General features: G+C 55.9%; 35 protein-coding genes. 15 read left to right on the plus strand and 20 right to left on the minus strand.

Annotation, left to right across the window (positions count from 1 at the left end):
* Window positions 1–18: 18 nt before the first annotated feature.
* The 3 genes from yidC to IOB61_RS03740 all read left to right on the plus strand — a co-directional run bounded on the left by yidC (window position 19) and on the right by IOB61_RS03740 (window position 4,561).
* Complete coding sequence (yidC, locus tag IOB61_RS03730) at window positions 19–1,845, plus strand: membrane protein insertase YidC (RefSeq protein ID WP_290812367.1); 1,827 nt, start codon at window positions 19–21, stop codon at window positions 1,843–1,845.
* Between the two features lie 2 nt (window positions 1,846–1,847).
* Window positions 1,848–2,504 (plus strand): ribosome biogenesis GTP-binding protein YihA/YsxC, encoded by a 657-nt coding sequence (gene yihA, locus IOB61_RS03735; protein ID WP_290812370.1) that lies wholly within the window; start codon window positions 1,848–1,850, stop codon window positions 2,502–2,504.
* A gap of 389 nt (window positions 2,505–2,893) precedes the next feature.
* Window positions 2,894–4,561 (plus strand): hybrid sensor histidine kinase/response regulator, encoded by a 1,668-nt coding sequence (locus IOB61_RS03740; protein WP_290812373.1) that lies wholly within the window; start codon window positions 2,894–2,896, stop codon window positions 4,559–4,561.
* A gap of 8 nt (window positions 4,562–4,569) precedes the next feature.
* On the opposite strand, the gene IOB61_RS03745 is transcribed toward IOB61_RS03740, so the two are convergent.
* From IOB61_RS03745 to IOB61_RS03760, 4 genes are all read right to left on the minus strand, one after another.
* Window positions 4,570–6,858 (minus strand): PAS domain-containing sensor histidine kinase, encoded by a 2,289-nt coding sequence (locus IOB61_RS03745; RefSeq protein ID WP_290812375.1) that lies wholly within the window; start codon window positions 6,856–6,858, stop codon window positions 4,570–4,572.
* A 120-nt stretch (window positions 6,859–6,978) separates the two neighbouring features.
* Entirely contained in the window at window positions 6,979–8,424 is a 1,446-nt protein-coding gene (locus IOB61_RS03750; protein ID WP_290812377.1) for an NAD-dependent succinate-semialdehyde dehydrogenase, read from the minus strand.
* 29 nt (window positions 8,425–8,453) lie between these two features.
* Complete coding sequence (locus tag IOB61_RS03755) at window positions 8,454–9,761, minus strand: FAD-binding oxidoreductase (RefSeq protein WP_290812379.1); 1,308 nt, start codon at window positions 9,759–9,761, stop codon at window positions 8,454–8,456.
* Window positions 9,762–9,828: 67 nt separating this feature from the next.
* Window positions 9,829–10,818 (minus strand): DUF808 domain-containing protein, encoded by a 990-nt coding sequence (locus IOB61_RS03760; protein WP_290812383.1) that lies wholly within the window; start codon window positions 10,816–10,818, stop codon window positions 9,829–9,831.
* Between the two features lie 275 nt (window positions 10,819–11,093).
* Here IOB61_RS03760 and IOB61_RS03765 point away from each other — a divergent pair, with 275 nt between their 5' ends.
* The 3 genes from IOB61_RS03765 (at window position 11,094) to cysQ (ending at window position 13,453) form a co-directional block, all read left to right on the plus strand.
* On the plus strand, window positions 11,094–12,140 hold the full coding sequence (locus IOB61_RS03765; protein WP_290812386.1) for a MaoC family dehydratase: 1,047 nt from the start codon (window positions 11,094–11,096) through the stop codon (window positions 12,138–12,140).
* Window positions 12,141–12,554: an HIT domain-containing protein gene (locus IOB61_RS03770; RefSeq protein ID WP_290812389.1), complete on the plus strand. Its 414-nt coding sequence runs from the start codon at window positions 12,141–12,143 to the stop codon at window positions 12,552–12,554. It abuts the gene before it with no gap.
* 74 nt (window positions 12,555–12,628) lie between these two features.
* Window positions 12,629–13,453, plus strand: coding sequence for a 3'(2'),5'-bisphosphate nucleotidase CysQ (gene cysQ / locus IOB61_RS03775; RefSeq protein ID WP_290812392.1), 825 nt, complete (start codon window positions 12,629–12,631; stop codon window positions 13,451–13,453).
* Here the strand turns inward: cysQ and IOB61_RS03780 are convergent.
* From IOB61_RS03780 to ctrA, 6 genes are all read right to left on the minus strand, one after another.
* Window positions 13,450–14,199, minus strand: coding sequence for a gamma-glutamyl-gamma-aminobutyrate hydrolase family protein (locus IOB61_RS03780; RefSeq protein WP_290812395.1), 750 nt, complete (start codon window positions 14,197–14,199; stop codon window positions 13,450–13,452). The two genes, cysQ and IOB61_RS03780, sit on opposite strands and share 4 nt — an antisense overlap.
* 318 nt (window positions 14,200–14,517) lie before the next feature.
* Window positions 14,518–15,414, minus strand: a complete 897-nt coding sequence (rarD, locus tag IOB61_RS03785; protein WP_290812398.1) for an EamA family transporter RarD — start codon at window positions 15,412–15,414, stop codon at window positions 14,518–14,520.
* A gap of 66 nt (window positions 15,415–15,480) precedes the next feature.
* Window positions 15,481–16,521: an aspartate-semialdehyde dehydrogenase gene (locus IOB61_RS03790; RefSeq protein ID WP_290812401.1), complete on the minus strand. Its 1,041-nt coding sequence runs from the start codon at window positions 16,519–16,521 to the stop codon at window positions 15,481–15,483.
* A gap of 106 nt (window positions 16,522–16,627) precedes the next feature.
* A complete protein-coding gene (locus tag IOB61_RS03795) occupies window positions 16,628–18,022 on the minus strand; it encodes an aminotransferase (RefSeq protein WP_290812404.1) in 1,395 nt (464 codons plus the stop codon).
* A 130-nt stretch (window positions 18,023–18,152) separates the two neighbouring features.
* Window positions 18,153–18,299 carry a hypothetical protein gene (locus IOB61_RS03800; protein ID WP_290812407.1) on the minus strand — a complete coding sequence of 49 codons (147 nt, stop codon included), beginning with the start codon at window positions 18,297–18,299 and terminating at the stop codon, window positions 18,153–18,155.
* A 149-nt stretch (window positions 18,300–18,448) separates the two neighbouring features.
* Window positions 18,449–19,150, minus strand: coding sequence for a response regulator transcription factor CtrA (gene ctrA, locus IOB61_RS03805; RefSeq protein ID WP_085341292.1), 702 nt, complete (start codon window positions 19,148–19,150; stop codon window positions 18,449–18,451).
* Between the two features lie 259 nt (window positions 19,151–19,409).
* On the opposite strand from ctrA, the gene fliI reads away from it, so the two are divergent.
* Together fliI and IOB61_RS03815 are read left to right on the plus strand one after the other, a co-directional pair.
* On the plus strand, window positions 19,410–20,780 hold the full coding sequence (gene fliI, locus IOB61_RS03810) for a flagellar protein export ATPase FliI (RefSeq protein WP_290812410.1): 1,371 nt from the start codon (window positions 19,410–19,412) through the stop codon (window positions 20,778–20,780).
* A 117-nt stretch (window positions 20,781–20,897) separates the two neighbouring features.
* Window positions 20,898–21,317, plus strand: coding sequence for a flagellar export protein FliJ (locus IOB61_RS03815; protein ID WP_290812413.1), 420 nt, complete (start codon window positions 20,898–20,900; stop codon window positions 21,315–21,317).
* Between the two features lie 36 nt (window positions 21,318–21,353).
* Here the strand turns inward: IOB61_RS03815 and IOB61_RS03820 are convergent, their stop codons facing one another.
* Window positions 21,354–22,298, minus strand: coding sequence for a site-specific tyrosine recombinase XerD (locus IOB61_RS03820; RefSeq protein WP_290812416.1), 945 nt, complete (start codon window positions 22,296–22,298; stop codon window positions 21,354–21,356).
* Window positions 22,280–24,175, minus strand: a complete 1,896-nt coding sequence (locus tag IOB61_RS03825; protein WP_290812418.1) for a hypothetical protein — start codon at window positions 24,173–24,175, stop codon at window positions 22,280–22,282. The genes IOB61_RS03820 and IOB61_RS03825 overlap by 19 nt, the downstream gene beginning before the upstream one ends.
* Window positions 24,176–24,307: 132 nt before the next feature.
* On the opposite strand from IOB61_RS03825, the gene IOB61_RS03830 reads away from it, so the two are divergent.
* On the plus strand, window positions 24,308–26,686 hold the full coding sequence (locus IOB61_RS03830) for an ATP-dependent helicase (protein WP_290812420.1): 2,379 nt from the start codon (window positions 24,308–24,310) through the stop codon (window positions 26,684–26,686).
* Between the two features lie 20 nt (window positions 26,687–26,706).
* Here the strand turns inward: IOB61_RS03830 and IOB61_RS03835 are convergent, their stop codons facing one another.
* Both IOB61_RS03835 and IOB61_RS03840 read right to left on the minus strand, forming a co-directional pair.
* Complete coding sequence (locus IOB61_RS03835; protein ID WP_290812422.1) at window positions 26,707–27,567, minus strand: flagellin; 861 nt, start codon at window positions 27,565–27,567, stop codon at window positions 26,707–26,709.
* Window positions 27,568–27,735: 168 nt separating this feature from the next.
* Window positions 27,736–28,593, minus strand: a complete 858-nt coding sequence (locus IOB61_RS03840) for a flagellin (protein ID WP_290812425.1) — start codon at window positions 28,591–28,593, stop codon at window positions 27,736–27,738.
* Between the two features lie 322 nt (window positions 28,594–28,915).
* Between IOB61_RS03840 and mdh the strand changes: the two genes are divergently transcribed.
* Window positions 28,916–29,878, plus strand: a complete 963-nt coding sequence (gene mdh, locus IOB61_RS03845; RefSeq protein ID WP_290812428.1) for a malate dehydrogenase — start codon at window positions 28,916–28,918, stop codon at window positions 29,876–29,878.
* A 2-nt stretch (window positions 29,879–29,880) separates the two neighbouring features.
* On the plus strand, window positions 29,881–30,423 hold the full coding sequence (locus IOB61_RS03850) for a GNAT family N-acetyltransferase (RefSeq protein ID WP_367272800.1): 543 nt from the start codon (window positions 29,881–29,883) through the stop codon (window positions 30,421–30,423).
* Here IOB61_RS03850 and hemW read toward each other — a convergent pair.
* Together hemW and rdgB are read right to left on the minus strand one after the other, a co-directional pair.
* On the minus strand, window positions 30,420–31,565 hold the full coding sequence (gene hemW / locus IOB61_RS03855) for a radical SAM family heme chaperone HemW (RefSeq protein WP_290812431.1): 1,146 nt from the start codon (window positions 31,563–31,565) through the stop codon (window positions 30,420–30,422). The two genes, IOB61_RS03850 and hemW, sit on opposite strands and share 4 nt — an antisense overlap.
* Complete coding sequence (rdgB, locus tag IOB61_RS03860) at window positions 31,562–32,167, minus strand: RdgB/HAM1 family non-canonical purine NTP pyrophosphatase (RefSeq protein ID WP_290812434.1); 606 nt, start codon at window positions 32,165–32,167, stop codon at window positions 31,562–31,564. The genes hemW and rdgB overlap by 4 nt, the downstream gene beginning before the upstream one ends.
* Window positions 32,168–32,292: 125 nt before the next feature.
* On the opposite strand from rdgB, the gene IOB61_RS03865 reads away from it, so the two are divergent.
* Window positions 32,293–34,281, plus strand: coding sequence for an alpha/beta fold hydrolase (locus IOB61_RS03865; RefSeq protein WP_232780943.1), 1,989 nt, complete (start codon window positions 32,293–32,295; stop codon window positions 34,279–34,281).
* Between the two features lie 19 nt (window positions 34,282–34,300).
* Here the strand turns inward: IOB61_RS03865 and IOB61_RS03870 are convergent, their stop codons facing one another.
* The 3 genes from IOB61_RS03870 to IOB61_RS03880 all read right to left on the minus strand — a co-directional run bounded on the left by IOB61_RS03870 (window position 34,301) and on the right by IOB61_RS03880 (window position 37,597).
* The gene (locus IOB61_RS03870) at window positions 34,301–35,458 is read right to left on the minus strand and encodes a DUF1501 domain-containing protein (RefSeq protein ID WP_290812439.1); all 1,158 of its coding nucleotides are present in this window, start codon (window positions 35,456–35,458) and stop codon (window positions 34,301–34,303) included.
* The gene (locus tag IOB61_RS03875) at window positions 35,455–36,858 is read right to left on the minus strand and encodes a DUF1800 domain-containing protein (RefSeq protein WP_290812442.1); all 1,404 of its coding nucleotides are present in this window, start codon (window positions 36,856–36,858) and stop codon (window positions 35,455–35,457) included. The genes IOB61_RS03870 and IOB61_RS03875 overlap by 4 nt, the downstream gene beginning before the upstream one ends.
* Window positions 36,859–36,928: 70 nt before the next feature.
* A complete protein-coding gene (locus IOB61_RS03880) occupies window positions 36,929–37,597 on the minus strand; it encodes a YggS family pyridoxal phosphate-dependent enzyme (protein ID WP_290812445.1) in 669 nt (222 codons plus the stop codon).
* On the opposite strand from IOB61_RS03880, the gene IOB61_RS16790 reads away from it, so the two are divergent.
* Window positions 37,596–38,180, plus strand: a complete 585-nt coding sequence (locus IOB61_RS16790; protein ID WP_367272801.1) for a thiamine phosphate synthase — start codon at window positions 37,596–37,598, stop codon at window positions 38,178–38,180. The genes IOB61_RS03880 and IOB61_RS16790 overlap by 2 nt on opposite strands.
* Before the next feature lie 43 nt (window positions 38,181–38,223).
* Here the strand turns inward: IOB61_RS16790 and IOB61_RS03885 are convergent, their stop codons facing one another.
* Complete coding sequence (locus IOB61_RS03885; RefSeq protein WP_290812448.1) at window positions 38,224–38,688, minus strand: NtrZ family periplasmic regulatory protein; 465 nt, start codon at window positions 38,686–38,688, stop codon at window positions 38,224–38,226.
* Window positions 38,689–38,984: 296 nt separating this feature from the next.
* Between IOB61_RS03885 and IOB61_RS03890 the strand changes: the two genes are divergently transcribed.
* Both IOB61_RS03890 and leuS read left to right on the plus strand, forming a co-directional pair.
* Window positions 38,985–39,497 (plus strand): DUF3576 domain-containing protein, encoded by a 513-nt coding sequence (locus tag IOB61_RS03890; protein ID WP_290812451.1) that lies wholly within the window; start codon window positions 38,985–38,987, stop codon window positions 39,495–39,497.
* Between the two features lie 180 nt (window positions 39,498–39,677).
* The coding region (gene leuS / locus IOB61_RS03895; protein ID WP_290812454.1) for a leucine--tRNA ligase at window positions 39,678–41,340 on the plus strand (1,663 nt) is incomplete at its 3' end.

Genomic DNA, 41,340 nt, shown 5'->3' on the forward strand with positions numbered 1-41,340 from the left:
CTGATAGCAAGGACCCCAATGTCCCCGTCTCCTATGTCTCCGCCACCCTCAGCGCCTGATACCAAGAACCTCGCAATCGCGATCGGCTTGTCGTTAGCGATCTTGCTTGGCTTCCAATATTTTTATGAGATGCCGCGCGAGAAGGCGCGTATGGCAGAGATGGCGCAAAAGCAGGAAGCCCAAGCCGCGGCGCAAAAATCTGCTGCGGCGCAACCAGCTGTCACACCCGTGCAAGCCGCGGCCGCTGCGGGACAACCTGTCAGCCGTCCCGATGCCTTGGGCTTGAGCCAACGTATCGGCATTGATGCGGACGCTGTCAGCGGGACAGTCTCGACTTTGGGTGGTCGGTTCGATGATTTGGTGCTGAAGCGCTATGATGAAACCATCAAGAAAGATTCCAAAGCGGTGACGTTGTTGCACCCGCAAGGCACGGCCGATGGCTATTATGCTTTCTTTGGCTTTACAGCTCCCGATGGCAGCGCTGGCGCTTTGCCGGGGCCTAACACGGTCTGGCAAGCCACTCCTGGCGAAAAGCTAACGCCAACGACACCCATCACCCTGACCTATAACAATGGGCAAGGCCTGACGTTTAAGCGTGTCGTGAAGGTGGATAAGAATTATCTATTCACCGTTACAGATACCGTTGTGAATGCCGGTGCGGCACCCGTGACGCTGCAGCCTTATGGCGCGATACGTCGTCATGCAAAGCCAAAAGAGCCACCGAATGGGATCAACCACGAAGGCATGGTTGGCGTATTTGATGGCAAACTGAAATTGATGAGCTACCAAAAGCTGGAGAAGGGTGAGGCTCTGCAACAAGCCAGTACCGGTGGTTGGCTCGGCATCACCGACAAATATTGGCTTTCGGCCCTGATTCCCGATCAAAAGGCCAAGGTGGACGGAGCTTACAAAGTTACCCAATTGCCGAATGAAGAAGTGTTTGAAGCCAGCTTCATTGCCGCACCTGTTGCCTTGGGTGCGGGCCAAACCTTGACCACAACCCAGCACCTCTATGCAGGCTCAAAGCGCGTGTCGGAATTGCGCACTCTTGGCCAAGAACTCGGGCTGCAGCGCTTTCAGGATGCCGTCGACTGGGGGATGTTTTGGTTCCTGACCAAGCCATTCTACGCCATGCTGATGTTCTTCAATGGCTTGATCGGCAATAATATCGGTATTGCCATTCTTATGGTCACCGTTGTGATCAAGGTCGTGACCTTCCCCTTGGTTTATTCCAGCTATAAGAGCTTTGCGAAACTGCGCGATCTCGCCCCCAAAATGGCGGAGATCAAAGAGCGCTTTGCCGCCGATGTGCAGCGTCAGCAGCAAGAGACCATGAAGCTTTATCAGACAGAGAAGATCAATCCGGTCGCGGGCTGTATTCCAGCTTTGCTACAAATGCCGATCTTCTTTGCCTTGTTTAAGGTTCTCTCGATTTCGCTAGAATTGCGTCATGCGCCCTTCTACGGCTGGATTTCTGACCTGTCGGCCAAAGATCCAACCACGATCTTCAATCTCTTCGGTCTGCTACCCTATGACCCGACGGCGATCCCCATTATCGGCACCTTCTTGGCGATTGGTGCTTGGCCAATCCTCTATGGTGTGTCGTTCTGGTTGTTGCAGAAGATGCAGCCGACCGCGACCGATCCGTTGCAGGCACAAATTTTTGCGCTCATGCCGTGGATCTTCGTCTTCGTATTCGCAGGCTTTGGTTCGGGCCTCGTGATCTATTACACTTGGTCAAACCTGCTGACGATCGTGCAGCAATATGTGATCTCGAAGCGGTCAGGTACTTCTAACCCAATTGACGAGTTCTTTGCTAAACTCGGCAAGAAAAAGACCGCCTGATTATGTCTGAACCAATGGCTCCTATGCGTGACCTCCCACCGGGGGAACGCTTGTTTCGCTTGGAGCCGCGCTTCCTGTGGGCCGCTAAGACCATGTCGGACTTGCCGCCCATGGGGGCACCCGAAGTGTGCTTTGCCGGTCGGTCCAATGTCGGCAAGTCCAGTTTGGTAAATGCCTTGGTCGGGCGCAAAGGTCTGGCCCGGGCATCGTCAGAACCTGGGCGCACCCGCGAGCTGATCTTCTTTGCCATTGCCGGCAAGGATGAGGTCGAGCGTATTCGGATTGTTGACCTACCCGGCTATGGCCATGCGGTGGCATCAAAGGCAGAGATCGCGCGCTGGAACGAGGCAACGCGTGACTTCTTGCGTGGCCGCGCCACGTTGAAGCGGGCCTTTGTTCTGGTCGACAGCCGCCATGGGTTAAAACCCAATGATCTGGACGTCATGCGCATGCTGGATAGTTCTGCCTTGTCGTATCAAATCATCCTGACAAAGGTTGATAAATTGAAGAAGGGGGAGCTGGATGCGGTTCTTGCTGTCACAAAAGAGGCCCTCAAGAAGCGTCCCGCTGCACATCCTGAGGTTCTCCCAATCTCTTCCCATGAAAACCTCGGCATTGGGCAATTACGAGAAGAAATCGCTTCCTTATCGGTAACGTAAAATTTTTCATTCAAATACAGTGTGATATTCCCCTGTTGCGCGAAAACAATCCAGCATTTGGCTCGGGCAATTGGCTCTTTCGCCTTTTTGGGACTTGAAGTCCTCACTACTCTAGATTTTCTGACTGATACCAAAGACTTGAATAAAAAAACCTCCGTTCGCTTGACCCAAAGTTAAGGAGTTTCTGCGAGATTTTACCGAAAAACGTGGGCAATTTTGTTCGGTATGGGATTCATAAACGCAATGGTGCAGTGCTTGACGCCTCTCCAAATGCTACAAACTGAGCGACGCATGCAGCCAAGCAGCTTGCGCGTGCCCGCCCGGCTGCGTTGCCCTGTTGGACTGGCTGGTACGACCTTTGAGACTGGCCTTCTGGACTGGGTGCCCATATGAGTTCGCCCGCCGCAAGCATCGATCATTTCGTCCGAACAGACTTTGCACGGGTCTTGGTTGTGGACGACGATCCCATCCTGCGTGAATTTGCCGTCTCGCACCTGACGAGCCCCAGTATCGAGGTAAGTGTTGCAGAGGATGGGCTGATTGCGCTGGAAGCTTTGCGTAAAGGTGACTTTGACGTTGCGCTCGTCGATCTCGACATGCCGAATATGAATGGCTTTGAGCTGATGGAAGCCATGGGCCGCGACCCGCGCTTGATGGGTCTGCCGGTGGTCGTAATTACCGGGCGCGACGACATGGAGGCGATTGATTTGGCCTTTGCCGCTGGCGCGACCTCCTTTGTCGTCAAGCCGATCAATTGGCGTCTGATAACCCATCAATTAGCTTATGTGCTTCGAAATAGTCGGTCTGAGGCTGCAATTCGCCAAGCCCGGGCTGCAGCCGAATCTGCCAGCAAAGCCAAAAGCATATTCCTCGCCAACATGAGCCATGAGATTCGTACGCCTCTCAATGGGGTCATTGGTTTGGCTGGGGCTTTGAGCCGGACCCCGCTCAGCGATGAGCAGTTCGAAATGGTTAGCCTCATCCGTCAATCGGGCCAGACGCTTGAGCGCTTTTTGACCGACATCCTTGACGTGTCCAAGATCGAAGCGGGCAAGTTAACCCTTCAAGTCGACACGTTCGATCTTGTCGAAGCAATCGAGGCGGCTGTGCATTTGATGCAGACAGCCGCGACAGAGAAATTCCTCAAATTCAGCTTGAGCTTTGGGGATACCGCACGCGGGCTTTTCAAAGGCGATGTTGTCCGCATTCGCCAGATCGTTTCGAACCTCGCCTCGAACGCGGTTAAGTTCACCAAAGAGGGCCAGGTTACGGTTCAGGTCGATGTGATCGAGCCCGAAGTCGATGAGGAAGTCGCGACCTTAGTCGTCAAGGTTTCCGACACGGGTATCGGGTTTGACAAAGAAGCCCGCGCCCGCTTGTTCAATCGCTTTGAACAAGCCGACGGATCGATCACCCGCCAATTTGGTGGCACAGGCCTTGGCCTGTCCATTTGTAAGGCCCTGTCAGAGATGATGGACGGCTCTATCAGCGTCGTGTCGATCCCCAACCAAGGTTCAACCTTTACCGTAAAGCTGCCGCTGAAACGGTCTATGCCACTGGATGCATTTGACATCCTACGCACGATGCAGCCTGCCGTGCCAAAGCAAAATGTGGCAGCCTCGGGCGAGGCAGAGCGCCTCTTGCGCATTCTATTGGCCGAGGATCACCCAACCAATCAACGCGTTGTGGCCATGATCTTGCAGCCCTATGGCGTGGACCTCACCGTGGTGGAAAATGGCGTGAAGGCCTTGGAGGCTTTCCAAGCGGATAAGTTTGATGTCGTTTTGATGGACATGCAGATGCCTGAAATGGATGGCTTGAAGGCGACACAGGCAATCCGTGCTTATGAATTGACCGCCAACCTCCCCCGCACACCCATTGCCATGCTCAGCGCGAATGCCATGAAAGAACATGTCGAGCAGGCCTTACAGGCCGGGTGCGACGTCCATATTGCAAAGCCTGTCACGCCTGAATCCTTGGCGAAAGGCATTGAAGCGGCTCTCGCGGGGGCCATTGCCAGCCATCAAGGTGAAAGCCCCGCTTTGGAGCGTGCCTAAGGCCCAGTTTAACTCACAAGATCGAGTTCGGGTGCTGCATGCAAATGCGTAGCTTTTGCGGGCAGATAGCAAGACACGGTAACCCCCTTGGCATTGGGAGAGGCCAAAGACACCCAGCCGCCATGTAGTTCAACAAAGCGCTTGACCAAAGCGAGACTGACGCCCGCCCGCCGGTCGCCATCGGCAAAGCCTTCAAAGGCAGATGCTTGCCGCGCCATATCAATGCCGGGCCCCGTATCGCTGACCCACAGCCGAACCGTATCGTCAAAGCGGCGCGCACCAATCGTGATGGTGTCGCCTTTGCCCGTAAAGCGCAGCGCATTGGATACCAGATTGAACAAAATCTGCCGGATGCGCGCCTTATCTGCCCGAATGATCCCAGCGCTTTCGTCGCACTCAACCACAATCCGCACTTGGTCGTTGACGGAATTGGTCCGCGCGATCTCTGCCGTGACTTCAAGGGTTTCGGCCAGATTGACGTCGCCCAAGTCTAGCGACATTTGCCCGGCATCAATCATGGCGAGGTCGAGAATATTCTCGATCAGCTTTTCAAGCTGGCTGGACGCAATGCTGATTGAGTTCAGATAATCTGACTGGGCTTCAGTCAATGTGCCGCCAACACCCGCCGCCAAGAGTTCGGCATAGCCGCCAATTGTCGTAAGCGGTGTACGCAATTGATAACTCACATTCCGCACGAACTCTGTTTTTAGGCGGTCGGCGTCTTGGAAAGCTGCCGCCTTATCGCGCAGGGCAGTTTCCACTTCGCGCGCAGCAGTCACATCGGCAAAGGCCGCCAGCGTCGCGCCATCGGGCAGGGGGCGGGTCAGCCAAGTCAGGCTCGTGCCATCGGCGCAAACAAATTCACCCTGCTTCTCTTGTCGTGAACGGGGCGAGGGATCGGAGATCCGGGCCTTTAGTTCACTCCAAAACACAGGGTCGCGATGGACCAGAATTGCACGCTCTGCAACCAAGTCAAATTCGGGTAGTGCTTCTAAGAAGCTTTGGTCGAGGCCCCACATGCGCGCAAACGCGCTATTGGCTAAGGAGAGCCGTCCATCCGCGGTAAACACCGCCACGCCTTCGCCAAGCTTGTCCAAGGTGGCGCGCTGCACCTCGATCAATGTTTTGAACCGAGCTTGCAGACCCATCTTATCGGAGATGTCCTCAAACAGGATCAACAGACCACCTGAAGGCTGGCGCTGGCGAGCCACGCGCAGAATACGACCATCAGGCATGGTCCAAGTCTCATCAGGGATCAGGCCGGGTTCCTGATAATGCGAAAGCTCTTTTGCCTTCCAAGCAGCAAAGTCGCGCGTCGCTGCAATCTTGGCTGACTGGCGTAGCCTGTCCAGCCATTCGCCGTGGGTCGGGCCATCGTTCAACCACGCATCCTCAAGGCCCCAAAGGTTAGAGAAAGCACTATTGTGCGTGGTCAAGCGGCGACTGGAGTCAAATACCGCAACCGCGTCGGTCAAATGGTTTAAGGTTTCCTCATGCGCTTTGGCTTCGCGGGCCAAGGTATCGCGCACCTCAATCTCTTCAGTCACATCAAAAGCAATGCCGGAGGCGCCGTCGTCGGCCGGAAAAAGACTGATCCGCAACATGCGACGTTTGCCATCAATCGTAACCGCTCTGGTATGGGTTGAGGCTTGGCCCTTGGCAGCTTGGGCCGCATCATCCCGCGCTTTTTGATCAAGCGCGCAATCCCGGGCGCGTGCATCTTCAAGATCTACCGCTTCAACGGCCTTCAAATACGACGTATTGGCCCATAAAAGGGCACCTTGGCTATCGGTTCGCCAAGCCGGGAAACTCGCCTGTCCAGCCCCGGCAAGATCGCCTGCAGCCGCACCGGGGGTCAGCCAGACGATGGCTTTGGCCCCGTGGGGCTTGCCCATAACTTCAAGTCCCAAAACCGATAGGGTGAAGGCTTCTCCCCGCTGACGTAAGTGCGTAAGGCGGGTGCCAAGCTCAGCCGACGCTGCAACCAAGGCTTCTAAGATATCAAAGGTACTGGGTTCTTCGGTTGGGCTTTGTGCTTTCAGATCCAAACGTTTGAGGAGCGTCGCCCGCGTTGAGGCGTCGGCCTCCTCCTCGGGTTCACCCCAGCCTTCGCCATCATCATGATCTGGCCAAACCAAGGCGACCGAGCCCGAAGCTGCAATGGCGGCACTGGCACGGGGGCTCGAAATGGGAACGCGCCTTTGCTTGCCATAGCGATAGGCCAAATAGCCGGCCACGGCCGCGGCCCCGCCCGCGGTCACGACATCACGCCCCCATTGGGCCAAAAAGGCTGACAAGTCTAATGGCACTTTCTGTACGCATCCACTCGTTTTGATTCACTTCGTTAAATCTAAGCTAAGATTGGTTAACAAAGATTAACGCCGGGCGATTGGATGCACCTTATGCACAGTTTCGGCTTAGGAGATTCCGCCGAGATAGACGTATTTGAGTTCCAAATATTCTTCGACACCGTGGTGCGATCCTTCGCGGCCTAAGCCACTTTGTTTGATGCCGCCAAACGGTACACCTTCAGACGAGGTTAGCCCCGAATTCACACCCACAATCCCCGATTCAAGCGCTTCAGCGACCCGGAAAGCACGGGCCAAATCCTTCGTATAAAAATAGGATTGAAGACCAAATGGCGTATCATTGGCAGCAGCGATTACTTCTGCCTCGGTCTTGAAGCGGAAAATCGGCGCGACCGGACCGAAGGTTTCTTCCTGTGCAAACTTCATTGAAGCGGTCACCCCCGTGATCACGGTGGGCTCAAAGAACGTGCCCCCTAGGGAGCTGACTTTGCCGCCTGTTTGGAGGCTTGCGCCTTGGGCTAAGGCATCGGCGACATGGCTTTGAACCTTGGCAAGGGCTGCCCGATTGATGAGCGGGCCCTGCGTGACGCCTTCCTCGGTCCCTGGTCCCACTTTCATGGCGGCGACTTTGGCCGTCAGTTTGGCAACGAAGGCATCATGAATGCTTTCTTGGACATAAATCCGGTTTGCACAGACGCAGGTTTGGCCCATGTTGCGGAACTTAGACGCCATTGCCCCGTCTACGGCCGCATCAATATCTGCATCATCAAAAACGATGAAAGGCGCATTTCCGCCAAGCTCAAGTCCCAGCTTTTTGACGGTATCAGCGCATTGGCGCATCAAAAGTTTGCCAATCGGGGTGGAGCCCGTAAACGACAACCCCCGTACGATCTCGCTTGAACACCAGGCTTGACCGATTGCTACGGCGTCGCCCGTCACAACGTTCAACACCCCTGCTGGCACGCCCGCCTCACAAGCTAAATCCGCGAGGGCGAGCGCGGTGAACGGGGTTTCTGGGGCGGGCTTTAGAACCATGGTGCAGCCTACTGCCAACGCGGGACCTACTTTGCGTGCAATCATGGCCGCCGGGAAATTCCAAGGCGTGATGGCTGCCACGACGCCTAAAGGCTGGCGCAAGACCATGATGCGGCCATCGGCCTTTGGTGATGGAAGCGTCTCCCCGTGGATGCGCTTGGCCTCTTCGGCAAAAAACTCAATGAAAGATGCGGCGTAAGCGATTTCGCCGCGTGCTTCGGCTAGTGGTTTGCCCTGTTCTGCTGTCAAGATCTGCGCCAAATCTTCTTGGTTGGCCATGATCAGGTCAAACCATTTGCGTAGAATGGCGCTTCTTTCTTTCGCTGTTTGGCTGCGCCAAGCAGGTAAAGCGGCATTGGCCGCGGCGACAGCTTCTTCGGCCGCCTCGTGACCCAGTCTGGGGACTTTGCCCAAAACAGCCCCGGTTGCGGGGTTGAAAATTTCTTCATCGCCGTCGCCGATCCATTGGCCATCAATGAGACATTGGGTACGGAGCAGGCGTGGATTAGAGAGCTTCACGTTTTGGCCTCCTCAGCCGTGGCATCGCATCACGGTAGTTTATCTCGAAGCGCATACCAAGACATGGCTGCGGTCAAAAGCGGCCAGCGGAGCGCTCGGCCACCTGGGAAATGGGGTACGGGCATACGTTCCAGCACGTCATAGTCACGCTGTTGACCCAAAACACATGCCGCAAGAATGCGCCCAAAATAGGGTGCCAAAACAACGCCTTGACCCGAGTAACCAGACGCGGACAGAATGCCGGGCCGCACTTGACGCAAAAAAGGCAGTCGGGTTGGGGTGATGCCGAGTGCGCCACCCCAAGCATGGGTAACCTGAATGGCGCTGAGGCTGGGATAGATTTTGACCAGATTGCGCCGCACGAAGCTTTCAACGTCTTTCGGCCAGCTTGGCGTGTATTTTTCACCCCCGCCAAATATCAAGCGATGATCGGCTGTCTTGCGCCAATAATTGACGACAAAGCGCGTATCCATCGCCGAATCATGGTGCGGCAAAATTGGGCTGGCGATCGGTAAGGGCTCGGTTGCGACGACAAAGCTGCCGATTGGCAGAACCCGCGCTTCAACATCGGGTTCTATGCCATCCAAATAGCCATCGCCGCACAAGAGGATATGCTCCGCGACGACCCGACCATTTGCGGTTCTGGCAAATCGCTTGCGGCCCTTGACCCCAATTTCAAGGACGCGGCTGTTCTCATGCAGATCTGCTTTGGCGACGAGGGCCGCTTGCGTCAGGCCATAGAGGAGCTTGAGTGGGTGCAGGTGCCCAGCCGATGGGTCGCGCCAGCCGCCATGGTATGCAGAGGTTCCAAGCGCCTCCTCAACTTGCTCGCGATCCAGCCGCTGGGGCCGTTCATAGCCATACGCGCGCGCCATAAAGTCCGCGTCTTCATCCAAGTCTCGCATCAGGCCCGGAGTGTGCGCGGCAAAGATTTGCCCCGGAGCCCAATCTGCCTCAATTTGCAAATCCCCCATACGTGCCAGAAGGTCTGCTTTGGCATCCTCGGCGAGTAACCATAGCTTACGCGCATCCTCGCGGCCCATGCGTGCTTCAAGCCATTTCTGGTCATGCCGCCAGCCAGAACAGGTAAGGCCACCATTTCGGCCAGAAGCACCCGCACCAACTTCGTTGGCTTCAAGAACAACAACTTTTAGTCCGGCTTTGGCCAGATCAAGCGCTGCTGATATGCCGGTAAAGCCCGCCCCTACGATAACTACATCTGCCCACACTTCCCCAATAAGGGGTATGGTGCGGGCAAAGGGACGCTTTGCTGATGCGTGATACCACGTGGTGGGCGCACTGGCTGCAGAGCAAACATGACGCGAAGGAGAATGCACGGCTGTCATTTGTTATAACAAATGAACCATCCAGGCATTTAGGTCAAGCAGCTCTAAGCCCGTAACCTCAAGCTTTGGGGCCGAATAAGCCCTTCACGCGGCCAAAGGCGGGGACCAAGGCTTTATGGGCGATTGGTTCGACAATCGCGCCAATAACCAAGCCAATTACTGCAGCAATTGCCGCGCTCACGAGCCAGGTCACAAAGCCTGACAGCGCTGGGACACTTGCCGCCACCGACGTCGCGAACCCATGGATCACCTTCTCGGGTGTGGGGTAGCCAAGCTCATAGAGGCCATGCACCATAATGCCGCCGCCAACCCACAGCATGGCAACCATGCCAATGTAGCTGAGGACCTTCAAAAACACGGGCATGCCTAAAACGAGGCCGCGCCCAAAGGCTGCAATCGCGCCATTGGCAGAGCGCGCCATGGCCGCACCTGCATCGTCCGCCTTCACGATCAGTGCGACGGCCCCATAGACCAAGGCCGTCATGCCGATGCCGACAACGGCCAATACGCCACCCTGCAACCAAAGTGGCGCGGTTGCGACGGTGGATAGCGTAATGGCCATGATTTCTGCGGATAGAATGAAATCGGTCCTGATTGCACTGGCCACTTTCTCATTCTCAAGCTCAAGAGAGGTCTTGTCACCCGCATCTGTGGCGTCATCCTCGCCGTGGTCGTCATGGGGGCGGACAAGGTCCATTACCTTCTCATAGCCTTCCATGCACAGATAGGCTCCGCCCAACATCAAGAGCGGTGTGATAATCCAAGGGGCAAAGAAGCTTAGGAACAGGGCACCCGGCAGCAGGATGATCATCTTGTTTTTAAGCGAGCCCCAAGCAATCTTGCCAATGATGGGGAGCTCGCGTTCCGAGGCAAAGCCAACGACATAGCGCGGCGTAACAGCAGCATCGTCAATCACAATGCCAGCCGCTTTTCCTGCGGCCTTGCTACCGGCCTTTGCCGCTTGAGCCGCTGCATCATCCAAGCTTGCTGCCGCAATTTTCGCGATCGCTGTGACATCGTCCAACAGCGCCAATAATCCTGAGCTCAAATCATTACCCCCAAAAAGGACCCCTAGAGCCCAAGATATAGGCCGTTTTGGGCCTAAGCGCTATGTCCCGCGGCATGCATTATCGCGTTAAATCCCCTTTCAACCACTTTTGGCCGTCCCAAAGGGGTGAAGCATTACTAGCAACCTAAACTGGGGCCCAAAGAAGTGACCTGATTGAATGTCGGACTTGTGACCTTCGGTCGCCAGCCCCAAGCGCTTCAAAGCCTTGCAGGCAGGCCTTTGGCTCGCTAACCAAAGCCGAGAAAGGCTGCTTGATGACCAAATCAAATCCGGGACTATTTTTTGAAGATTTCCATGTCGGCATGGTTTTGCGGCACGCGACCCCAAAGACTGTCACAGAGGGCGATGTCGCGCTTTATACCGCGCTAACAGGCTCGCGCTATGCGCTTTATAGCTCAGATGCCTTTGCGCGTGACGGTGACTTAGATGCCGCACCCATTGACCCTCTCTTGGTGTTTCATACGGTGTTTGGCAAAACAGTTCCCGACATCAGCCTAAATGCGGTCGCGAATTTGGGCTATGCGGATGGTCGTTTCCTTGGCCCCGTCTTCCCCGGCGATACCTTGTCGGCCATTTCTGAAGTCATTGGCGTTAAAGAAAACTCCAATGGCAAGACAGGCGTTGTTTACGTCCGGACGACCGGCTTCAATCAGCAGGGCGAAGCCATCCTCACGTATGTTCGTTGGGTGATGGTCCATAAGGGCGACCCCAGCGCGCCAGCGCCAACGCCGGTTATCCCGCAATTGCCCGCCTTCGTTGCGCCCCATGATTTACCAGCTCCCGTTCCGGCTTGGTCTGGGACTTATGATTCTGAATTGGCAGGCTCGCCCTACGCGTTTGAAGATTATCAGATCGGGGAATGCATCGACCATGTTGATGGGATGACGGTCGAAGAGGCCGAGCACCAGATTGCGACGCGCCTGTATCAAAACACGGCAAAGGTGCATTTTGACTCTGTCGCCCAAGCCCAATCCAAACAAGGTAAGCGGTTGATTTATGGCGGTGTTGTGATCTCAATCGCGCGTGCCTTGGCATTTAATGGACTGGCCAATGCTGCCGAAATTCTGGCCATTAATGCCGGAAGGCACATCAATCCTTTGTTCGCCGGCGATACGATTTATGCGTGGAGCGAGGTTCTCGACAAAGCGCTGTTAAGCAATGGCCATGGTGCCCTGCGGCTGCGCTTGATTGCGACAAAAAATGTCTCAGCCTATGATTTCCAAGGACCTGAAAGCCCCGACGCTATCCTAGAGTTTGACTATTGGGCTGCGATCCCGCTGCGATCGAGTTTCATCAGCTAAATGGCATTCTCACTCGACCCGAGACTAGAGGCCGATACGCTTTTTGTGGCGCAATCTTGCTTGTGCGACGTGCGGCTGATGAATGACTCGCGCTATCGGTGGCTGGTGCTGGTGCCGCGTGTCGTTGGTGCTGTGGAATTGTTTGATTTGACGCCAGAAGATGGGCAGCAGGCGTGGAAGGAAATCCTAGCACTCGGCAGTTTGGTCGGCGGCCTGCCGGGGGTTGATAAGGTCAATATTGGCGCTCTGGGCAATATGGTGCGCCAACTTCATATCCATATCGTTGGTCGGCATGTGGGCGATCCAGCTTGGCCCGGACCAGTTTGGGGGCATAGCCCGGCTAAGCCCTATAGCTCTGACGAGGCCGCGGCCTGGATCAATCGTGTCGCAACATTCGTGTCGAGCCTCGATTAAGCCCTATATTCATCGCGTCAAAATCCTGTCATGACGTCCGTCACACCAGTTTGCCGCCTTCTTTTGTGATTGATATGAACCAGCCTGACAGAATGATTTCACGGGTTCCAGATGCGCTTGTTGTTGCGCTTGAGGCATTGGCGCGGCGCGCGGGTGGCGCGATACTGACGGTCAAGCACAAGGGCATCCAATCACACGCAAAGTCGGACGGTTCGCCTGTTACTGCCGCCGATTTGGCCTCTAACGACATTATTCTCAAGGGTTTGACAGAGCTTTTACCCCATGTCCCAGTGATCAGCGAAGAAGGGGAGGACGGTCCCAAAGTTCTTGCCAATCCAGACGGGGATTTTCTGCTGATTGATCCCCTCGACGGTACGCGCGAGTTTGTGTCAGGCGACCCCGATTACACCGTCAACATCGCTCTTTTGACTGGTCGCAGGCCGGCCGTGGCGGTGGTTTATATGCCGGAAACTGGCGTCTCCTGGGTCGGAGATTGTCGGATGGCTTCTCGCGGTGCGTGGCGCCTCGACCCTCAAGGCACTTGGCACCCAATTAAAACACGTGAGGCTGAAGATAGCCTCTCAGTTTTGGCCTCACGCTCGCATCCAGATTCGGCGACTGAGGCCTTTTTGAAAAAAATCCACGTCAGGGAACTTGTGCGCCGAGGTTCTTCCTTAAAGTTCTGCTTGATCGCTGAAGGTCAAGGCGACCTTTATCCCCGCTTTGGACCGACCATGGAATGGGACACGGCAGCCGGGGATGGCGTTTTGACCGCGGCAGGCGGGGCCATGTTGGACCTAAATGGCCAAGCATTCCACTATGGGAAGATCCAAGAAGAATGCAGAAATTGCGGCTTTATGGCGATGGGTGACCCCAGTTTGGCCGCGACGCTCTTTTAAGCTGCTGCGCGTTCCTGTTTGGCTCGCCGTTCGTTCAAGGCATGGGTATAGAAGCCCGCTACCCAAGCGGCAACCACATCCCCATCAAGCGGCGCGTTGAGGCTTGCCAAAGCAGCATCGGCCATATCCTCAGAAAAGCGCGTGCCCCGTCGCGAGCGAATAAGCGCATCGGCAAATCGCGGGCAGAACTCCGGATGGCCTTGAAACGATAAAGCAGGCACATCGTCATAAACCAAAGCCGCATAAGGCGTGAAATCCGATTGCGCGATGACGCGAGCCGTCTTGGGCGGTTCCAGCACTTGGTCTTGGTGACTGACCGCTAAGTGTAGGCGCTGTCGAGTTCCGCCCATCCAAGGCTCTTCGGCGGCGACGTGATAGGTATGGCGGCCTAGGCCCCAGCCTTGGGGGGCCTTATGCGCCCGCCCACCAAAAGCTTCTGCCATGAGCTGGTGGCCAAAACAAATGCCAACTTGCGGGACTTTATGTTCACCGGCGCGCTGGATCCAAGTTTTCAGTTCGGCAATCCAAGCAAAATCATCATACACACCCGCGGGCGATCCTGTGATCAGCGCGGCTTCGACCTCGCCCGGATTTGGTAAGGCTTGCCCGTCCAGAACCTGCACGACCTCGCAAGTGAGGGCTGGGATATGCGGGGCCAAGAGGGCTTCCAACATGGCAGGATAGGTAGGGAACGCGCCGCGAATCGGTTCAGGCGGTCGGCCGGTTTCAAAGATCGTTACATGCATGGCCATAACCTAACCTCGATTGAAGATAGTTTGCATGTAAAACATGGTTAGAAAAAGCTAACAAAGACCAAATGACGAAGGATTGGGCAGGGTTTGGCCACTTACACCAGGATAATGACCAAATTTGTTCAGACTTAAGACACATGTTGCGTTTTGGGACATCAACTAACTGTCAACCACGTATTTTTCCTCTTTCGCAACCAAACAATTCATGGCACATTGCTTGCTAACAGGATTATGACCTTCTTTTAGGTCCCCTGCATGCGAAAAACTTTTTGGGCTCCGGCTTTCTGGCTGGGGCCTTTTTTCGTTTTTGGCCTAGGGCGTTTCTGTGGCGGTCTTCCTGCTGGATTGGAAGGTTGCGACGCTATAGAGCGCCAGTCCTGCCCAGATCAGAGCAAAGGTTATCCCATGGGCTGGGGTGAAATGCTCCCCCAAAGCTAGGCCTGTGCTGAATTGTAGGGTTGGAGCCAGATATTGCAGCAGTCCTAAAGTCGTTAGCTTAAGGCCACGTGCCCCAGTTGCAAATAAAATCAATGGGATCGCAGTTGCAGGCCCCAGCAAAATCAATAAGCCTGTCATGCTCAGTGAGCCGCCCATGACAGGGCCGCCTGCCTGAATATGCCAGAAAATGATGATCAGGGCGGGCAAGAAGAGAAGAGCTGATTCCCAAAACAGGCCCGCTGCGGGCTGAACCGGGGCTAGCTTGCGAACCAAGCCATAAAGCGCGAATGAGAAGCCCAAGCCTAAGGCCACATAGGGGAAAGCACCGACCAGAAAAGTTTGGTTAAGCACGCCCAAGAGTGCCAAAGCCAAAGCGCCAATCTGCCACTTGGTCAGCTTTTCTTTAAAGAAAGCCACGCCCATACAGACATTGATCAGCGGATTGATGAAATAGCCAAGGCTCGATTCCACGATCCGATCTTGGCCAACTGCCCAGACATAAAGTAGCCAATTGCCGCCAATCAGCGCCGCAGATAAGGCCAATAGCCCTAAAGTCCGTAAACTAACCCGCAGGGAGGCAAAGCCTCCAAATACCAGAGCGGCAAGGAAAGCGCAGGGCAAAGTCCAAACAATCCGCTGGGCCGTCACTTCCAGAGGGGGGATGTGGGCAAACAAGTGCAGGAAGGCCGGCAATAGGCCCCACATGACATAGGCGGACAATGCCGCCCAAAATGCGGGTTGCAACCTTCTACGCTCAACCAGTGTCATCATTCCCCCTTCGTGCCCAGCGCTACCCCGCCAAGCACAAAGCAAAAGGGGTATTATTAGGCTATCGTGTTAGGCACTCGCCACGGTCAATTTTTTCTCGAACGCACCACGCTCGACAAGCAATTGGGCAATCTGGATCGCATTGAGTGCGGCACCTTTGCGCAGATTGTCGGCAACAACCCACATGGCCAAACCGTTCTCAACCGTCGGGTCGGTGCGGATGCGCGACACATAGACGGGGAATTCGCCGGCTGCTTCAACTGGCGTCATATAGCCACCGGCTTCACGGCGATCCATGACCACCAAACCGGGTGCTTCTTCCAAAGCTTCCCGGGCGGCTTCCTCGCTGATGGGGTTTTCAAATTCAATGTTAACCGCCTCAGAATGACCCACAAAAACGGGTACGCGCACCACAGTCGCCGTCACCTTAATGGTGGGGTCCAGCATTTTTTTGGTTTCGGCGACCAATTTGAATTCTTCGGTCGTATAGCCGTCTTCCATGAAATCGCCGCCATGCGGGATGACGTTAAAGGCAATTTGCTTTGGATAGACTTCGGTTTTCACCGGATCATTGACAAAGATGCCGCGTGTCTGGGTCCACAATTCATCCATGGCTTCTTTGCCTGTGCCAGAGACCGACTGATAGGTTGAGATCACCACGCGGGTGATCTTCGCCAAATCATGCAATGGCTTGAGGGCCACAACCAATTGCGCGGTTGAGCAATTTGGATTGGCAATGATCATTTTCTTTTTATAGCCCATGGCCGCGTCTGGATTGACCTCTGGCACGACGAGCGGAACGTCGGGGTCCATGCGCCACTGGCTGGAATTGTCGATCACCAAGCAGCCCTGCGCCGCGATCTTGGGCGACCATTCTTTCGATGTTGCACCACCGGCGCTCATCAAACAAATGTCCCACCCGGTGAAGTCAAAATAATCAAGGGCTTGGCATTTCAAAGTCTTGTCGCCAAATGAGACTTCACGACCCAAGGAACGCCTTGATGCAATCGCGGCAATCTCGGAAACAGGAAATTTCAGTTCTGCCAGCAAAGCAAGCAATTCGCGACCAACATTGCCGGTTGCACCGACGACGGCGACTTTTAAACCCATGACTTTTCTCCGTAGGGAGCCCTATTAGCCCTTTGAGCGCTAATGTCCAAGAGCAAAGGACTGTTATGAGCCCTTTGCTGCCACTTGGATCAGGCCAGACCGCGCCTTAGAGCGCGCGTAAGGCAGGTAGGCACTGATTGAGTGATTTTTCGATTGTATCGATCATAAAGTCGATTTCCGACGTGGAAACGATCAGCGGCGGGCACATGACCACGCTGTCGCGAATCCCACGAACCATCAGACCATTGGCGATACAGGCGTCACGCACCATGGGGCCTGCCTTGCCCTCTTTACCGCCGAAACGGTGGTTCGTGCCGGGTTCAGATACAATTTCGACAGCACCCAACAGACCTTGCGAACGCACTTCCCCGACCAATTCATGGCCCACCAAGCGCTGCAAGGCCTTTGCCAGATAGGGCCCGGTGGCTTCACGTGTGCGGGTGACAAGGTCTTCGCGCTCAATGATTTCCAAATTGCGCTCTGCGACCGCGCAGCACATTGGGTGCCCGGAATAGGTGTAGCCATGCACAAAGTCGCCGCCCTTTTCGCGCAGCACTTCGACAATGGCGCGCGAGGCAATCGTGGCTGAAATCGGCGCATAGCCCGACGACAATTGCTTGGCTGTGGTGATAATGTCCGGTGTAAAGCCGTAGGTATTGTGGCCAAACCACTGGCCAGTGCGGCCAAAGCCACAAATGACTTCATCGGCAACCAAGAGAATATTGTATTTGCGGCAGATTGCTTCGATCTTCTGCCAATAGCCCTTTGGCGGGATGATGACACCACCAGCGCCTTGGATGGGTTCGCCCACAAAAGCTGCGACATTATGGGCACCAACTTTTAGGATTCGGTCTTCAACCTCTTGCGCACAGCGCGTTGCAAAAGCTTCCTCATCCTCGCCAAAGCCTTCATTGAAGGCATAGGGCTGGATCACATGTTCGATCCCTGGAATGGGCAGAGATCCGATCGCGTGCATAGCGCTCATGCCGCCAAGGCTTGCGCCTGCAACTGTCGATCCATGATAGCCATTGCGTCGGCAGATAAAGATGTTTTTGTAAGGCTGGCCTTGAACCGCCCAATAATGGCGCACCATACGGAACATGGTGTCGACAGCTTCAGAGCCGGAAGAATTGAAAAACACATGCTGCAATTCGCCGCCGGTAATGCCAGCAATCTTTGCGGCCAAGCGTACGGCAGGTGCCGTCGCGGTTTTGAAGAAGCTATTATAATAAGGAAGTTCCAACATTTGCTCATAAGCAACGTCAGCCAATTCCTTGCGTCCATAGCCCACACCGACGCACCAAAGACCGGCCATGCCATCGAGATAGGATTTGCCGTCTACATCCCAGAATTTGCAGCCTTCCGCGCGCGTGATGATGCGCGACCCCCCCAAATCACGAATCTCGCCGTAATCAGCTTGGGCAGGTAGGTGGTGTGCGACATCCAAACGTCGCAGCTCAACCGCGTCATAATTACGCAAAGCTGTTGCTGGTGGGGTCATGGCTTTTGTCCTAAGCTGATCTGTTTGTTATAACAAATAGATCAGCCGGACGAACAGGGAAAGTTATTTCTGCGCCTTGGCCTGTAATTATCCACTGAGGCGGCGCATGAAAGGTTCAGGGAGGCGAGGCTTAAAAGCCTAGCGCTTTCCAAAGCCTCTGCCAAAAGCTTGGGCGGACTTGCAGGCGAACAGCCGGACGCACAACAGGCTCATTATAGTCCCGCAATTGCCGTGGGCGAAACGAGGCTTCTGCGGTGTAACGTGGTGCAGTTCTCATCGCTTTGTTCCATCTTCTGACACCTTGTGTGTCTGAAGACATTACTAGCAAGTACTGTGCCACGTGGTTAATCGCCCCTAAGCAAAAAGGCCCGCCATGTGGCGAGCCTTTTAAACTTCTATTAAATCAGTGGTGAAGCTTTAGTGACCTTAGGCCGCTGCAGATTGCTCACCCGGTGTTGGGTCGCGAAGCACGTAACCACGGCCCCAAACTGTTTCAATGTGGTGCTGGCCGTCGGCCGAAGCGGCCAATTTCTTGCGCAGTTTACAGATGAAGACGTCGATAATCTTCAATTCTGGCTCGTCCATACCGCCATAGAGGTGGTTCAGGAACATTTCCTTGGTCAAGGTCGTGCCTTTGCGCAAGGAAAGCAGTTCCAGCATTTGATATTCTTTGCCGGTCAAGTGAACGCGTTGATTGTTCACTTCCACCGTTTTCTGATCGAGGTTCACCACGATGTCGCCGGTGCGAATCATCGACTGTGAATGGCCCTTCGAGCGGCGTACCACGGCATTGATACGGGCAACCAACTCGTCCTTGTGGAAAGGCTTCGCGACGAAATCGTCTGCGCCCACGCCCAAACCACGAACCTTGGTGTCAATGTCGCTCGTCCCCGACAAGATCAGGATTGGCGTGCCGACACGAGAATTGCGCAACTGCCGCAACACGTCGAAGCCGTTCATGTCAGGCAAGGTCAAGTCCAACAAAATAATGTCGTAGTCATACAACTTGCCTAGATCGACACCTTCTTCGCCAAGGTCAGTCGTGTAGATATTGAAGCCCTCAGACTTCAGCATTAACTCAATCGACTGCGACGTCGCGCTATCGTCTTCAATTAACAGAACCCGCATGGAGCCCCCTCCGACATGCCCTAAATGGGCGGTGTAACAACCAACGACCCATGCCTAAGCTGATTTGCTTAAAGATGGTTAACCGCTTTTTGCGGCTTGTCTGACATTTTCCATATGTTGAGGCTACGTTTGCCGAATTGATCTTTACGACAGGTTAACGCGAAGCACTTCAAATGCGACTTTATCAACCATGTTCACTCATTTCTTCACATGGCGTCTTAAGTGGGACGGGTTTTAGCAGAGAAAGCAGGGCGGCAGGATGCGTCCAGACGGACATTCACGAGTGGGAGGCGGTGTGCGCTTGGCCGATTTGGCCGAAACCTTGGGGCGGCAAGACCACACGCGCTATGAAGGCCGGATCGTTGCCGTTAAAGGTCTGATGGTCGAAGCGAGCGGTCCACCCCAAGCCATGGCCTTAGGAGCACGGGCACTGGTCGAAGCTGCTGAAGGTTATGCGCGCCTCGAAATCGTTGGCTATCGCGATGGCCGCGCCCTTCTGATGCCATTTGAAACCGTTGAGGGCTTGCGTGCAGGGGCAAGCCTCGTCTTTGAGGGCACCTCGCCCATGATCGCGCCATCCTCCTCTTGGTTGGGTCGGGTTATTGATGCGTTTGGCAACCCTGTTGATGGCGGGCCACCGGTCCCCAATGGTTCCCACCCCCGCCTGCTCAGAGGTGTTCCCCCTCCAGCACACACGCGGGTGCGCGTTGGCGAGAGGATGGAGACAGGCATTCGCGCAATCGACGCCTTTTGCGCCTTATGTCAGGGACAACGAATGGGTATTTTCGCGGGCTCAGGCGTCGGCAAATCGGTTTTAATGTCACAATTGGCCAAAGGTGCCGCCGCCGATGTCGTTGTCATTGGCCTCATTGGTGAACGTGGCCGAGAGGTCAAGGAATTCGTTGAAGACACTTTGGGCACTGAAGGTCTGCGCCGCTCAGTCGTGGTTGTGGCGACATCCGATGAAAGTAGCCTCAAGCGCCGTCAGGCCGCCTATACCACCTTGGCCGTTGCCGAGCACTTTCGCGACCAAGGGCTGCAGGTCCTGTGCCTTTTTGACAGTGTGACCCGCTTTGCCATGGCCCAACGTGAGATCGGCTTAGCCACCGGCGAACCACCAACCACGAAGGGTTATACGCCAACCGTGTTTGCCGAATTACCAAAACTTCTGGAGCGCGCAGGCCCGGGTGCCCCGACTGGTGGGGACCAAACCGGATCAATTACTGGCCTCTTCACAGTCCTTGTTGACGGCGGTGACCATGATGAGCCCGTTGCCGATGCGGTCCGCGGCATTCTCGATGGCCATTTGGTGCTCGAACGCGCCATTGCAGAACGAGGCCGTTTTCCTGCGCTCAATATTCTCAAATCTGTTTCCCGTCTGATGCCGGAATGTCATGCACCGGAGGAGCAAGTTTTGGTGCGCGACGCCAAGCGCGCCTTAGCCGCTTATTCGGATATGGAGGAATTGATCCGCCTCGGCGCGTATCGTCGCGGAGCAGACCCAGGTACGGACCGGGCGATCGCTTTGGCAGAACCATTGGAAGAGTTCCTAAGCCAAGGTAAGCAAGAGCGGACTACCTTTGCGGAGACTTTCCAGCGCCTTTCTGACATCATGGCCACGCAGAGCTAAGAAAGTCATTGAGCCTAGGGTGCAGTTTTCCTACCCGCGGGAAAATTCTACAGATCGAAAGAGCGATTTCTTAACCCACAGCGTGTACATAGGAGATGTAACGCAGGGAAAGTCATAATGAAAACCGGCTCAACGCTTATCAAATTGGCCAAGCATAAGGTCGACAGCGTACAGATGCTGATCAGTGCGGCTGAACGCACGCGCGAGGATATTGAGCGCAAGAAGGCTGATCTTTTGGTCGCTGAGAAGCGTGAGCGTGCCCGCGCGGAAGCCGATCCGGCTATGATGGGCCATTGGGTCGCTTATTCCCAAGTGCTGGTTGCACAGCGTGCCAATCTTGATGCCTCGCTTGTCGGCGTTGAAGAGCAATTGGAAGCCTTACGGGGTGACCTACAAGCAGCTTTTGAAGAGCAAAAGAAGTTCGAAATGCTCGAAGAACGCCGTTTAAGCCGGACGAATGCCTCCAAAGCCAAGCGCGAACAGGCCTTCTTGGATGAAGCCGCCATGATCCGGGCTGCCAAGCGCCACTCCGCTTAACAGCATTTGTTCTGACGTAATCGCAATGAAGGGCCCTCACGGGCCCTTTTTTGTGCGCAGGGCTAGGGGGTGATTGCGTGTCACCAATTCGGTCAATCGCGCGTCGGCCACATGGGTGTAGATTTGCGTCGTGGAGATATCGGCATGCCCAAGCATGACTTGAACCGACCGCAGATCCGCGCCTCCCTCAACCAAATGGGTTGCAAAGGCATGACGCAGCACGTGTGGGCTCATTTTCTTAGGGTCTAAGCCGGCTTTGATCGCCAGTTCATCCAATAGGCGCGCAAATTCACGGCGTCCAAAATGGCCAGCCTTGCCCTTGGCTGGAAACAGGAACTTCTCCGCTTCTGCTCTTAAGCTGCCCTCGGGCAGGCTGTGGGCTCGCACGGCCAGCCAAGCATCCAAAGCGCGTCGGGCATGAGATCCTAAGGGGACAAGACGTTCCTTCCCGCCTTTGCCCTTGACGCGCATGGCTGCAATGTCTGGCTTCGGCACGGCGCGCATTGGCAGGCCCACCAATTCACTGACCCGTAAGCCACATCCGTAAACAAGCTCAATCAAGCAGCTTGCACGCACCGCTTTCCAGCCTTTCAATGTGGTTGCTGCGGCCAGTAGCGCATCAATATCGGCAATTTCAGCGGTCTTGGGCAGGCTTCGGCCCCGTTTTGGCCCATCCCATCGCCGTGTTGGGTCATCGGCGCGCCACCCTTCGTTGACGGCGAATTGAAAGAATTGTCGTAAAGCTGCGCGGCGTCGGGCGATGGTCGTGCTGCTAAGCCCGCGGACACTTAAGTCTTGGGCAAAGGCCTCAATATCTTCATGGGTGGCAGACAAGGCATCGATTTGCCGTTCAATCAGAAAGTCTGAGAAATCTGCCAAATCACGTCGATAGGCATCTAGCGTATTGCGGGCCGCTCCCCGCTCCACGCCAATCATCTCGAGAAATGCTTCGACCAGATTGTTCACTTCGGTGGGGTCCAACTGGGCTTTGGTGGCGCCTTGGTTTGGGCCTTGGGTGCCGCTGCCCCTTGGCGTGGTGCCGACCGCGGGGTCGCTTTTGTCGCGCTGGGTGCAGCCGTTGCTGCAGGTGATGCCGATCTTGGCGGGCTGGGGGGGTTGGTATTTGTCCGCAAGCCCGACGGGCGAGGTGGTGGCGCGGCACTGGGCTTGGCGGGCCCAGAGGAATTGGCAGGCGCCGTTGTCGGTGTAGGCCGAGCTGGAACAACCATGTCCAAGGCAAGCAAATAATCGCGCGCCAGTTCGACAGCTTGTGTCGACAGGCCAACTCGCCGCAACGCACGAATGGAGAGGGCTACTGTTTCAGCGTCCGCACTAGCTGGCTCTTGGCCTTGAAGTGCAAGGCCCACCAATAAAGCAACCTCCCCCTTTGAGCCACGTTCGGCCGCTAAAGTTAGGGCCGTACGCAACCCGGCTTGACCGCCTTTAACGTCGGGAAGCCCCGGCTGAACCAAGGCCGATAGGCCGCCCAGCGTGGGCATGCCGCTAGACCAGGCGATAAGTGCGTCTCGAATAGCTTGGCGTTGGCTGCCAGGATTGGTCGCCGCCTCGATATGGCGTTGCACCGGACGATCACCCGCAACTGGATCTAGCATCGCCAAGACAAGGCGCTGGCGCGGCGACAGGGGCGTGGGACTGCGAATTTCAATCGCTTTGGCTAGCCTTATGTCGCCCGCCCAAAGCGCGGCTTCAGCTAAAATGGGCATTGTCATCGGTGGAATCTGATCGGGCGAAGCGTCGAGGAGATTTTTCAGATCCGGCAGGAGAAGGCGCGCTTCTAAGGCCCGGCTTTGTGCCGTGTTGGCTTGGCTCAAGGCCCGAGCCCATGTCTCTGCGATAGGCGGTGGAGGGGGCGGCGGCGGTGGCGGTGGCGGCTGCGTTACGGGCTCGCCTTGCGCATCTTGCGTCTCGGTTGGTGGGGCCAGAGTAGGAACAATCGGGGGCGGCAATGGAATCCGCAAAAGCGCTTCTTGGGCAGGCGACGCGACCCCTGTTTGCGCCGCTCGCCGCAAGAAGGGTGTGACTTCCTCAACCGGTCCCCGCGCAATGTAATCAGGCCAATTGATCAGGGCAGACAAGGCGGCTGGGTCGCCGTTGTTGGCAAATGCCCGGGGTGGTTTCAACTGCGCCTTCATGCTCAAGGCCAAAGCACGGCCGCTATCCGCTCGAAATGCGGGTGGATTGGTCACGGGGCCTGAAACGGCCGCAACCGCCCGACCCAGCCATGTATCGGTTTGGCCCTTAGCGCGCGCGAGGTCGACAGACAGGTTCGCAGCGGGTGCCTCGCCATTCAGTGCATAACATGTGGCTCTCGTTTCAAACCAGTTCGGGCTAGAAAGATTGCTATTGGCTTCATCAAGGCCGGGGGTTGCAACCCAGGCACACGCCTCATCCGATTGACCGGCCCGAAACGCCGCATCAATCGCCAGCGTGACGAGGGCAGAATCGGTGCTCAATCTTGGAACGGTTTGAAACAGCCGCGTGACGGCCTCAGAGGGGCCCAAACGATTGGCTGCATGAAATCGGGCGCGAGCCAAGTCGAGGTCTCCTGCAGGGGCGGAGCCACCCGAAAACACAGCCTGGCGGACCAAGCGCTGGAGGCTTGGGAAGCGCAAATCGGGTGTGATGCGTTCAAAGGCCAGAGCCAATGTACCCGGATCTGCCCCCTGCCACAGATCGCTCTCCATGCGCTCCAGTCCAGAAGGCAGGGCCGCTGCGCCCCAAGGACCTACGTCTTGCAAGGGTGTGGATTCAATGGTGCTGATTGATTGGCTCAAAGCTGGCGAAGCGGCCATCGAACAAAACAAGGCACTGGTCAGGAGTAAGTTGCGTATCATCATTCCTGTCATAATCCATTTTGCGGCAAAACAGTGGCCTCTATGCTCACACAGACGCGATTGCGCGAACCACGCGACAAGCGCACATTTAATCCCTATGTTCGCTTATCGTTCTTATCTTTGCGAATCAACTTCATGTCCAGTGAACCGCTTTCTTCTCAACCGGCTTTGTCGATTTCCCAGCGTGCGATGGCGCGTGCGCCTGCAGCAGCAGAGGGCGCAGAACACCCTTGGATGATGGGCCTCAATGAGCAACAGCGCGAAGCTGTCGAAGCACTCGACGGCCCAGTTTTGGTTTTGTCCGGGGCGGGTACCGGCAAAACCAAAGTGTTGACTTCCCGTTTGGCGCAATTGCTGGTGACAGGGCGTGCAAAGCCGTGGGAGATTCTGTCTGTCACCTTCACCAATAAAGCCGCGCGTGAGATGCGTGACCGCACCCAGCTTCTGATTGGGCCGGCTGCGGAAGGCTTACGATGGCTGGGGACTTTCCATTCAACCAGCGCGATGATTTTGCGCCGCCATGCAGAGCTGGTCGGACTTAAACCGAGCTTCACGGTCCTTGATACGGATGATCAAATCCGCTTGCTGAAGCAGGTCATCGAGGCTGAAAACATTGACCAGAAACGCTGGACGCCACGTTTTCTCGCCAGCTTGATTGATGGCTGGAAGAACCGCGCATTGACGCCGGATAAGGTTCCAGCTGATGAGTCTTTCCTGTTCGCAAATGGCAAGGGTGCCAAGCTCTATTCCCTCTATCAATCGCGCCTTAAAGTTCTCAATTGCGTCGATTTCGGCGACCTTCTGCTGGAAACCATCAGCCTGTTTTTGAAAGAGCCTGACTTGCTGGCGGACTATCATGACCGCTTCAAATATATTCTGGTGGACGAGTATCAGGATACCAATGTCGCCCAATATCTCTGGCTTCGCCTCTTGGCGCGCAAGCGCAAGAATATCTGCGTTGTCGGCGATGATGATCAGTCGATTTATGGCTGGCGCGGGGCCGAGGTCGACAATATTTTGCGCTTTGAACATGATTTTCCGGGCGCAAAAATTGTTCGGCTAGAACGCAATTATCGCTCAACACCCCATATTTTGGCCGCTGCCAGCCATCTGATCTCCAGCAATAAGAACCGCCTCGGCAAAACCCTCTGGACCGATATTCCAGAAGGCGACCGCGTGCTGGTGCGGGGGATTTGGGATGGGGAAGCTGAAGCACGCCTGATCGCTGATGATATTGAACAGTGGCGGCGAACGGGGCGGCGCTATGACGAAAGCGCCGTCTTGGTGAGGGCTTCTTGGCAAATGCGCGCCTTTGAAGAGCGCTTCTTGATGCTGCAGATTCCCTACAAAGTCATTGGCGGGCCGCGCTTCTTTGAGCGGGCTGAAATTCGCGATGCGCATGCTTATTTGCGGCTCATCCGCTCCCTTGACGATGATTTGGCCTTTGAGCGGATCGTCAATGTTCCCAAGCGCGGCATTGGCGATACCAGTATTCAGCGGCTGGGCACGGCAGCGCGTTTGGCCGGCGTGCCCCTGTTCACCATGGCGAGCCAATTGCTGGGCAGCGATGAATTGAAGGGTCCAGCCCGCACGGGTCTAACGCGCTTCATCCATCAACTTGAACATTGGCGCAAAAAGGCGCTGGAATTGCCACATACCGAATTGGCCGAACTCATTCTCGATGAGAGCGGCTATACTGATATGTTGAAGGCCGACAAGAATCCACAATCGGTCTCCAAACTCGATAACTTGAAAGAATTGGTCCGATCCATGGGCCAATTCGATACGTTAGCGGCTTATCTAGAGCATATTGAATTGGTGATGGACTTAGATCGCACCGAGGAAGGTGATGCCGTCCAGATCCTGACGCTGCATGCAGCAAAAGGCCTTGAATGGCCCTTGGTCTTCCTGCCCGGGTGGGAGGAAGAGGTCTTTCCCTCACGGCGCGCACTGGATGAAAAGGGTGACAAAGCACTCGAGGAAGAGCGTCGGCTTGCTTATGTCGGCATTACGCGGGCGCGAGAGAGTGCGCGCATCAGCTTTGCGGCCAATCGGCAGATTTATGGGCGGTGGAATAGCGTTTTGCCGAGCCGCTTTGTCGATGAACTGCCCGATGGCCATGTCGATGCGGTTTCTGACACGGGTTATTTCAACCAAGGGACGGGTGGTGCAGCAGAGCGCTTTGCAGCCTATGGCCCGCTTTCGACCCAACCCGGCAATGGGTTTGGTACAGGCTATGAAAGCCCGGGTTGGAAACGCGCACAGGCAGCCGCCGCCTTGGGCAAATTGGCACCTGGACTAGCAAAGGGGTTTGGTGGGCCGATTATCGATGGCGAAGCCAAGCTTTTGGCGCGAACCGGGGCTAAGGATGCGACCTATGCCATCGGCCAGCGCATTTTCCATGATAAATTCGGCTATGGCGCCGTGCGCCATGTCGAGGGGTCAAAGCTGACCATTCAGTTTGAAAAATCTGGCGAGAAAAAAGTGCTTGATAGTTTTGTGCGCCCGGCTTGATCCGGGCTCACGTCAGCGGATTATTGGCGGAACAAGCTCAAGATGCTTTGTGGGGCTTGGTTTGCAATCGACAGGGCTTGGGTGCCCAATTGTTGCTTGACCTGAGCGGCTTGCAAGCGGGCTGATTCCACCGCAAGGTCGGCGTCAACCAAGTTCCCGATGCCGCCTTTGATGCTATCCTGTAGCTTGCCGACGAAGATTTCGTGATTCTCGATCCGCTTGGCGGAAGCCCCAAGGCGGGCCAATTCTGAGTTCACATATTCAAGGGAAGCGGCAATCCGATCGCGAACCGTCGCCGCATTGGCCGCGGTATCAAGAACGTCTGTTGTACCAAGATAAATGTCAGCGGCAGGCGAGGCGACAGTGGTGCCCGCGCCCGCTACGAGGCGGAGGTCGATAATCGGCAAAGTCACGGTGAGGCTGCCGGTGGAATTGGCGAGAAATGTAAAGCTCGCAGCCGCACCATCTAAGGCATTGCCACCATCAAATACTGCGTTGGCGATAACTGAAGCAACTTGGTCGCGTAACGCGATGAATTCGGCGTTATAGGCCGCCCGCGAAGTTGCACTTGCCGAAGCATCGGAAGCCGCCACGGCCTTTTCGCGCATTTGCGAGAAGATGTCAGAGATTTGCTCGCCCGCGGCCAGCGCCACGTCTGCGATCGATTTGGCGCGGTTCAAGCTGTTTCGAACCGCGTCATAGGCGGAAAGCTCGGACCGCTGCTGCTGGGCGATGTTGTAGATCGCGCCATTGTCCTTCGCGACGGCAACTTTCAAGCCGGTATTGATCCGGTTTTGGATGCTATCCATTTCGCGATTGGTCTTGTTCAGGTTCTGGAGAGCCGTCATGGCTCCCATATTTGTATGCACACTACCTGACATGGTTCGCTCTTTCTTTTTTAATCACCCGGTCAATCTCGGCAAACCTTGCAGTGAGATGACCCAAATTAATCTACAGAAGTTGTGACGAAAACATGGTGAATATTTCGTAAATCACCGTCTGGTCGAAGAAATTTTGACCTGATTTGTTTTCGCCTAAACCTTGTCCTTTTAGTTACGGAACAGCGACAGGATGGTCTGTGGCGCCTGGTTGGCGATCGAGAGTGCCTGGGTGCCCAATTGTTGTTTGACCTGCAGCGACTGCAGGCGCGCGCTTTCGCTGGCGAGGTCCGCGTCGACCAAATTGCCGATACCGCCGGTGATGGCATCTTGCAGTTTGGAGACAAAGATCGAATGGTTTTCAACGCGCTTGGCTGATGCGCCAAGGCGCGCCAATTCGGAGTTGATATAGTTGAGTGACGCAACGACCTGATCGCGCGAGGTCGCAGCCAGGGCGGCTGTGCTCAAGTCCGAAGTTACCCCTAAATAGACATCAGCTGCTGGGGAGGCAGGTGTACCGCCCGCGCCGGTTGCCAAGGAGAGATCGAGGGTTGGCAAGGTGATGGTTTGGCTGCCGGTGGTGTTTGCAAGGAAGGTTAGGTTTGCACCACCGCCCAGGATGTTAGCACCGTCGAACACCGCGTTTGCAATTACCGACGGCACTTGATCGCGCAGGGCGATAAATTCGGAGTTGTAGGCGGCTCTCGATGTTGCGCTGATTGAGGTATCAGACGCCGCAACTGCCTTTTCGCGCATCTGCGTGAAAATGTCGGAGAGGGCCTCGCCTGCAGCGAGTGCAACGTCGGCAATCGACTTCGCGCGATTCAAGCCGTCGGCAACTGCATTATAGGCAGAATTTTCAGAGCGCTGTTGTTGGGCGATATTGTAGATCGCGCCATTGTCTTGCGCTCTAGCAACTTTCAATCCGGTATTGATCCGGCTTTGGGTAACACTCAGTTCGCGCGAGGTCGCATTCAAATTCTGAAGCGCGACCATCGCTCCCATATTCGTGTGGACGCTATTTGCCATCTTCTAAAGTCCTTCCAGCCATTCAGGCGGAACCCTCGCTACTTTGAGGGTCAGTCCGCAAACTCTGGCTTGGGCTCCGCAAATGGCATGCCAAGGGCGTTAATCATATATTGAATTGAATTTTATGTATTTTTTTAAGCGACCGTCAAAGTCCTTGACCGCCAAACATGGTAAACACTGCCGGGTCATTAAGGTTAACAGGCAAAATTTGCCGCTCTAGCAGGCCAATCGCACAATTGCCCGCTCTCTTTCGTTGCAGTGCCTTCAAACGCGCGCTAGAGCGCCTATGACAAGCAAAGATCTAGTCCGAGGGGAAACAGATATGGCTCGTAAGAAGATTGCGCTCATCGGTGCAGGGATGATTGGGGGCACCTTGGCCCATATCGCTGCGCGCGAAGAGCTGGGCGACATTGTATTGTTCGACATCGCGGAAGGTGTGCCGCAGGGCAAGGCTCTTGATATTGATGAAGCCAGCCCCGTGTTTGGCTCGGACATCGATATCAAAGGTGCGAATGACTATGCCGCCATTGCTGGCGCAGACGTCTGCATTGTAACGGCGGGTGTGCCCCGCAAGCCCGGTATGAGCCGGGATGACTTGATCGGCATCAATCTTAAAGTGATGAAGGCCGTCGGCGAAGGCATCAAAACCTATGCCCCAAATGCCTTTGTCATCTGCATCACCAACCCGCTTGACGCCATGGTTTGGGCGCTGCGCGAATTCTCGGGCCTGCCACATAATATGGTTTGCGGGATGGCTGGCGTGCTTGATAGCGCGCGCTTCCGCTGGTTCTTGGCGGAACATTTCAAAGTGGCCGTCGAAGACATTCACGCATGGACCCTCGGCGGTCATGGCGATGATATGGTGCCAATGGTGCGCTACTCCACCGTGGGCGGCTTGCCGCTTCCGGTTTTGGTTGAGCAAGGCAAGATCAGCCAAGATGAACTCGACGCCATCGTAAAGCGCACCCGTGGTGGTGGCGGCGAAATCGTGGCTCTCTTGAAGACTGGTTCGGCCTATTATGCGCCCGCCGAAAGCGCCATTGCGATGGCGGCCTCTTACCTCAAAGACAAGAAGCGCGTTTTGGCCTGTGCCTGTCATCTGACGGGCCAATATGGGATCAATGACATGTATGTCGGCGTGCCTGCTGTGATTGGGGCAGGCGGGATTGAGAACATCATTGAGTTCCCAATGGATGCGGCTGAGAAAGAGATGTGGGCAAAGTCGGTAGCCGCCGTAAACGGCCTCTTGGCTGCCTGCAAAGAGATTGAGCCCTCGCTGGCTTAATCGTGGCACTTGGTCCAACGCTCACCACGGCGAGATTAGTCCTGCGTCCACCGACGCAGGACGATTTCCCCGCTTTTGCTGCCATGATGGCAAACGCCGATCATGTGAAATTCATCGGCGGCGCTTTGCCTGAAGCCATGGCTTGGCGGCAATTGGCGACCATTACGGGTGCGTGGTCGCTGCGCGGTTTTTCAATGTTTTCAGTCCTTGAGCGTGATACGGGCCAATGGGTTGGCCGGATCGGGCCTTGGATGCCGCATGGCTGGCCCGGCACTGAAGTCGGCTGGGGTTTGGCACCAGAGGCTATGGGAAAAGGCTATGGGGTTGAGGCTGCCACCGCCTGCATGGATTGGGTCGTCGATCACCTCGGCTGGACAGACATCATTCACATTATTGACCCAGCCAACAAGCCGTCGGAAGCTTTAGCTGCCCGCATCGGCTCAACCAATTTAGGTCCCACGAAGATGCCAGAACCGATGCATGAGCTTCAGGTTAATGCATGGGGCCAGAGCGCGCAGCAATGGCGTGCGCGGCGGGCTGGTTAGGCCTCGCCAGCCAGTAATTTCCCGATGATCGTATCCGCAACGAGACGGCCCTCAGCCGTGAGGCCGAGGTGAGTTGGGCTTTGCCACATCAGGCCTTGGCCGATCCGAGCTTGAATCTGATCCTCGGGGAGGGGCGCGCCGGGCGCGTCATTTAGGGCGACACCATCCAGCATGCGCAATCCCATGAGCCAGAACTCATCGCGAACGGCGTCGAGCGTTAGGCCGTCATCCTCTAAGATTCCATTGCCGTTTTGTGTAACGCTGTCACAATAGGCTTTCGGGCGGAGGTGGGCTTTGGTTGCCCGTCGCGCCCCACCCCAGCCCAACCGGCCATGCGCACCGGGGCCAACACCAATCCAATCCTGCGACGTCCAATAGAGCAGATTGTGCCGCGACCGATTGGCGCTTCCCTTGGCGTGATTGGAAACCTCATAGGCGTCAAAGCCTGCCCCCTCAAGAAGGGTCTGGGTCAGGGTGAAGAAGTCAGCTGCTTGATCATTATCAGGCAGGCAAAGCGTGCCGCGCGAGGCCGCTTTGGCAAAAGCTGTCCCCTCCTCAATCGTCAATTGATAGGGCGAGACATGGTCGGGTTGAAGCGTCAGCGCCAGCTCTAATTCCTGCTGCCACGTCTCTAAGGTTTGGCCCTGGCGGGTATGAATGAGGTCAATCGACAGGCGCGGGAAAATTGTTCGGGCTAGGCGCGCCGCGCTCAGCCCTTCTTGCGCACTGTGAAACCGCCCGAGCTGTTTAAGGCTTGCATCATCTAACGCCTGTAGGCCGAGCGATAGGCGCTCTACCCCGGCATTGCGAAAGTCTTGAAACCGGGCGGCTTCTGCGTCGGTGGGGTTGGCTTCCAAACTGATCTCGAAGCTGTCTTCAAAACCCCAGAGGCGATCTGCCTGTTCGATGATTCGGCGGACTTGGTCCGGGGCCATGAGGCTGGGTGTTCCGCCGCCAAAAAACAGGCTTGTCAGTTGGCGCTTACCTGTTTGGTCACGCCAATAAGTCATATCCGCTAGAATGGCCTCAAGCAGGGGCTCGGTATCTTGGCCGCGCGCCTTGTAAACGTTGAAATCACAATAGGGGCAGATGGCCGCGCAAAAGGGCCAATGCACATAAAGCCCCAGTTGACGCTGGCTCATGACAGCACGGCAGCAACAAATTTCGCAAATGCATCCGCACGATGGCTCATGGCGTGCTTAACCGCAGGATCCAGCTCGCCAAACGTTTCAGTGTGCCCTTTAGCCACGAAGATAGGATCATAACCAAAGCCGTTTGAACCTCGCGGGGTTGCAACGACTTCTCCTACAACTTCTCCCGCGAAGGCTTCCTCGCGCCCATCGGGATAAACCAGTGCCAGGGCGCATACGAAACGTGCCGAGCGGTCCGTCGCGCCTTTGGCTTGGAGTTGGCGCTCAATTTCCGCCATGGCCGCGTAGAAATCGCGATCCGGACCCGCCCAGCGCGCTGAATAAATGCCGGGCGCACGGTCAAGTGCCATGACCTCTAGCCCCGAATCATCTGCCAAAGCCGGCAGACCCGTTGCGAGGCACGATGCCCGAGCCTTTAAGAGCGCATTGCCAATAAAAGTAACCTCGGTCTCCTCTGGTTCAGGTACGCCGAGATCACCTGCACTAACGACCTCAATGCCAAACGGGGTAACGAGGGCAGCGATCTCCTTTAGTTTGCCCTTATTGTGGCTTGCGATCACAAGTTTTTCAAAAGGCTTACTGGTTTTTAACATGGCTTATCTTTCGCATCTCTTGTGGCTTTGTTAGACCTTCACCACAAAGCCTGACTACAGCTGAGCGGAAAAGCTCGGCACTCGTGATTCGACCAAGGCGACCCTCGCCCTTGAAGGAGCTCAGAATGATTTCGACCCGTGCCATCGTCCTTGCCCTTACGCTTTCTGTCTCGCCTATGGCGGTGGCGATTGCAACGGCCCAGACTGCCGCAACCACGCCTGCACCTGCTGCGGTGGAGACCCGAACTGTTGGGCAATTGGTGATGCAAAATGTGCCGGTCACGCCCGAAGCCGTTCGGGAACGCTTGATCCAATACACAAATACGCGCGCTGCCTCGTTTCAGGATTTTCTGCCCGATGGCGGCATTCTGATTTCCACGCGCTTTGGCGATGTGCCGCAAATCCATGAGGTCAAAATGCCGATGGGGGCACGCAGCCAATTGACCTATTATGCTGAACCCGTAGGGGGTGCGGCGGTCCGGCCAAATTCGGGTGGTAGCTTCGTTTTTGGCAAGGATAAGGGTGGGGATGAGTTCACCCAAGCCTATCTGTTTGACCGTGCCACAGGTCTTGCGAAAGCCTTTACCGAACCTGGCACCCAAAACGCGGGTATCCGCTTTACCAAGGATGGTAAGCTGGCAGCTTGGACAGTAACCCGAAATGGCACGGCCGTGCGCGATATTGTGATTGCTAATCCAGACCAACCTGAAAGCCGCCGCTTGGTCTATCGCGCAGAAGGCGGCTTTGGCATCGCTGACCTATCTGATGATGGCAAGACCATTCTTTTGGGGCAAGGAATCTCGGTCAATTACTCCAAGCGTTGGGTTTTGGATGTTGCGACTGGCACATTGACGCCCATCACGCCCGATCTGAAAGTCTCCTATGATGGCGGGACTTTCGCGGCAGACGGCAAGTCGATTTATATCCTGACGGACGAAGGCTCTGAGTTTTCCTATCTGGTTCAATTGGACTTGGCGACCGGTGCCCGGACCCGCGTGTCGCCTGCCATGAATTGGGATGTTGAAGGCTATGACCTTTCCCCAGATGGTAAAACCTTGGCCTTTACGGTCAATGAGAATGGTCTTTCGAAACTCTATCTGCAAAGCACAGCAAAGGGCGCGAAGGCGGAGTTGGTTGCTTTGCCAGTTGGCACCGTCGGTGGCGTCGATTGGGACCCCTCGTCCAAACGGCTTGGGATGACAATTTCCACCGCCAAAGCGCCGGGCGATGCTTATACGTATGATGTTGCGACCAAAAAGCTGACCCGTTGGACGATGAGCGAAATCGGGGGCTTAAATCCTGATAGTTTCGTCGAGCCAAGCTTCTTCAACTATCCAACCTTTGACAAGGTTGATGGTAAGCCGCGCACCATTCCAGCCTTTATCTACAAGCCAAAGAACGCGAGTGCGTCAAACCAAGCCCCGGTGATCATCAATATCCATGGCGGTCCAGAAGGCCAATCGCGTCCAGGCTTCTCCTCCACGGTGCAATATTGGGTGAATGAGCTTGGTGCGGCCGTGATTTTCCCGAACGTGCGTGGGTCAACCGGCTATGGCAAGACCTATGTCGATCTTGATAATGGCTTCAAGCGGGAAGATTCGGTCAAAGATATTGGTGCGCTTCTGGATTGGATTGCGACCCAACCAGATTTGAACCAGCGCAAAGTCGTGGTCTATGGTGGCTCCTATGGCGGCTATATGGTGCTTGCCAGCATGACCAATTTCAATGACCGTCTCGCCGGTGGCATCAATATTGTCGGCATCTCGCACTTCGCGACTTTCCTACAAAACACCAATGGCTATCGTCGTGACTTGCGCCGTGTCGAATATGGCGATGAGCGCGATCCAGCCATGCGTGCCTTCCATGAAAAGATCGCGCCTTTGAACAATGCGCATAAGATCACCAAGCCCCTCTTTGTGATCCAAGGCGCGAACGACCCACGCGTACCCATGTCCGAGGCCGATCAGATCGTCGCGAAGGTTCGCAATAATGGTGGCCAAGTCTGGTACATGGTTGCCAAGGATGAGGGCCATGGATTTGCCAAGAAGAGCAATCGTGACGCCCAACGCGAAGCTGAAACCCTGTTCTTCCAGCAGGTTTTTGGAGCAAAATAGCCCAGGTTAGGCTGTGCTGTTACGCAGTGAATACGCGTGACAGCACAGCTTGACTGTCTAGACCCCAAGCATTGGTAAGGCCTTGGGCAAAAAGGTGGCGGACGTCATTCGCCGGGACCAGATCACGATCCTCATAAAGCCGGTTCAAGCCGGGCCAATCACCCAGCATCTTGCCGCCCTTCACAGCACCGCCCAATAGGAAGGAAACCCCGCCAGTCCCATGATCTGTGCCGCCCGTGCCATTGACCCGCACGGTACGCCCGAATTCTGTGGCAATCACAACCGTCGTAGTCGCCCACACCGGGCCTAGACCCTCACGCAAGGCCTTAATGGCAGCATCTAGGGCCTCCAATCGATTGGCTAATTGGCCTTGGGCACCACCTTGGTTGGCATGGGTGTCCCAGCCTTCAAACGAGAGGACAGCACCCGCAGGTCCACCAGGGGCCGCTAGAATGCGGGCGGCAGCACTTGTCAAAGGCGCATAGGCCCCTTGGCGGCCACGGCCTTCGTTACCACCCATCATGGTGCCACCATCTGCAATGCGATCGGTCTCAATCGCCATGGCCAATGCGTTGGACAGCATGGCATCGCCTGCATAGAGGTCTGACAGGCGTGCCAACGTGTCCATATCGCTTTCTGGCGCCAAGGGCGGTGCCCAAGATGTGGCTTTAGCTGGACCGCGCAAGACCAAGGGAATGGTTCGGCCGATGGCAACCCCTTCCTGATGAGGCCCATTGGGCAGCATGGCCAAAGCGCGGTTCATCCAGCCAGAGCGCGCGCTGGTCATCTGTGTGGTTCCCGCTTCGAGCAAGTCTTGCGCGTCAAAGTGCGACCGCTCCCGGTACGGGCTGGCTGCTGCGTGCATGAAGGACATGTGGCCCTTTTGCCAAAGCCCGTGCATTTCCTTTAGGGCGGGGTGAAGACCAAAACCGTCCACCAATGGCAGGGTCCCATTTGGCCCACCCGGTCCGTCCAGAGCAATCGCGCCGCGAAAGCTCTGATAGTTTGGATCGCCATAGGGCACGACCGCCGTAAGGCCGTCCATCGCGCCCCGCAGGATGATGAAGACGAATTTGCCAGATGTTGTCGCGGCTTGAGCAAAGCTTGCCGTTCCACCCAACATGGCGAGAGATAGGCCTGAAAGGCCAGCGGTGAGGAGCGTGCGGCGGTTGGTCATCTGCGTTGAAACTCCGGGCTCATAAGGGCAAGCACAATGCCTTGACGGGCGGTTTGGGCGCGCGAGATAGCTGTTTTGGTTTTGTCTGTGAGGGCAGGGCCAAGGGCGGTTTCCGCAAAGGCCAAGGGCTGGAACGTCTCGCCAATCACATCGGCGGCAAGGTTTGCCCAATCAATCCGCTTAAGAATCGCGTCGGGCGCGGCCCACTCACTGGCGACATCTGGCCAGCCCTTTGGACTGGGTGCCCGCCACGGGGTTTGACCCAATTGCTCGAAGGTTGATCGCAGGGCCTGCGTCGACGTGGCGTTGGCACCGCTTGCCCGCATGGTTGAGAGCAAAAAGTCATTCGGGGTTTTGAATTTTTGGGCCTCTGGGGTCCAAGCTTCGGGACTTTGAACCAGCGTTTTGGCTAAAGCAGATAGATCACCGCGGCTCTGCAGGAAGGCGTTTTCAAGCCGTGTTACAAGGGCCGGGGGCGGGTCATCGGCCACAAAATGCTGGGCAAGTTTGAAGGCGATCCGCTTTGCCACCGATGGCTGGCGCGCCAAATGGGCCAGGATATCAAGCGCTTGCCGCTCTCCGGTGGCGGGGAAGTTTTTGCCAAGGATTGTGCGACTGCCCGGTTCGTGCAGCGCAGATACGAATATGGTGGTGCCCATCTCTGCGCCTTGCGCCAATCGACGCACGCGAGGCCCTGCAACCGTCCACCCTGTAAGGGCGCGGGCAAATTCGGTGACATCGGCTTGGGTATAGCCCCCATCGGCTCCCAACGTATGAAGCTCAAGGATTTCACGCGCCAGATTTTCATTCAAACCCGCGACCCGCCTGCGACCTTGTTGGTTTTGCGCAGCTTGCGAATTTGGACCAATCGACTGTGCCTGATCGAGATAAATGAGCATGCCGACATGGGTGTCAGCCTTCACAAGCAAGTCCTCGAACCGACCCCAGACATGTGGTCGAATGGCTTCGCGCTCAAAAGAGCCCGGAAAGGGCGTAGTCTGCAAATTGCGCGCGGCCATGGTGAAATGGTTTGACCAGAACTGGACCCAACGCTCAGCAAAGGGGGCTGGGGTTGTCACCGCATGCTGAATGCGGGCTTCAATTTCTGGACCTGTCGTTTTGCTGATGAGGTCAGCTAAGCGCACACGTTCGTCGACATTTGCGGCCGGATTGGGTGATTGAGCGTTGCGTTGTTGGGCCGCGCGCGCCTGCTGATAGCCTTGTAGGGCTTCAAAGGCTTGGGCGCTGGATAACAGACCGTTTGCCGGGAGGTTGGTGGATGCGGCGTTGCCAATTTGGCTCATAAGCCAAGCCTTTGGGTCGCGTGCAATCTGGGCAAGTTCGCCGGGCCTAGCCCCTAGTCCGAATCGATTGGCAGCAATGACAGCATTTAGGCTCATGATACTGGCGCCTCCTTAGTGGGTCTAACGCACTGCCATCTCCATTCCGTCGCGCGACCTACCAAAGGATCTAAGCTGGCCGTACGCGCTCCCCAAATAATGCTGAACCGACACGAACGTGCGTTGCACCCAATCTAATGGCGGTTTCAAAATCGCCGCTCATGCCCATTGAAAGGACCGACAAGCCATGGCGTTGGGCCAGCTTGGCTAGAAGGGCAAAATGCATCGCAGGCTCTTCATCCTCCGGTGGAATGCACATGAGCCCCTCGATCGACAAGTTATGTTCGGCGCATAGTGCCAACAAGGCTGGAAGGTCACGTGGCGCAACCCCAGCCTTTTGTTCCTCTTCACCGGTATTTACTTGGACCAAGAGCCTTGGAAGTTTGTGACCTGTCTGAGCCAGTTTCGCCAAGGTTTGAACCAACTTCGGACGATCCACCGTTTCGATGACATCGAACAAAGCGATGGCGTCTTCGGCCTTATTGCTTTGAAGTGGGCCAATCAAATGTAGGGTAAGGTCCGGGTGGGCTTTGCGGCGATCTGCCCATCGGCCTTGGGCTTCTTGCACGCGGTTTTCGCCAAAGACGCGGAGGCCAGCGGCCAAAGCAGCTTCGATTCGGTCTTCAGGTTGAACTTTTGACACCGCGACCAAGGTGACGCTGTCGTTCGGCCTTTGGCTTGCTTGCGCGGCCTGCTTGATCCGGCCCGTGATTTCGGCGATGCGTTGGTTTATGTCCATGCCAAGGCTTCTAGCCGCCCTGCGCTCATTCCGAAAGCCCGTGACGTCAGGCTATCCGCGTCTTATTGTGCTTACAGACGCCGCGCGGGGTTATGACCTGGCACGTCAGGCTGCGGCTTGTCCGCCAGAGTCGATTCTCATCGAGCGGACCTATGGCAAAAAGCCAACAGCGCTTAGGGGCCCTCGTGGTCGAGGGCCGATCCGGTTAGCAACCGTTCCTCCGCGTGTGGCCCGGCAGACTCAGCTGGATGGGATTCATTGGCCAGAAAGGCGTCTAAGGCTGCGCCATCGTAGTAAGACCTCTGACCTGATCGAGACCGCATCAGCCCATCGGGGCCTGAGCATCGCAAAAGCACGGCAGCTGGGCATCAAAGCGATTCTGGTTTCGGTGGCTTTTCCGAGCCAAAGCCCAAGCGCGAATGGCCCGGGCGCAGGTCGACCTAAAGGCGCGATTCGCTTAGCCTTGCTTCAACGTGCGTTCCCATCCTGCGATTTGTATGCACTTGGCGGAATTCAGGCCAAGACGGTGCGCTTGCTTGCACGCAGCAACCTTTATGGTGTGGCCCTGATTAGTGGATTGTGAGGCTAACGAAGGCTGTTGGCTCCCGAAGCAGCCAAACTAAAGCTTAGAATTTGAAAGCTGATTCGACTTTGACGCCGGGCTCACGACGCTGAGAGCGTTCGCGGTTCTGAGAAACACCGAGTTGCTCGTTCGGCACAACAACTTCGCCACCGACGCGGAATTTTGGCGATACCTGATAAAAGGCACCTGCCAATGTACGGCCCGAATTTTGGCCATTACGCGGGGTTAGGGCAGTTGGTGGGTCTTGCTGAACGCCAAAGGTCATCCCCCAACGGCTGCGCGGATCAACCTTTACAGCAGCCTTAAGCTCACCCCGAGGAACCCAAGCGTTTGCCCCATCGCGCACTTCAGAGCCAAACGTGAATCGCTCATACCAAGGCGCTTGTGCTGTTTGAGCTGTCGACGTTGTTGGATTTACAGTCTTTTGGTCACGCGCAAGGGCTTGACCACCACTCATCACCATGAGTGTTGCCAAACTTGCTGCCATGATCAAACGGCTACCAAACACGCCAAACTTCCCTTTCAGACCATCTAGTGAACGAAGATGACTGCTATTCTTTACTATTTCCTTGCGTGGTTAAGAGCAATCCTAAATTGTTGTGAACTTCTGCATTCAAGTGAATTTGCTGCCCATCGCGTCAATATAGTGATGAATCTGCAACGCGTAGGCCAGACGCTGACGCCCCGCGGGCAGTGTTGCTGGCATTGGATCGCACCTTTGACTCTAGCGCAAGAACAGCTTCATGCTATAGACCCATGGCTTTCCGTCCGGGGCGGGCGGGGGAGCTAGTCTGGAGCATGCCAATGCGCGTCGTCGCGCCTACACTCATCGTCGCACTCATGGTCGCAACCGGTTTGGGTGGCTGCGCCACCCGCGCAAAGACGACTTCGACCGATCAAGCTGCTGCTGCCGCTGCTGCACCGCAGGCAAAGAAGGCACGGACAGGCCTGTTCTCAGGCCGCTCTGCTAAGGGCACTGGCGAAGCCGGTATCGGTGTGAATGCTTTCTTGTGGCGGGCAACGCTTGATACCTTGAACTTTATGCCACTTCTGGACTCAGATCCATTTGGCGGCACCTATGTCACGGACTGGCATTCGGTTGCCGAAAAGCCAGATGAGCGCTTCAAGGTGCAAGTCTATATTCTCGACACGCGCTTGCGCGCCGATGGCCTGTCGGTCCAAGTTTTCCGTCAAGCAAAAGACGTAACCGGGTCGTGGGTAGATGCCACGGTCGACCCCGATACGGCTATTCAGATTGAAAACGCGATTCTGACCCGAGCACGTCAGTTGCGCATCTCTCAACTCGAAACGCGCTAATAGAATTTAGCCAGCGCGCCTGTGAGATTTGTCAGCCTGGCCCTGCGTCGGGACTGGCGTAACTGCCTGTGTCTGCTTGGCAGCGCGCCTGCTTTTAGGGCAAAGACATACTGGGTATTTGGCTGTTCGGTGCTGGACCGTTCACCCATTGGATTTGGTCTAAGGCAATAAGGGTCTTTTATGGCTGCACGTTACAATCATCGCGAAACCGAACCGCGCCAACGCGCGCGCTGGGACGCTGCCAAATTGTTCGAGGCTGGCCCACCCGATCCCTCGCGTGCCAAGTGCTACGTGTTGGAAATGTTCCCTTATCCATCGGGCCGCATTCATATTGGTCACGTCCGCAACTATGCCATGGGTGACGTGATCGCGCGGCGGCGTCGCGCGGCAGGTGATCAAGTTCTCCATCCTATGGGGTGGGACGCTTTCGGTCTGCCCGCCGAAAATGCTGCGCGCGAACGGGGCGCACATCCTGGAACGTGGACGCGCCAGAATATCGACGCCATGCGTGCCCAATTGCAACAATTGGGTTTTGCGATCGACTGGTCGCGTGAATTCGCCACCTGCGAACCATCCTATTACCGCCATCAGCAGAAAATGTTCTTGGACTTTCTCGAAGCGGGCCTTGTGTATCGCAAGAAGAGCAAGGTGAACTGGGACCCCGTTGAGAATACGGTTCTGGCCAATGAACAGGTCGTCGATGGTCGCGGCTGGCGTTCTGGAGCCTTGGTTGAGCAACGCTATTTGGAACAATGGATGTTCCAGATCACGCGCTATGGCGAGGAATTAATCGCCGCGTTGGAAGAATTGACTGGCTGGCCTGAAAAAGTGCGCATCATGCAGCACAATTGGATTGGCAGATCCGAGGGCTTGCGCTTTCGGTTCCAGTTTGACTCCACAACGCCATCGCCGATCGGTGGGGAGTTGGAAGTTTACACAACCCGACCCGACACGCTCTTCGGGGCTTCATTTGCAGGCATTTCGGTGGACCATCCAATTGCTTTAGCTTTGGCCGAAGCCAACCCAGCACTCGCGGAATTTTGCGAGTCCTGTCGGCGTGCGGGTACCTCGGAAGAGGCCATTGAGACCCAAGAAAAGCGTGGGTTTGATACCGGCCTGCGCGTTGTTCACCCATTTGACGCAAGCCAAACCTTGCCCGTTTGGATCGCGAACTTCGTGCTGATGGATTATGGCACCGGGGCCATCTTTGCGTGCCCCGCACATGACCAGCGCGATTATGAGTTTGCAACAAAATATAATCTGCCGATCAAGCCAGTGATCCTGCCCGAAGGCGCGGATCCTCGCGCGGTGACATTGGAAAATGGACCCTATCTGGGCCAGGGCAACGTGTTCAACTCTGACTTCTTGGACGGGATGACAAGCGAGGACGCTAAGTCTGCCGCCATGGATCGGATGGAGGCTTTGGGGGCAGGACAGCGCACGGTGAACTTCCGCCTGCGGGATTGGGGCGTGTCGCGCCAGCGCTATTGGGGCTGCCCGATCCCGATCATCCACTGTAAGACCTGCGGTCCAGTCGGTGTGCCGGAAGACCAATTGCCCGTGACTTTGCCCGAGGATGTGACCTTCGACAAACCGGGCAATCCTTTGGACCATCATCCAAGCTGGAAGCACGTCGACTGCCCAAAATGTGGGGCGCCAGCGCTGCGTGAGACCGATACGCTCGATACCTTCGTCGATTCATCCTGGTATTGGGCGCGTTTTTGTGGCCAGCCAGAAGATCGGCCAACCGACTTAGCGGCTGTCTCTCATTGGTTGCCGGTTGACCACTATATTGGCGGGGTTGAGCACGCAGTCTTGCACTTGCTCTATTCGCGCTTTTTTG

This window comes from Aquidulcibacter sp., from assembly GCF_020253525.1.
GTDB lineage: Bacteria > Pseudomonadota > Alphaproteobacteria > Caulobacterales > Aquidulcibacteraceae > Aquidulcibacter.

Excerpts from the sequence above, each read along its gene's own strand:
- hemW (WP_290812431.1), bottom strand. The coding sequence starts at position 31,565 with ATGAGCCAGCGTCAACTGGGGCTTTATGTGCATTGGCCCTTTTGCGCG.
- IOB61_RS03880 (WP_290812445.1), bottom strand. The coding sequence starts at position 37,597 with ATGGACATAAACCAACGCATCGCCGAAATCACGGGCCGGATCAAGCAG.
- fliI (WP_290812410.1), top strand. The coding sequence starts at position 19,410 with ATGCGTCCAGACGGACATTCACGAGTGGGAGGCGGTGTGCGCTTGGCC.
- IOB61_RS03840 (WP_290812425.1), bottom strand. The coding sequence starts at position 28,593 with ATGGCAAATAGCGTCCACACGAATATGGGAGCGATGGTCGCGCTTCAG.
- IOB61_RS03835 (WP_290812422.1), bottom strand. The coding sequence starts at position 27,567 with ATGTCAGGTAGTGTGCATACAAATATGGGAGCCATGACGGCTCTCCAG.
- yihA (WP_290812370.1), top strand. The coding sequence starts at position 1,848 with ATGTCTGAACCAATGGCTCCTATGCGTGACCTCCCACCGGGGGAACGC.
- IOB61_RS03865 (WP_232780943.1), top strand. The coding sequence starts at position 32,293 with ATGATTTCGACCCGTGCCATCGTCCTTGCCCTTACGCTTTCTGTCTCG.
- IOB61_RS03765 (WP_290812386.1), top strand. The coding sequence starts at position 11,094 with ATGACCAAATCAAATCCGGGACTATTTTTTGAAGATTTCCATGTCGGC.
- IOB61_RS03770 (WP_290812389.1), top strand. The coding sequence starts at position 12,141 with ATGGCATTCTCACTCGACCCGAGACTAGAGGCCGATACGCTTTTTGTG.
- IOB61_RS03740 (WP_290812373.1), top strand. The coding sequence starts at position 2,894 with ATGAGTTCGCCCGCCGCAAGCATCGATCATTTCGTCCGAACAGACTTT.
- IOB61_RS03830 (WP_290812420.1), top strand. The coding sequence starts at position 24,308 with ATGTCCAGTGAACCGCTTTCTTCTCAACCGGCTTTGTCGATTTCCCAG.
- cysQ (WP_290812392.1), top strand. The coding sequence starts at position 12,629 with ATGAACCAGCCTGACAGAATGATTTCACGGGTTCCAGATGCGCTTGTT.
- IOB61_RS03790 (WP_290812401.1), bottom strand. The coding sequence starts at position 16,521 with ATGGGTTTAAAAGTCGCCGTCGTCGGTGCAACCGGCAATGTTGGTCGC.
- IOB61_RS16790 (WP_367272801.1), top strand. The coding sequence starts at position 37,596 with ATGCCAAGGCTTCTAGCCGCCCTGCGCTCATTCCGAAAGCCCGTGACG.
- IOB61_RS03825 (WP_290812418.1), bottom strand. The coding sequence starts at position 24,175 with ATGATGATACGCAACTTACTCCTGACCAGTGCCTTGTTTTGTTCGATG.
- IOB61_RS03890 (WP_290812451.1), top strand. The coding sequence starts at position 38,985 with ATGCGCGTCGTCGCGCCTACACTCATCGTCGCACTCATGGTCGCAACC.
- mdh (WP_290812428.1), top strand. The coding sequence starts at position 28,916 with ATGGCTCGTAAGAAGATTGCGCTCATCGGTGCAGGGATGATTGGGGGC.
- IOB61_RS03815 (WP_290812413.1), top strand. The coding sequence starts at position 20,898 with ATGAAAACCGGCTCAACGCTTATCAAATTGGCCAAGCATAAGGTCGAC.
- IOB61_RS03800 (WP_290812407.1), bottom strand. The coding sequence starts at position 18,299 with ATGAGAACTGCACCACGTTACACCGCAGAAGCCTCGTTTCGCCCACGG.
- IOB61_RS03795 (WP_290812404.1), bottom strand. The coding sequence starts at position 18,022 with ATGACCCCACCAGCAACAGCTTTGCGTAATTATGACGCGGTTGAGCTG.
- IOB61_RS03875 (WP_290812442.1), bottom strand. The coding sequence starts at position 36,858 with ATGAGCCTAAATGCTGTCATTGCTGCCAATCGATTCGGACTAGGGGCT.
- IOB61_RS03780 (WP_290812395.1), bottom strand. The coding sequence starts at position 14,199 with ATGCATGTAACGATCTTTGAAACCGGCCGACCGCCTGAACCGATTCGC.
- IOB61_RS03870 (WP_290812439.1), bottom strand. The coding sequence starts at position 35,458 with ATGACCAACCGCCGCACGCTCCTCACCGCTGGCCTTTCAGGCCTATCT.
- ctrA (WP_085341292.1), bottom strand. The coding sequence starts at position 19,150 with ATGCGGGTTCTGTTAATTGAAGACGATAGCGCGACGTCGCAGTCGATT.
- yidC (WP_290812367.1), top strand. The coding sequence starts at position 19 with ATGTCCCCGTCTCCTATGTCTCCGCCACCCTCAGCGCCTGATACCAAG.
- rdgB (WP_290812434.1), bottom strand. The coding sequence starts at position 32,167 with ATGTTAAAAACCAGTAAGCCTTTTGAAAAACTTGTGATCGCAAGCCAC.
- rarD (WP_290812398.1), bottom strand. The coding sequence starts at position 15,414 with ATGATGACACTGGTTGAGCGTAGAAGGTTGCAACCCGCATTTTGGGCG.